This window comes from Bacillus sp. VA13, from assembly GCF_055710085.1.
This window is the reverse complement of sequence record NZ_JBVQPP010000004.1, coordinates 346,030-403,700: the sequence shown is the minus strand read 5'-3', so window position 1 is coordinate 403,700 and position 57,671 is coordinate 346,030. Positions and strand designations below refer to the sequence as shown.

At 46.1% G+C, this 57,671-nt stretch carries 59 protein-coding genes, 1 pseudogene and 1 other annotated feature (2 of these 61 only partly in view); of the genes and pseudogenes, 42 read left to right on the top strand and 18 right to left on the bottom strand.

What is annotated here, in order from left to right:
• Positions 1-188, bottom strand: partial view of a glycerol-3-phosphate transporter gene (gene glpT / locus AC0C66_RS17295; protein WP_072181567.1) — the 5' end (the start) only. It extends 1,147 nt beyond the left edge of the window; 188 of the gene's 1,335 nt are visible here — the first part of the coding sequence; the start codon lies at positions 186-188; its stop codon lies off the left edge, out of view.
• Between the two features lie 294 nt (positions 189-482).
• On the opposite strand from glpT, the gene AC0C66_RS17290 reads away from it, so the two are divergent.
• From AC0C66_RS17290 to AC0C66_RS17280, 3 genes are all read left to right on the top strand, one after another.
• Positions 483-731, top strand: a complete 249-nt coding sequence (locus AC0C66_RS17290; RefSeq protein ID WP_072181599.1) for a YbeF family protein — start codon at positions 483-485, stop codon at positions 729-731.
• 91 nt (positions 732-822) lie between these two features.
• A complete protein-coding gene (locus tag AC0C66_RS17285) occupies positions 823-1,740 on the top strand; it encodes a bifunctional helix-turn-helix transcriptional regulator/GNAT family N-acetyltransferase (RefSeq protein ID WP_014112482.1) in 918 nt (305 codons plus the stop codon).
• The gene (locus AC0C66_RS17280) at positions 1,737-2,990 is read left to right on the top strand and encodes an MFS transporter (RefSeq protein ID WP_072181568.1); all 1,254 of its coding nucleotides are present in this window, start codon (positions 1,737-1,739) and stop codon (positions 2,988-2,990) included. Before AC0C66_RS17285 ends, AC0C66_RS17280 begins: the two co-directional genes overlap by 4 nt.
• Positions 2,991-3,021: 31 nt before the next feature.
• Here the strand turns inward: AC0C66_RS17280 and AC0C66_RS17275 are convergent, their stop codons facing one another.
• The 4 genes from AC0C66_RS17275 to AC0C66_RS17260 all read right to left on the bottom strand — a co-directional run bounded on the left by AC0C66_RS17275 (position 3,022) and on the right by AC0C66_RS17260 (position 7,520).
• Complete coding sequence (locus AC0C66_RS17275; RefSeq protein ID WP_080376095.1) at positions 3,022-3,447, bottom strand: hypothetical protein; 426 nt, start codon at positions 3,445-3,447, stop codon at positions 3,022-3,024.
• 65 nt (positions 3,448-3,512) lie between these two features.
• Positions 3,513-5,702, bottom strand: a complete 2,190-nt coding sequence (locus tag AC0C66_RS17270) for a glycoside hydrolase domain-containing protein (protein ID WP_242735037.1) — start codon at positions 5,700-5,702, stop codon at positions 3,513-3,515.
• Positions 5,703-5,775: 73 nt separating this feature from the next.
• Entirely contained in the window at positions 5,776-6,696 is a 921-nt protein-coding gene (locus tag AC0C66_RS17265) for a DMT family transporter (RefSeq protein WP_472973642.1), read from the bottom strand.
• Positions 6,693-7,520: an AraC family ligand binding domain-containing protein gene (locus tag AC0C66_RS17260; RefSeq protein WP_003223748.1), complete on the bottom strand. Its 828-nt coding sequence runs from the start codon at positions 7,518-7,520 to the stop codon at positions 6,693-6,695. Before AC0C66_RS17260 ends, AC0C66_RS17265 begins: the two co-directional genes overlap by 4 nt.
• 229 nt (positions 7,521-7,749) lie before the next feature.
• On the opposite strand from AC0C66_RS17260, the gene purT reads away from it, so the two are divergent.
• From purT to trhO, 10 genes are all read left to right on the top strand, one after another.
• Positions 7,750-8,904, top strand: a complete 1,155-nt coding sequence (purT, locus tag AC0C66_RS17255; RefSeq protein ID WP_472962225.1) for a phosphoribosylglycinamide formyltransferase 2 — start codon at positions 7,750-7,752, stop codon at positions 8,902-8,904.
• 141 nt (positions 8,905-9,045) lie between these two features.
• Positions 9,046-9,984: an extracellular metalloprotease Mpr gene (mpr, locus tag AC0C66_RS17250; RefSeq protein ID WP_072181575.1), complete on the top strand. Its 939-nt coding sequence runs from the start codon at positions 9,046-9,048 to the stop codon at positions 9,982-9,984.
• Entirely contained in the window at positions 9,947-10,345 is a 399-nt protein-coding gene (locus AC0C66_RS17245) for a YbfJ family protein (RefSeq protein WP_061186978.1), read from the top strand. Before mpr ends, AC0C66_RS17245 begins: the two co-directional genes overlap by 38 nt.
• 172 nt (positions 10,346-10,517) lie before the next feature.
• Positions 10,518-11,402, top strand: a complete 885-nt coding sequence (locus AC0C66_RS17240) for an alpha/beta fold hydrolase (protein WP_072181576.1) — start codon at positions 10,518-10,520, stop codon at positions 11,400-11,402.
• Positions 11,403-11,600: 198 nt separating this feature from the next.
• Positions 11,601-12,134, top strand: coding sequence for a CDP-diacylglycerol--serine O-phosphatidyltransferase (gene pssA, locus AC0C66_RS17235; RefSeq protein ID WP_041520843.1), 534 nt, complete (start codon positions 11,601-11,603; stop codon positions 12,132-12,134).
• The gene (locus AC0C66_RS17230) at positions 12,125-12,613 is read left to right on the top strand and encodes a DedA family protein (protein ID WP_041520844.1); all 489 of its coding nucleotides are present in this window, start codon (positions 12,125-12,127) and stop codon (positions 12,611-12,613) included. Before pssA ends, AC0C66_RS17230 begins: the two co-directional genes overlap by 10 nt.
• Positions 12,606-13,397 carry a phosphatidylserine decarboxylase gene (locus AC0C66_RS17225; protein ID WP_072181577.1) on the top strand — a complete coding sequence of 264 codons (792 nt, stop codon included), beginning with the start codon at positions 12,606-12,608 and terminating at the stop codon, positions 13,395-13,397. The genes AC0C66_RS17230 and AC0C66_RS17225 overlap by 8 nt, the downstream gene beginning before the upstream one ends.
• Positions 13,398-13,452: 55 nt before the next feature.
• A complete protein-coding gene (locus tag AC0C66_RS17220; RefSeq protein WP_014112501.1) occupies positions 13,453-13,731 on the top strand; it encodes a hypothetical protein in 279 nt (92 codons plus the stop codon).
• Positions 13,732-13,835: 104 nt separating this feature from the next.
• Positions 13,836-15,176, top strand: coding sequence for an erythromycin esterase family protein (locus AC0C66_RS17215; protein WP_072181578.1), 1,341 nt, complete (start codon positions 13,836-13,838; stop codon positions 15,174-15,176).
• Between the two features lie 251 nt (positions 15,177-15,427).
• Positions 15,428-16,396: an oxygen-dependent tRNA uridine(34) hydroxylase TrhO gene (trhO, locus tag AC0C66_RS17210; RefSeq protein WP_003223769.1), complete on the top strand. Its 969-nt coding sequence runs from the start codon at positions 15,428-15,430 to the stop codon at positions 16,394-16,396.
• Between the two features lie 36 nt (positions 16,397-16,432).
• On the opposite strand, the gene gltP is transcribed toward trhO, so the two are convergent.
• The 3 genes from gltP to nagB form a co-directional block, all read right to left on the bottom strand.
• On the bottom strand, positions 16,433-17,677 hold the full coding sequence (gltP, locus tag AC0C66_RS17205; RefSeq protein WP_080376096.1) for a glutamate-aspartate/proton symporter GltP: 1,245 nt from the start codon (positions 17,675-17,677) through the stop codon (positions 16,433-16,435).
• Positions 17,678-17,819: 142 nt separating this feature from the next.
• Positions 17,820-19,715: a glucose-specific PTS transporter subunit IIBC gene (gene ptsG / locus AC0C66_RS17200; protein ID WP_072181579.1), complete on the bottom strand. Its 1,896-nt coding sequence runs from the start codon at positions 19,713-19,715 to the stop codon at positions 17,820-17,822.
• Positions 19,716-19,735: 20 nt separating this feature from the next.
• On the bottom strand, positions 19,736-20,485 hold the full coding sequence (nagB, locus tag AC0C66_RS17195) for a glucosamine-6-phosphate deaminase (protein WP_014112505.1): 750 nt from the start codon (positions 20,483-20,485) through the stop codon (positions 19,736-19,738).
• A 217-nt stretch (positions 20,486-20,702) separates the two neighbouring features.
• Between nagB and gamR the strand changes: the two genes are divergently transcribed.
• From gamR to AC0C66_RS17180, 3 genes are all read left to right on the top strand, one after another.
• Positions 20,703-21,410: a transcriptional regulator GamR gene (gene gamR, locus AC0C66_RS17190; protein WP_003234841.1), complete on the top strand. Its 708-nt coding sequence runs from the start codon at positions 20,703-20,705 to the stop codon at positions 21,408-21,410.
• 33 nt (positions 21,411-21,443) lie between these two features.
• Positions 21,444-21,719, top strand: a complete 276-nt coding sequence (locus AC0C66_RS17185; protein ID WP_061186986.1) for a DUF1648 domain-containing protein — start codon at positions 21,444-21,446, stop codon at positions 21,717-21,719.
• A 213-nt stretch (positions 21,720-21,932) separates the two neighbouring features.
• Complete coding sequence (locus tag AC0C66_RS17180) at positions 21,933-23,000, top strand: branched-chain amino acid aminotransferase (protein WP_061186987.1); 1,068 nt, start codon at positions 21,933-21,935, stop codon at positions 22,998-23,000.
• A 36-nt stretch (positions 23,001-23,036) separates the two neighbouring features.
• Here the strand turns inward: AC0C66_RS17180 and mmuP are convergent, their stop codons facing one another.
• From mmuP to AC0C66_RS17160, 4 genes are all read right to left on the bottom strand, one after another.
• Entirely contained in the window at positions 23,037-24,449 is a 1,413-nt protein-coding gene (gene mmuP / locus AC0C66_RS17175) for an S-methylmethionine permease (RefSeq protein WP_061186988.1), read from the bottom strand.
• A gap of 120 nt (positions 24,450-24,569) precedes the next feature.
• On the bottom strand, positions 24,570-25,517 hold the full coding sequence (mmuM, locus tag AC0C66_RS17170) for a homocysteine S-methyltransferase (RefSeq protein ID WP_326201829.1): 948 nt from the start codon (positions 25,515-25,517) through the stop codon (positions 24,570-24,572).
• Positions 25,518-25,644: 127 nt separating this feature from the next.
• Positions 25,645-27,081, bottom strand: a complete 1,437-nt coding sequence (locus AC0C66_RS17165) for an alanine/glycine:cation symporter family protein (protein ID WP_072181582.1) — start codon at positions 27,079-27,081, stop codon at positions 25,645-25,647.
• A gap of 21 nt (positions 27,082-27,102) precedes the next feature.
• Positions 27,103-28,086, bottom strand: coding sequence for a glutaminase (locus AC0C66_RS17160; protein ID WP_072181583.1), 984 nt, complete (start codon positions 28,084-28,086; stop codon positions 27,103-27,105).
• Positions 28,087-28,386: 300 nt separating this feature from the next.
• Between AC0C66_RS17160 and glnK the strand changes: the two genes are divergently transcribed.
• The 15 genes from glnK (at position 28,387) to AC0C66_RS17085 (ending at position 44,649) form a co-directional block, all read left to right on the top strand.
• Positions 28,387-29,619, top strand: coding sequence for a two-component system sensor histidine kinase GlnK (gene glnK / locus AC0C66_RS17155; RefSeq protein WP_090557490.1), 1,233 nt, complete (start codon positions 28,387-28,389; stop codon positions 29,617-29,619).
• Positions 29,620-29,629: 10 nt separating this feature from the next.
• Positions 29,630-30,574: a glutamine utilization two-component system response regulator GlnL gene (gene glnL, locus AC0C66_RS17150; RefSeq protein WP_014112513.1), complete on the top strand. Its 945-nt coding sequence runs from the start codon at positions 29,630-29,632 to the stop codon at positions 30,572-30,574.
• 228 nt (positions 30,575-30,802) lie between these two features.
• Positions 30,803-31,729, top strand: coding sequence for a 5-dehydro-4-deoxyglucarate dehydratase (kdgD, locus tag AC0C66_RS17145; RefSeq protein WP_472973641.1), 927 nt, complete (start codon positions 30,803-30,805; stop codon positions 31,727-31,729).
• Between the two features lie 32 nt (positions 31,730-31,761).
• Complete coding sequence (gene gucD / locus AC0C66_RS17140; protein ID WP_072181606.1) at positions 31,762-33,228, top strand: alpha-ketoglutaric semialdehyde dehydrogenase GucD; 1,467 nt, start codon at positions 31,762-31,764, stop codon at positions 33,226-33,228.
• Positions 33,229-33,312: 84 nt separating this feature from the next.
• Positions 33,313-34,680, top strand: coding sequence for a glucarate transporter GudP (gene gudP / locus AC0C66_RS17135; protein ID WP_014112517.1), 1,368 nt, complete (start codon positions 33,313-33,315; stop codon positions 34,678-34,680).
• 36 nt (positions 34,681-34,716) lie between these two features.
• Entirely contained in the window at positions 34,717-36,084 is a 1,368-nt protein-coding gene (gene gudD, locus AC0C66_RS17130; protein ID WP_072181585.1) for a glucarate dehydratase, read from the top strand.
• A 69-nt stretch (positions 36,085-36,153) separates the two neighbouring features.
• Entirely contained in the window at positions 36,154-36,855 is a 702-nt protein-coding gene (locus tag AC0C66_RS17125) for a FadR/GntR family transcriptional regulator (protein WP_003223808.1), read from the top strand.
• 91 nt (positions 36,856-36,946) lie between these two features.
• Positions 36,947-38,479, top strand: coding sequence for a galactarate dehydratase (garD, locus tag AC0C66_RS17120; RefSeq protein WP_461845795.1), 1,533 nt, complete (start codon positions 36,947-36,949; stop codon positions 38,477-38,479).
• A 292-nt stretch (positions 38,480-38,771) separates the two neighbouring features.
• Positions 38,772-39,692, top strand: coding sequence for a macrolide 2'-phosphotransferase MphK (gene mphK / locus AC0C66_RS17115; RefSeq protein ID WP_014112521.1), 921 nt, complete (start codon positions 38,772-38,774; stop codon positions 39,690-39,692).
• Between the two features lie 56 nt (positions 39,693-39,748).
• Positions 39,749-39,996: a binding site (T-box leader), on the top strand.
• Positions 39,997-40,091: 95 nt separating this feature from the next.
• Entirely contained in the window at positions 40,092-40,253 is a 162-nt protein-coding gene (locus AC0C66_RS17110) for a tryptophan RNA-binding attenuator protein inhibitory protein (protein ID WP_014112522.1), read from the top strand.
• A 20-nt stretch (positions 40,254-40,273) separates the two neighbouring features.
• Complete coding sequence (locus AC0C66_RS17105; protein WP_461845796.1) at positions 40,274-41,212, top strand: DMT family transporter; 939 nt, start codon at positions 40,274-40,276, stop codon at positions 41,210-41,212.
• Between the two features lie 96 nt (positions 41,213-41,308).
• A complete protein-coding gene (ycbL, locus tag AC0C66_RS17100; protein WP_080490499.1) occupies positions 41,309-41,989 on the top strand; it encodes a two-component system response regulator YcbL in 681 nt (226 codons plus the stop codon).
• 1 nt (position 41,990) lies between these two features.
• The gene (locus AC0C66_RS17095; RefSeq protein WP_079288234.1) at positions 41,991-42,926 is read left to right on the top strand and encodes a HAMP domain-containing histidine kinase; all 936 of its coding nucleotides are present in this window, start codon (positions 41,991-41,993) and stop codon (positions 42,924-42,926) included.
• Positions 42,927-43,020: 94 nt separating this feature from the next.
• Positions 43,021-43,944 carry an ABC transporter ATP-binding protein gene (locus AC0C66_RS17090; RefSeq protein ID WP_014112526.1) on the top strand — a complete coding sequence of 308 codons (924 nt, stop codon included), beginning with the start codon at positions 43,021-43,023 and terminating at the stop codon, positions 43,942-43,944.
• 18 nt (positions 43,945-43,962) lie between these two features.
• Positions 43,963-44,649, top strand: coding sequence for an ABC transporter permease (locus tag AC0C66_RS17085; RefSeq protein WP_080010112.1), 687 nt, complete (start codon positions 43,963-43,965; stop codon positions 44,647-44,649).
• A 20-nt stretch (positions 44,650-44,669) separates the two neighbouring features.
• On the opposite strand, the pseudogene AC0C66_RS17080 reads toward AC0C66_RS17085, so the two are convergent.
• Positions 44,670-44,732: pseudogene (locus AC0C66_RS17080) on the bottom strand (hypothetical protein); the annotation flags it as partial.
• Positions 44,704-45,090: a YndM family protein gene (locus AC0C66_RS17075; RefSeq protein WP_014112528.1), complete on the bottom strand. Its 387-nt coding sequence runs from the start codon at positions 45,088-45,090 to the stop codon at positions 44,704-44,706. The gene AC0C66_RS17075 and the pseudogene AC0C66_RS17080, both read right to left, overlap by 29 nt.
• A 112-nt stretch (positions 45,091-45,202) precedes the next feature.
• Between AC0C66_RS17075 and AC0C66_RS17070 the strand changes: the two genes are divergently transcribed.
• The 7 genes from AC0C66_RS17070 to tatC all read left to right on the top strand — a co-directional run bounded on the left by AC0C66_RS17070 (position 45,203) and on the right by tatC (position 50,826).
• Entirely contained in the window at positions 45,203-46,438 is a 1,236-nt protein-coding gene (locus AC0C66_RS17070; protein ID WP_461845797.1) for a serpin family protein, read from the top strand.
• A gap of 83 nt (positions 46,439-46,521) precedes the next feature.
• Positions 46,522-46,950, top strand: coding sequence for a cell wall hydrolase CwlJ (cwlJ, locus tag AC0C66_RS17065; protein WP_014112530.1), 429 nt, complete (start codon positions 46,522-46,524; stop codon positions 46,948-46,950).
• A gap of 107 nt (positions 46,951-47,057) precedes the next feature.
• Entirely contained in the window at positions 47,058-47,789 is a 732-nt protein-coding gene (locus tag AC0C66_RS17060; protein ID WP_072181595.1) for a vWA domain-containing protein, read from the top strand.
• Positions 47,790-47,868: 79 nt separating this feature from the next.
• A complete protein-coding gene (locus AC0C66_RS17055) occupies positions 47,869-48,045 on the top strand; it encodes a hypothetical protein (RefSeq protein WP_072181596.1) in 177 nt (58 codons plus the stop codon).
• A gap of 18 nt (positions 48,046-48,063) precedes the next feature.
• The gene (gene phoD / locus AC0C66_RS17050) at positions 48,064-49,815 is read left to right on the top strand and encodes an alkaline phosphatase PhoD (RefSeq protein WP_461845798.1); all 1,752 of its coding nucleotides are present in this window, start codon (positions 48,064-48,066) and stop codon (positions 49,813-49,815) included.
• A 13-nt stretch (positions 49,816-49,828) separates the two neighbouring features.
• Positions 49,829-50,041, top strand: a complete 213-nt coding sequence (tatAD, locus tag AC0C66_RS17045) for a sec-independent protein translocase protein TatAD (protein ID WP_003223835.1) — start codon at positions 49,829-49,831, stop codon at positions 50,039-50,041.
• A 59-nt stretch (positions 50,042-50,100) separates the two neighbouring features.
• The gene (tatC, locus tag AC0C66_RS17040; RefSeq protein WP_014112534.1) at positions 50,101-50,826 is read left to right on the top strand and encodes a twin-arginine translocase subunit TatC; all 726 of its coding nucleotides are present in this window, start codon (positions 50,101-50,103) and stop codon (positions 50,824-50,826) included.
• Here tatC and pcp read toward each other — a convergent pair.
• Positions 50,823-51,470 (bottom strand): pyroglutamyl-peptidase I, encoded by a 648-nt coding sequence (gene pcp, locus AC0C66_RS17035; RefSeq protein ID WP_014112535.1) that lies wholly within the window; start codon positions 51,468-51,470, stop codon positions 50,823-50,825. The genes tatC and pcp overlap by 4 nt on opposite strands.
• Positions 51,471-51,549: 79 nt before the next feature.
• Here pcp and AC0C66_RS17030 point away from each other — a divergent pair, with 79 nt between their 5' ends.
• Positions 51,550-52,662, top strand: coding sequence for an aminotransferase class V-fold PLP-dependent enzyme (locus tag AC0C66_RS17030; RefSeq protein ID WP_326201786.1), 1,113 nt, complete (start codon positions 51,550-51,552; stop codon positions 52,660-52,662).
• 42 nt (positions 52,663-52,704) lie between these two features.
• On the opposite strand, the gene lmr(B) is transcribed toward AC0C66_RS17030, so the two are convergent.
• The gene (lmr(B), locus tag AC0C66_RS17025; RefSeq protein WP_014112537.1) at positions 52,705-54,138 is read right to left on the bottom strand and encodes a lincomycin efflux MFS transporter Lmr(B); all 1,434 of its coding nucleotides are present in this window, start codon (positions 54,136-54,138) and stop codon (positions 52,705-52,707) included.
• Positions 54,139-54,181: 43 nt separating this feature from the next.
• Positions 54,182-54,748, bottom strand: coding sequence for a transcriptional regulator LmrA (gene lmrA, locus AC0C66_RS17020; protein ID WP_087987904.1), 567 nt, complete (start codon positions 54,746-54,748; stop codon positions 54,182-54,184).
• 212 nt (positions 54,749-54,960) lie between these two features.
• Between lmrA and AC0C66_RS17015 the strand changes: the two genes are divergently transcribed.
• Both AC0C66_RS17015 and AC0C66_RS17010 read left to right on the top strand, forming a co-directional pair.
• Positions 54,961-56,097: a type II asparaginase gene (locus AC0C66_RS17015; protein WP_461845799.1), complete on the top strand. Its 1,137-nt coding sequence runs from the start codon at positions 54,961-54,963 to the stop codon at positions 56,095-56,097.
• A gap of 171 nt (positions 56,098-56,268) precedes the next feature.
• On the top strand, positions 56,269-56,907 hold the full coding sequence (locus tag AC0C66_RS17010; protein ID WP_014112540.1) for an esterase/lipase family protein: 639 nt from the start codon (positions 56,269-56,271) through the stop codon (positions 56,905-56,907).
• 37 nt (positions 56,908-56,944) lie between these two features.
• Here the strand turns inward: AC0C66_RS17010 and AC0C66_RS17005 are convergent, their stop codons facing one another.
• Positions 56,945-57,328, bottom strand: coding sequence for an RDD family protein (locus AC0C66_RS17005; RefSeq protein ID WP_041520850.1), 384 nt, complete (start codon positions 57,326-57,328; stop codon positions 56,945-56,947).
• 234 nt (positions 57,329-57,562) lie between these two features.
• On the opposite strand from AC0C66_RS17005, the gene AC0C66_RS17000 reads away from it, so the two are divergent.
• On the top strand, positions 57,563-57,671 hold the 5' end (the start) of the coding sequence (locus tag AC0C66_RS17000; RefSeq protein WP_072182363.1) for a helix-turn-helix domain-containing protein. The gene runs 968 nt beyond the window's last position; 109 of the gene's 1,077 nt are visible here — the first part of the coding sequence; the start codon lies at positions 57,563-57,565; the stop codon falls past the right edge of the window.

Sequence of the window (57,671 nt, the reverse complement as noted above, 5' to 3'; positions counted from 1 at the left end):
GTTTTTGAAAACCCTTGTTCCTGCAGATAAGGAATGGCGAAGGCAAAGTTTTTCCGCAGCAGGTAGTAGCCTGCATAGCCAATGAAAATACCAATGAATACTTGCAGCCTGAGCCGTTTGTAAGCCGCATCCATCTTTGAATCGTCCAGTCTCTCAATGTGAGGAGCCGGTTTAAATGTATTAAGCATCAAAATCATCCCCCTTTGCTGTTAGTGCTGGATGTGTGGCGTGCCTCCTTTCTGAAAAACAAAAAGAGCCAGAAAACACCCCTTGTCAAAAAGGGGTTTGATTCCTGGCTCTCCTCATCTCCATCCAAGCTATTAACTTATCATGATAGCGCTTTCTTAAATTATCATAGTCCGGAGTGAATGTAAACGGGTAATTTTCAAATTGGATCTTGAAAAAAGTGAATATTATCCTTTTCATATTGCAGTTATGTTTTTTTACGAGCCGCATAAAAATCTGGAGGGAGGCTGTTGCAGGTGGATGAATTAGATATCGCATTTGGTATTTTGCCTTTAGGGATTATATTGTTATCGGTAGCCGGGACTTGTGTTTGTAAAAACGTGTATCTGATGCCGGTGCTTAGTTTGATCATTTCGCTAGTGTTCACTTTTACCATTTTTAACGAATCATTCTTAGGATGGGCTGTTATCTATAGCTTGGTTTCACTGGCTTTATCCTCTATCACATTGATTGTGATCAGGAAAAGGAAAGCATCAGGAAAATAAAAATGCCCCACTTTCCAACATATCGTTGACTAAGGCAACTATCATTGATTATAATTGGCTTAATCAACGATATAAGAAAGTGGGGATGAGTTTGAAAACCAGTGAATCAACTGTCGGATTAAAATTCAGAAAGTTCAATCGATTTTACACAAATGTCCTTGGCTTCCTTAATGAGCACATTTACGACAGCCCGTTTTCCTTAACAGAAACACGGATTTTATTTGAGATTTATAATACGCCTAATTGTACGGCAAAAGCCCTTCAGGATAAGCTAGGGCTTGATCGGGGATATGTCAGCAGGATTTTGAAGCAGTTTGAAAAAGAAGATTTGATCTATAAACAGAAGAGCAAAGATGACGCTCGCCACCATTATATTTATGTCACGGAAACGGGGAAAACGATTTATAAAAAGCTGGAGGAGAAAGCCAACGAACAAGTAGAACTGATGCTGAAGGAAATTGACCAAAAGGATCAGCACAAGCTTGCGGAGGCGATGGCAGAAATTGAGGCGATCCTTTCACAGTCGCTTTCTTCCAGAACGTCAGACATATCGATTAGAGATTATTTTCTTTCGGATGATCTTCAGCTTCTCATTGAAAAACAGAGACACTTTTATGAGGAGGCTCATGGCTGGGACGACACGTTTTTAGCTTATCTTCATGAGACATTTGATGCTGAAATCGAAAAAATATGGATTGCAGAAAGCGGAGGGAAATTTGCCGGCTCTGTCGGGTTGGTCAAACATGATGAAAAGACAGTGCAGCTCAGATGGTTTCTTGTTGATGCCGCTTTTCGAGGAAGGGGGCTCGGCACTCAATTGCTGGAGCATCTGGTTGCATACTGCCGGGACATGAGATTTGAACGCATTTTTCTTTGGACGGTGAGCACCATGGCTGAGGCCCGTCCGCTCTACGAAAAATTTGGATTCAGGGTAAGTGAAGTGAAAAAAGAAGCGCCATTATGGGGACAGCGTCTGACAGAAGAACGGTGGGATCTGGAGTTGTCATGAAAAGACTGCACTATGCTTGGATCATCGTTTCCATCACCTTTTTGATCTTATTGGCCGTTCAGGGGGTGCGCCTGTCGTTTGGTGCATTTGTGGAGCCATGGGAACGGCAGTTTTCAATGGATAGAGGCACCATCTCGCTGATTTCAACGATAAGCTTTATTGTCTACGGCATATCACAGCCGGTGATTGGGCGGCTTGTGGACAAATGGGGTGCTCGGGCTGTTTTGTCATGGAGTTCGTTACTGACAGGAGTCTGCATTTTCTTAACATGCTTTGTCACCTCGCCTTGGCAGCTGTTTCTGCTTTACGGGCTGGGCGTCTCGCTTGGAGTGGGCGGAGCATCGAATGTGGCAGCAAGTGTGTTGGTTGTCAATTGGTTCAGCAAAAAGAGGGGACTAGCCTTTGGAATCATGGAAGCAGGCTTTGGGGCTGGGCAAATGCTTCTCGTTCCCGGCTCACTCATGCTGATTCATTGGTTTAGCTGGAAGCTGACGGTGGTGGTGTTGGGCTTGCTGTTAATCGTGATTGTCTTTCCAGCTGCACTGCTGATGCTGCGGAACAATCCTTCAGAAAAGAATGCAGAGCCGATCGGCGGGCTGGCTGCTGTGGAAAAAGAAACAGCGCCTAATACAACTGCTCTTTCAGTGACCGGAATGTTTCGGATGAGGCAATTCTGGTTTTTGATTTTGCCGTTTTTGATCTGCGGATTTACGACCGTGGGGCTGATGGATACCCATTTGATTCCCTTTTCTCACGATCACGGCTTTTCAACGACAGTCACAAGTGCCGCTGTCAGTCTGCTTGCCGGCTTTAATATCGCTGGCATCTTACTGTCTGGAATTGTAGCGGACCGGTGGAGCAGCCGGAAAATCCTGTGCTTTTTATATGCGGTACGCGCGCTGTCGATCGTGATTCTGATTTACAGCCACGAGCCCTACTTGCTTTTAGCCTTTGCGATTCTGTTTGGATTAGTGGACTTCGCCACGGTAGCGCCGACTCAAATGCTCGCTACCCAGTACTTTCAAAACTACTCGATCGGCCTCATGATCGGCTGGCTGTCGCTTGCCCATCAAATCGGATCGGCACTCGGCGCGTATGTGCCTGGCGTCATCTATACTGTAACGGGTGAGTATACAATGGCTTTTTATGTGTCGATTGGAATGCTCGTGCTGGCGAGTGTGATGAATGTGTTGCTGAGGGAGCCCGCAGCGGCCACGCGTGACAGTGTGGCTGTGATAGAGAAGGGATGAGGGCAGAGATTGAGCATCTCTGATTTCGGGATTATTCAGAGATGCTTTTTTTGTATTTTTGTTCTAATACGAAGTCAATCATTCCGACAATGCGGGCGTTTTCTGATTTTTGTTTGAAGTTTTGAGAGATTTGAATGGTTTTAGGATTTTTAAAACAAGATGCCAGCCAGATAAATCCGACAACAACAAAAAATAACCTAGCAAGTAAACTCCCTGCGTGGGGTAATTCATTCGTTGTAAAATATAAAAATAAAGTAACTAAAGTGCCATAGATCACAGTTTTTATACTATGTATAAGAGTCAGCTGGGGCTCGCTAAAGAAAACTTTTAGCTGATTCAACATGATGGAATCCTGTTTGTTTAGGAAAATCAGGAGTTCTTTATCGTTTTCCTTGTACTGTGTAATTGTTTCAGCTGTTTTTAAGGTTTCTTTAAATGTTTGTTGATTTAGAGTCATCAGTATCCTCCTTAAAAGTAAAGCACTACATGAGAAATGATATAGACCCATGTAGTGCTGATATATTATTTATTTGCAGAAGGGAATAAAGCTAAAAACGCACTTATAAAAGCTACGGCTCCTCCTACTGCTAAGGTTTCAGGTATAGCTGTTATCAAGGCAGCGATCCCTAATACAGCAGCCACTCCAAATGTTATATGAGCAAGAGTAGATTCCCAATCTGGTGAGTATACTTCCTCAGTATCTGGTAAAGTAAAGTGCTTCTGTTTTATTTTAAACGTAATCGTAGTCGTAAGTCCAGTTGTAGTACTGTCACCTACTGGAATATCAGGGGTATAGATTTTAATTTGAATGTTTAACGATTCAGCAGTTGGATTAATATAAATCTCCAAATATCCATTGCGCACTGATAAGCTGAGACTGTTTAAAAGGTTTTGATAAGAGTCGATTTGTGACGCAGTGAGAGACGTTTGGGTGTCGCCTAATAAGCCTGTGATATAGGCACCTGGTTTACCATTTGTAATGGTAATTGTGTTTGGTGAACCTTCACTTGGTATGGTTGCCAGTAGTGAAGTGGATAGAATGATATCCAACTCAGGTGATGTAAAAATGGTTTCTGTCGTATCAAATTCAAACATCGCGTTTGCAAGATTTGATAGATTTTCTAAAGCCGGAATGGTAGATAAAATGTCTGTCAGTGTACGCAGTCTTGCATCATATACCGGATCAGACGGCGGATTCACGTGGCTTACGCCTGAGTCTCTTCCTGAAAAGCCGTCTTTATCAATCCCGATGCTTCCAGAGCCGCTTCCGATTGTTCCTTCATAAAATTGATCAAAGGCCCAGTTGTTTGGCATCGGATAGCCGAGATTGCCGCTAAATCCAGTTGACATATTTGCCACAAAACTATATTTTGTCAGTCCTGCTTCTGAAGTACGGATACAAATGTTTCTGGGTCCGTAAACTCCAATTTCATATTTAGGTGCGGTTGAAAATGTCTGCATTTTTGTAAACGCTGACTTGATCTCTTGAAAATAAGGGATGATTTTATCGGTTACTTCATAATCGTATGCATCAAAGTCGACGGCAAAATAAATGGTCGTGCCTGACGGGAATCCTAATCTTCGAGCCGCTGAAGCAGCACTGTATGCATCTCTTGTGCCTTGGTCTTTTACAAAATAAGAAGATTCATAACCGCCGTCTTGATAAATTGGAAAGACCTTTAATCCGGCATCAAGAATAACTGCAAGTTCTTTAGATGTCAGGGCTTTTGATGTGAGGCCATTGCTTGTCCGCACATTTCCGGTCAAATATCTGCCAACCGTTTTATAACCGCTATTCCGCAGTGTTTGAGCTTTTTCTGCCGTTATAATAGTAGCGGTGTCACAAGCTGAAGCGGCGCGTGTTGTGTCTCCTGAGCTTGATAATAAAGCTTTAATGGTCGGCATATCTGCATAACCTGTTTGCGGCAGGCACATGAACTCTTGAAATGCTTTAACGGCTGAAACAACACCGACACCATATTTGCCGTCAAACTCACCAGGGTCGAATGATTTTCCATTGCAATAAAGGGCGTACTGAACAATTAAAACAAAGCCTGTTCTTGAATCGCCGGGAGTTAAAGTAGGGCATAAACTTGTTGTGCCGTTTCCGAAAAATCCATTAGCAACACTTGTGCTCATGCCTTCTTCTTTTTGTAGGGCATAAATAAGAGCTTTGTTTGTATCGCGGCCATATAGCCCGTCACAAGGCATTAACCCGATGTAGTCATTGTAGTCCCGGTTTAAGTTTTGTTGAATCTGGCGGATTCTTGAATCGCCCCCAGACACCAGCTTAAAAGCGCTCATGTCCAATAAGGCTTTCATAATCAACGTGGTGACTATCCCATCCTGTGTTGTCAGTCCGGCAGCTTTCTGAAATTCCTTCACCGCATTTTCTGTTTTTTCATAAAAGACGCCTGTAAAACCGCCGGGATTAAAGCCTTTGCACCATAAAGCCCCCTGTAAAATAAAATTCATGTTGCTTGGTTCTGAATCTGGAGCTTGGCGTTTAAGAGGCTTAAATAAGCGCTGTGTTGTCGGCCCGAAGTTATCAGCTGGTTCTGAGATACCCAGTTCAATTTGAAGAGCCCGAGTCAGACCGTAGATCGTATCCCACCCAGTTTTCCCGCTCTCTTCTACTGGGTTATACCCATGTTTGCCGCTGTACGTATCGTTCAGCCATTGCTGTGTGATTAAGACCATTTCATCAACCATTTCGATTCCTCCTTTATTAGATCGCGTTCATTTATAGGTGGCAAACGTATGACAAAATAAAAAATGGATGCCGTTAAGCATCCATATTACTTCCGTTCCCCATCAGCTTCGCTTTCGGTTTCAGCTCTGAAATGTAGAGGCCTAGAAGCGTAAGTGCACCTCCTAGAAGAGCGATCCATGTCATGTTTTCGTGCAGGATCAGGATGGAGGCTGTGATTGTGATGACCGGGACCATGTAAATATACGCGCTAGATTTTACGGCACCGAGCACACCGACTGAGTAATTCCATGTTGCGAAACACAGGGCGGAAGCACCGATGCCGAGGAAGAGCATGTTGAGTACATTTGAAGCGGATGAAAATCGGCTCAGGTCAAAATGGAAGTCGAACAAAAATAAAGGGGGAACCATAAACAACAAACCGTATAAAAACACTCTCTGTGTCAGCTCGATGATGTGATAATCGTAAGCGCTTAATTTTTTCATGAAAATCGAGTAGCCTCCGAACACGAGAGCGGCCCCGACTGCCATGATGTCTCCGAACGGATTCAGACGCAGTACGACATTGCCGTTGAACGTAATCAATAAAAGCCCGATCAGTGCTGCCCCAAATCCAATGAAAAAAGTCAGCCGCAGTTTTTCGCCTTCAAGCAGAAAATGGGCCAGCACCGCAGTGATCATCGGAATAACGGATACGATCATGCCGACATTGGATGCATATGTATAGGTGAGAGCTATATTTTCTAATAGAAAGTATAAGGTTACGCCAAATAAACCTGCCCCGGCAAATAACAGCTCCTGCCGCCAATTTTTGAACGGAATTATTTTGGGACGTACGAGAATAAGCGCAATAAAGCCAAACAAAAACCGATAAAATAATATTTCCATTGGAGTGAAGTCATCCAGAAGAACCTTTGTCGAAATAAAGGTCGTCCCCCAAATCAGAATGGTCACAATGGCTGCGATATGCCCGGAAGTTTCTCTTTGTATGCTCATCTTTGAAGCTCCTTTTCAAAAATCTTCATGTATTGCTTCGGTGTCAGCCCCACCTGCCGTTTGAAAAACTTTGTCATATGGCTCTGATCGCTGAATCCTGTCTGAAATGCCGCATCAATCGGTCTAACCCCTTGTTCCAGGAGTTTTTTCGCTTGATTAATCCGGATTGTCTCCAGGTAGCTATTAGGGGTAATTCCTTTTTGTTTTGTAAATGAACGCAATAAATGATACTTGCTCCAGCCTGTTAGTTCACTCAAATCGTTGAGCGTAACGTTCTCGGCATAATGCTCTTCTAAAAATTCGCAAACCATTTTGACTTCGTCGGACGGTTCGGGAATGCTGCTGAGGAATGTGACGTCAGAATAATGGCGGATCAGCTCTTCAAGAAGATGAAGAAACAGCTCCTCTTTGCGCAAAGCCTGTTTTTCCTTGGATATCAAAATATGCAATTCCTGCAGGCTGGTTGTCAGCTCGTGGCGGAATAACACATGCTGGGAGAAATATGGGAGATGCCCGGCACCAGTAATCTCTTTCACCGCCTTCTCCATGACATCCGGCATCACATTGATACACCGATAATCAAGCGTCCGCCCGTCAATCTGCTCACAGCTATGCGTGTCACGGGGGTTAAAGAGGAGAAGATCACCTGGATTGATGATATATTCTTGATCCTGACAGGCCAGATACCGCTGTCCTTTTTCAATAAAGCCAATCACATAATAATCGTGAAAGTGATTCGGGAATTTTTGCATAATCCCTTTGAAACGGTAGGCTTCTATATTAAGGTGCGGATCAAGCTGCAGTGTTCGGGTTTCGTTTTGCATGGGATGCCTCCTGTCGGTGTGGTGTCTTGGGTTAAGTGTAGCATGATTTTTGGGGATTTCTTGTATGATGTTGCTGTTTGGAATAGAGAAAGCAGACCGTTATTGGTCTACTTTCGTTTAAGAATTTAAAAAATTTCATTCTTCAATAATAATTTTATCTATTTTAATAAAAATTTATTTTTCGAATATTTCAGTTATAATGGTTGGGAAACAGATAGGAGGGGCAAAGATGTATCAATCAAAGAAGGTTTTGTTGTTAGGTTCAGGTGAGTTAGGAAAAGAGGTAGTGATTGAAGCCCAGCGTCTTGGGGTACAGACGGTGGCAGTTGACAGTTACGAGCATGCTCCGGCGATGCAGGTCGCGCATAACAGTTATGTCGTTGATATGCTGGACCGCGAGCAGATCAGAACCATCATTGAGAAAGAAAAGCCGGATTTGATTGTGCCTGAGGTTGAGGCGATTGCGACAGATGAATTGCTGAAGCTTGAAGAGGAAGGATTTCACGTCATCCCGAATGCGCGTGCGGCAAAGCTGACGATGGATCGGGAAGGCATCAGACGGCTTGCGGCGGAAACGCTCGGACTTGCGACGGCTGGCTATGAATTTGCGAATACATATGATGAATTTATACAAGCGGCAGCTCAGATTGGTTTTCCTTGTGTCGTTAAACCATTGATGAGTTCTTCTGGAAAAGGCCAAAGCGTGTGCCGCTCTGAAGCGGATTTAGAGAGCTGCTGGGAGACGGCGATGGAAGGCGGGCGTGTGAAAAACGGACGCGTAATCGTTGAGGAGTTTATCCCATTCGAATCAGAAATTACGCTCTTAACCGTACGTGCGGTGAATGGCACGACATTTTGCGAGCCGATCGGTCATGTGCAAAAGGACGGAGACTATATCGAATCATGGCAGCCGCATCATATGACGGAGCAGCAAATGGAAGAAGCCAAGCATATTGCAAAAACCATTACCGATGAGCTTGGCGGGTACGGCCTGTTTGGCGTGGAACTGTTCCTTGCGAAGGATAAAGTGTATTTCAGTGAGGTGTCTCCTCGTCCGCATGATACGGGTCTTGTCACGTTGGTGACGCAAAATTTGTCGGAATTCGCGCTGCATGTCCGGGCGATTCTCGGCTTTCCGATTACAGAAATCACACAGCTATCTCCTGGCGCCAGCCGTCCCCTCAAAGCACCGGAAGAATTAGCGGATTACACTGTTGGAGGACTGGAAAACGCACTGGAAGTTCCAAAGACACAAGTTCGCGTCTTTGGTAAACCGATAACGAAAGCCGGACGCCGTATGGCGGTTGCGCTTTCTGCGGCGGATACAGTTGAAACAGCAAGAGAGAATGCAAAGAAAGCATTGGATCAGCTATCTATAAAATAGAGTTTAAGTGGGCCTTGTCTTGACAAGGCCTGTTTTTTTCATTCCCGATAAAAGTTTTATCATAAGAAACGGAAACGTGATTATAATGTAAAAGTCTTCCATCTGTTAGGGTGGTTGACACAAAAGGAGGGAGATGACAAAATGAAATTAGTTCCAACATTCAGAAAACGATGGTTCTCTTACTTAACGGTTTTGTGCTTGGTATTGGCAGCGGCGGTATCTTTTGGCGTACCGGCAAAAGCGGCAGAGAACCCGCAAATTTCTGTATCGAATACCGGTAAAGAAGCTGATGCCACGAAAAACCAAACGTCAAAAGAAGAACAGGTTTCCGCCCCTTATGAGGGAACCGGGAAAACAAGTAAATCGCTTTACGGCCAAACGGAACTGGAAAAAAACATTCAAACCTTACAGCCTTCAAGTATCATCGGAACCGATGAACGCACCAGAATCTCCAGTACAACGTCTTTTCCTTACAGAGCAACTGTTCAACTGTCAATCAAGTATCCCAACACCTCAAGCACTTATGGATGTACCGGATTTTTAGTCAATCCGAATACAGTCGTAACGGCTGGACATTGTGTGTACAGCCAGGATCACGGATGGGCTTCGTCGATAACCGCTGCACCAGGGCGCAATGATTCCTCATATCCTTACGGAACTTATTCAGGCACGATGTTTTACTCCGTCAAAGGATGGACGGAAAGCAAAAACACCAATTATGATTACGGAGCTGTTAAATTAAACGGTTCTCCGGGAAACACGGTTGGCTGGTACGGCTATAGGACAACAAACAGCAGCAGTCCCGTGGGCCTTTCCTCGTCAGTGACAGGATACCCGTGTGACAAGGTATTTGGCACGATGTGGTCTGATACAAAGCCGATTCGCTCTGCTGAAACGTATAAGCTGACCTATACAACCGATACGTACGGCTGCCAAAGCGGCTCGCCTGTGTATCGAAACTACAGTGATACAGGGCAGACAGCTATTGCGATTCACACGAACGGGGGATCGTCATATAACTTGGGAACAAGGGTGACGAACGATGTATTCAACAATATTCAATATTGGGCAAATCAATAAATACAGCAAACTAGCTATTTTCATGTCTATTTTGTTTTTATGCGGATGCAGTTCACAGACGCATTCTGCTCAGAAAGAAACGGCTATTCCTGTCACTCTTCATGTGGAGGATGCCAAGGGGCTGCCCGTCGAAGCGGTTCAAGTGACGATTGTCAAAGCACCGGTCTCAGACCAGGAGCCGAGTACAGAGATTGGCGAGATACTCGGTAAAACAGATAAAAACGGAGACATCAAATGGGATACAGGCAAAAAAGGTGACTACTCAGTCGCATTGACGAAGGGGGAAACATCAGTAACCCATCACATCTCAATAACAGAGGATAAAAAAGATAAGATCATTCCTTTAGTTTTCAAAGAATAGGCGGTTTTCCTGATTTTAAGGGAAATTGCCTTTTTTTATTTTTACAGGAAGACAAGATATATACTGGAAATTTATAATATGAGATAATAAGAAATAGGTATTTTTTCTTACGAGACAAAAGGGGCATTATCCTTTATTTTATATCAATCAAACCCGGAGGAAAAAGAAGAAGATGACACAAGATTCGATGCAGCTTGCCGCGGCTGAAAGCGGCCTTCGCTTTTACCAGGCATATGATCAAAGCCTTTCTTTGTGGCCGATTGAGTCGGAAGCATTATATGTTTCTACTCGTTTTGGAAAAACACATATTATTGCAAGTGGGCCAAAGGACGCACCTTCGCTCATTTTGCTTCACGGGGGCCTCTTCAGCTCTGCTATGTGGTATCCGAATATCGCGGAGTGGAGCAGTCAATATCGTACATATGCGGTCGATATAATAGGAGACAAAAATAAAAGTATCCCATCAGCTGCTTTGGATACGAGAGCTGATTGCGCAGAATGGCTGAAAGACGTCTTTGATTCTCTTAGACTTGAGACGGCACACCTGGCAGGCCTTTCGCTTGGCGGATCCCATATCGTGAATTTCTTGCTCCAAGCGCCTGAAAGAGTAGAGCGGGCGGTTGTTATGAGTCCCGCTGAAGCATTTATTTCATTTCATCCGGATGTCTATAAATACGCTGCAGGGCTTACAGGATCAAGAGGAGCTAATGCATATATTAAGTGGATTACAGATAGCCGTTATGATCTGCATCCTGTGCTGCAAAGACAAATTGTAACGGGCGTGGAATGGCAGGATGAACAAAGAAGCCTGAAGCCGACAGCAAATGGCTTTCCGTACGTGTTCACAGACCGGGAATTAAAATCGATAACGGTCCCGATACTTCTGATGTTCGGTGAGTACGAGGTCATGTACCATCAGCAAATGGCTTTAGAACGGGCTTCAGTATTGGTGCCGGGAATTCAGGCTGAAATCGTAAAGAACGCAGGACATCTGTTATCTCTGGAGCAGCCAGAGTACGTCAATCAACGCGTCTTGTCCTTTTTAAGCGGGGAATAATATAGTAAGAAACATGAAAAGATTGGCATTCATTGTTCAAAAGGTAACAAATGTTGTATAATAATAGAATTTGAGTGCTGCTTTTTTGGGGGCATTCTATGTTATCATGCTTAGTAGAGAAAATTTTTCCTGTAACGCTATTCGATCCATATCGTCGAATGAGATAGATGGTTTTACAATTGGAGGTTTGGTTACACTGTGAATTATATCCCCTGTATGATTACGATAGGAAACTTTACTTGCGGACTGCTGGCGATTCATTCCTTGTTATATCACAACATTCATTCAGCAGTGCTATTCATTTTTACCGGCATGTTTCTCGATTTCTTTGACGGGATGGCAGCACGTAAGCTGAATGCCGTTTCTGATATGGGAAAAGAACTGGATTCATTTGCTGATCTGGTGACATTTGGTGTGGCTCCTTCTATGCTTGCGTACAGTGTCTCATTATACGCCCTTCCGTTTATCGGGATTTTATGCGCATTGACGTACAGCATTTGCGGAATGCTTCGCCTCTCTAAATTTAACATTGAGCAAAGCAAGCTCCCGACCTTTATCGGAATGCCGATTCCATTTGCGGGCATGTGTCTCGTGATTCTAAGCTTTGTCTATAACCCGATCCTGCTGGCAATCGGCACTTGCGGACTTTCATATTTAATGGTGAGTAAAATAAAATTCCCTCACTTTAAAAAACATGCGGCAGAAAACCTGGAGTCTGAGAGATGGAATTAGTTCAGCAGCTCATAGCGGATTACGGTTATATCGCTATTTTTTTGATGCTGGTTCTAGGGATTGTTGGACTGCCGATTCCAGATGAAGTAATGATGACCGTTGTTGGTTACTTCACGCATACTGACGTGCTGAATTATGAGCTTTCGGTTTTGATCAGCTTTGTCGGGGCTTTGTTAGGTATGCTGATCAGCTACATGATCGGCAGAAAAGCCGGGCGCCCGTTTATCGACAAGTACGGCAAGTGGGTCGGATTAAAAGAAAAGAGAATGATGAAAGTAGAAAAATGGATGAATAAATACGGCCCATATTCTCTTATTTTTGGTTATTTCATTCCCGGCGTCAGACATGTAACGTGTTATTTTTCGGGAATCGGCAAAATGAACTTAAAAACGTATATTACGTTTGCGGCAATCGGCGCCTTTTTATGGTGCTTTATTTTTATTACAATCGGAAGGGTTATAGGGATTATTCATGTTTAATACGGCTGTAAAGATTCTGTATCGATCATTGATAGAGCTGACGAATCATCGTCTGTCATCCTATCTGATTAAAGGATTTTGTGAGTCTAAAATCAGCAAACCGGTCATTCCGCTTTTCTCAAAACATTTTCGGCTGAATTGGGATGATGTGGACGGTACGGCCGCTGATTACGGTTCGCTGTCCGAATTGTTCATTCGACAGATTAATCTGGAGCGCCGCCCGGTGTCAAAAGAGGCTCATGCGGTAGTCAGCCCTGTTGACGGGGTGGTTCAGACAGTGGGAAAAATCAACCCGAATCAAACCTTTACGGTAAAGGGAAAAGATTACTCATTCGCTGAGCTGACCGGCTGTAAAAGCGCAGACCATCAATACAACGGCGGATACTTTGTGGTGCTGTATTTAAGCCCGCGGCATTACCACCGTTTCCATTCCCCGATCAGCTGTAGGTACCAAAAGCTGGCCGAGCTTGGAAATCGCTCATATCCGGTAAATCAATTAGGGTTAAAATACGGAAAAGATGTGCTGTCGAAAAATTACCGGTTTGTGTACGAGCTGAATGGCGGTACTCGAAATGTCCTGATGATTCCTGTCGGCGCGATGAATATTAATTCTATCGTACAGACGAGTACACGGGACGAGCTGGAGATCGGCGAGGAGCTTGGATACTTTTCATTCGGCTCAACCGTCATTTTGATTTTTGAAAAAGACGCGTTCCAGCCGTCCGCCAATTTAACAGAAGGCCAGGAAGTCCAAGTCGGAGAACTGATAGGTTACGAAGAATAAAAAGAGGAGCTTGCATAAACTGCAGCGCCTCTTTTTTTGAAGAAAGGTGAAACTCATGGAGAAACAAATCATCAGCTGGATCACAGATTATCAGAACACCGGAGATGAAGCCGTCCTGCGGCAAGTGCGGGAAGCGTGCTGGCCAATTGTTGAAGCGGTTCTGCAAGAAAAGGCAACAGATGAAGAGCAAGCGAGTGATTTGCGCGAGAAAGGAATCGAGCGTTTTCCGTTCATCATCAGCAAATACCAAGCGGATGTGCAGCTTCCGGTTGAAACATTTTTACGAAATACGTATCGGTTTTACTTTCATCAGGTGATGAGGGGATCCAGCTAAAGCTTCTTTCAATAGAGAAGCTTTTTTTGTTGGTGAAAAAAGGAAACTTTTTCTGTATCAATCTCGTAACTACTAGAGAACTTTGCAGAAAAGGAGAGATAGAATTGAAACGAATGATAGTGAAAACGGCTCTGCCGCTGCTGATTGTCTGTCTGGTGTTTACTTCTTTTTCAGCCTCCGCCCGAGCTGCTTCTGAAGAAAAACATTGGAATCGCTGGATTGAACGACATGCACATCCGCTGGATGCTTCCGATGCTTCAAACAAAGACCTTCGATTTTTGAAGAAGGTGCTGAAAGGAAAACGAATCGTTCAGTTAGGAGAAACTACACATGGCGCTGGCGAAATCAATGCAACAAAGGTCAGAATGATCAAATACCTCCACGAAGAACTGGGATACGATGTATTGGCCTTTGAGTCTGGCTTTCCTGATACAAATGCATCCTACCTTAACATGGATCAATTAACCTCTAAGGGCACGATGAAAAACTCCATTTACGCCGTTTGGCACACAGAAGATGTCGTTGAACTGTTTGATTACATGAAAGAGCAAAAAGAGAAAGGTGATCCGCTTATCCTTACTGGATTTGATATTCAAAGCATGAAGAATTCATTCAATGATGCTGCAAACCAATGGGTAAAAGCGGTGGACCCTGAAAAAGCAGAGCTGCTCTCCCAATCAGAAAATGACTTTTCAACATTGGTGACTAACAGCAACACGTTTGATGAATTTACGCAAAAGAAAGAAGCGCTTGTGAAAAACTATCAGGAGCTGATCAAGTTCGCTGAAACACATGCTTCAGAGTTAAAAGCCCACCTCCCGAAAGAGCCGAAAGCTTATGAGATGTTTATGCATTCCCTTCAGCTGAGAATTGACGTAATGGAAATGTATATGCTGGAAGAAATGAAAGAAAAACTAGAGGATTATCCGGAGAATATTGAGGATTTTTCATTTTTTATGAGAGACCGCATGATGGCTGAACAATTTCAGTGGGTTGCGGAAACCCTTTATCCGAAAAAGAAGATCATTGTCTGGGGCCACAATTACCATCTTCGCAAACAGAATACCAAAATGATAAAGGACTGGATACAGCTAAACGGCCCTAACATGGGGGATTATTTGCCGGAGCGGCTGAAAAAACAAACATATACGATTGGCATTTATGCTTACTCAGGTACGAGTCTGGATAGCTCCGATAATAAGACGGTTACGCCGGTCACAAGCCCGCCGCCGTCTGGAAGTCTCGAAGCTTTGCTGAAAACTGCGGACCATCCAGCTGTCTTTGTTGATTTTCTCCATACAAAAAACAAGAAAGGCACTTCGTGGATGTATACCCCGCGGACAGCATTGTATTGGGGGTTCATGGAGGAGCAGATGATCCTAAAGGAACAATATGACGGTGTCATTTGGCTGGAGCATATCACGCCATCAGTCATTATCAAGTGAGCAGTGTCCTCCTGTTATACTACAGGGGTCAGTTCAACTTATTATCTGATAGTTTTCAGACAACTATCTTCATTAGTAAGTTAATGGAAAATACCATTGATTATTAATAAACCCTTGTGCCGCGTGGGTTTGTAAGAGCTTGGATATTTTTATCAGTCTGTGCGGATATGTTCATCTTTGCGGCATTTTCCTGTATGATATAGTAAGAGTGTGCATAGCAACTAACTATAATTGAACAGGGTGTTTAAATCATGGAAAAACAATACAGAGTATTACTTTACTATAAATATGTTCCGATTGAAGATCCAGAGGCGTTTAGAGAGCAGCATCTGGCTTTTTGTAAGGAGCTTGGTTTGCTAGGCCGTATCCTTGTTTCTTCTGAAGGAATTAACGGTACGGTATCAGGTACGGTTGAGCAGACTGAAAAATATATGGAAACAATGAAAGCTGACCCTCGTTTTGCGGACATGGTATTTAAAATTGATGAAGCAGAAGACCATGCGTTCAAAAAAATCTTTGTCCGTCATAAAAAAGAGCTTGTAACGCTTCGTCTTGAAGATGATGTGGATCCGAACGAAACAACAGGTCAGCATTTGAAGCCTGCAGAATTTTATGAGAAAATGCAGGATCCAAACACAATTGTAATCGACGCGCGTAATGATTACGAGTATGACCTTGGCCATTTCAGAGGAGCAGTCCGTCCTGACATCGAGGCCTTCCGTGAATTGCCTGAATGGATCGAAGAACACAAAGACATGCTTGAAGGCAAACAGATTTTAACGTACTGCACAGGCGGCGTGCGTTGTGAAAAATTCTCAGGCTGGCTGGTGAAGCAAGGCTTTGAAGATGTAGCACAGCTTGACGGCGGAATCGTGACATACGGAAAAGATCCTGAGGTTCAAGGCAAGCTGTGGGACGGCCAATGCTACGTCTTCGATGAAAGAATCAGCGTGCCTGTCAACCGTGTCGAGCATGTGATTGTCGGAAAAGACTACTTTACAGGTGAACCGTGTGAGCGTTATGTGAACTGCGCAAATCCATCTTGCAACAAAAAAATGATATGCACACCGGAAAATGAGTATAAATATATGCGCAGCTGCAGCCACGAATGCCGCACGAACCCAAGAAACCTGTATGTTTCAGAGCACAATATGACAGAAGAAGAAGTGAACGCAAGACTGGCAGCGATTGAAAAAGAAGAGCACGCTGCTGCTGAATAATCGAAAGAACACCTCGGGAATGAGGTGTTCTTTTTTTTATACGCTTTCGGTTTGTCCGTTTGCAGAGGCCCATTCTTTTTCGCGGAAGGCCTTTTCCCATTTTGACACCACGATGCAGGCCATCGCATGCCCCGGTACGTTCACACCCGTTCTCGCCATGTCCATGACACGGTCAACGCCCGCAATAATGGCGACGCCTTCAGCAGGAAGCCCTACAGCATTGGCTGTTGCCAGAAGAACAACAAGCGAGCCGGACGGAACAGCTGCAATGCCTTTACTTGTCATGACAAGCACAAGCATCATCAGCAGCTGCTGAGACAATGTCATGTCTACATGAAAGGCCTGTGCCAGAAAAATACAGGAAACCGATAAATATAAGCTGGAGCCGTCACAGTTCAGTGACAAGCCGGAGGGAACGACAAATGATACCACTCGTTTCGGGCAGCCGTATTTCTCCATTCTGTCCATCAGCTGGGGGAGAATGGTTTCGGTGCTGGTGGTGGAAAATGCGATCAAAAACAGATCCCATATCATTTTTAACACTTCGAAATACTTAATATGAAAGATGAGACCGACAAGCGGAAAGAGGACAAAGAGGATCAGGAACAGACCAAGGAATACCGTGCCAACCAGTTTAAACATAGGGAGGAGGAGTTCGATGCCATATTGGCCTACAGAGGCTGCCATCAGGGCTAACACGCCAATAGGAGCAGTCACCATAACGATTTGCGTGAGTTTGAACATAATTTGAGCGGTGGATTCAAAGAAATTCATCACTGGTTCAGAGGCTTTGCCAATGCCGGCCGCGGCGACACCAAACAAAATCGCAAAGAAAATAACGGCAAGCAAATCATTTCTGGCCATGACATCAATAATGTTTGTAGGAATAATATCGAGGATCATTTGTTTGAAATCAATAACTTTGTCTGTGTAGCCGGAAAGTTCATTGATATCTTTTTTCGCCAAATGGGAGAGGTCAAGCCCGACACCCGGTTTTAAGACATTCGCTAATACAAGTCCAAGCCCCAATACCAATGTGGTAATCACTTCAAACCAAATGATTGTCTTGATGCCGAGACTGCCCATTTTTTTCATGCTTCCGCTTCCTGCAGCTCCGATGACAATGGTAGAAAACACAATCGGCACGACAATCATTTTAATTAAACGAATAAACCCATCTCCGACAGGCCTCAGCGCCATCCCGAAATCAGGAAAAAAATGGCCGACCACTGCGCCAATAGCCAAAGCGATTAAAATTTGGAACGCGATCAATTTTCTCAAATGAATCCCCCTTTTCATGATGATAGGATGAGGCATATTCATATCATTCGTAAATCAAATGAAAACACCTTATTTCAAATTTTATTTTGATAGCGCTTTCATTATGTTGGCGAAAAAGTCCCCCGCATCAGGGGGGACTTTCTTACTTCATTTGAATGTGCTTCATATCTTCTTCAGATACATTTGTGAAAATAACCGGTGTCACAGCGGATGCGGCATGCTGCTTGATGTAATCGAGATCAAATGTAAGAAGCAGTTCGCCTTGTTTGACGGCTTGTCCGCTCGTCACATGTGCTTCAAAGCCTTCCCCGCTCAATTTGACGGTATCAATGCCGACATGAATCAGAATTTCGGTGCCTCCGGCGCTCATAAAGCCGATGGCGTGCTTCGTCGGGAAAATGGAGACGATTTCGCCGTCCGCAGGGGCGACGACTTTTCCTTCTGATGGATCAATCGCAAACCCCTCGCCCATCATTTTTTCTGAAAAGACTTGATCAGGCACGTCCGTCAGAGAGACCGTTTCTCCCTTGAGCGGATAAATAAAGGTCTCACCGGAAGCAGGCTTCTGCTGTTTATCAGTCTCTGTTTCAAGCGTGGCGGCTGTGTCGGGGACGCCTCCGGCCATGATCGTTTTGATGTCGTCTTTTAAGGCATCGGATTTTGTTCCGAATATCGCCTGGAAGTTGTTGTTGACTTCCAGCACACCTACTGCACCAAGCCGTTTTAATTCATCCTTGCTGACTTGGCTCGGCTGATGAACGGTCACGCGAAGTCTTGTAATACACGCATCCAGGTTGGCGATATTTTGCTGTCCGCCCAAGGCCTGCAGCACGTGAAAGGCAAGCTGGTCTTTTGCGACAGGAGCTTTTGCCTCAGTCTGATCGGCTTCATCTGTTTCACGGCCGGGTGTTTTCAAGTTCCATTTCAAAATCGCAAATCGGAACAAATAATAATAAATGAATGCAAACACGATCCCGACAGGAATGACAACCCAGCCGTTTGTCGACAGCCCGTAGTTCAAGACGTAGTCAATGCCGCCGCCTGAGAACGTATAGCCGTGGCGGACATGGAATAAATCACAAACGACAAAGATGACGCCGGCGAGAATAGAGTTAATTAAATAAAGCACGGGCGCAACGAACAAGAAAGAAAACTCAACCGGCTCTGTAATGCCTGTCAGCATAGATGTGAGCGCCGCAGAAATCATCACGCCGGAGATCATTTTCTTCTTTGCTGGACGCGCGGTATGGATAATGGCAAGAGCAATTGCCGGCAGACAGAAAATCATGTAAGGGAAATCTCCCATCATAAAGCGCCCAGCTGTCGGGTCTCCTGCGAAAAACCTTGTCAGGTCGCCGGTTACGGTGCTGCCTGTTGTCGGGTCTGTGTATTCTCCCATCATAAAATAGAAAGGTGTATAAAAAATATGATGCAGGCCAAAAGGAATCAGCAAACGATAGATCGTTGCATAGAAGAACAGACCGACCGTTGAATCGGCAATTAAGCTGCTGGCAGCGTTAATTCCGTTTTGGATCAGCGGCCAAACAAATGAGAAAATCACGCCGATTACCAATGAACTGATGGAAGTAATAATCGGGACAAACCGTTTGCCTGAGAAAAATCCAAGGACCGGATGCAGCTCGATGGATGAAAAACGCTTATATAAATATGCGGCAAGAAGCCCGATGATGATGCCTCCGAATACCCCCATATCAATGAGGTGCTCAGCTCCTTCATACGGAGGCTGAAGGCCGAGTAATTTTCCCATGTTGTCGAGGGTGACGGTCAAAATTAAATATCCGATGACAGCGGCAAGTCCGGCTACACCTTCGCCGCCGGCTAAACCGATCGCGACCCCCACGGCGAAAATCAGCGGCAGGTTATCGAATACAACGCCGCCGGCATCCTTTATAATAGGGATGTTCAGTAAATCCTTGTCACCGAAACGGAGCAAAAGACCGGCTGCCGGCAGGACGGCAACCGGAGTCATCAACGCGCGGCCAAGCTGCTGCAGAATTTGAAATGCCTTTTTAAACATGACAGTCTCCTTTTATTGTTTTATGAGTATGATGTATTCTTTAATTTTTGAGCTGCTTTTTGATCGGCGATAACGGTTACATGATTGTGTTTTTGAAGAATTGAGGCTGGTACATCTGTCGTGACAGGGCCTTCAGCCATCTTTTGAATGGCATCTGCTTTTTCCTCGCCGCTGGCTAAAAGCACAATATGTTTGCTGAATTCCATGATGGTTTTAATGCCCATAGAAATCGCGAGTCTCGGCACCAGCACAGGATCACCGCCGAAGAATCTGGCATTTGCCTGTATCGTGCTTTCTGACAGCTTCACAACTCGTGTCCGATCCTCAAAATCAGATCCCGGTTCATTAAAACCGATGTGGCCATTGGCGCCGATGCCGAGAATTTGAGCATCAATGCCTCCCGCCTGACGAATGAGATCCTCGTATACCTTGCATTCAGCCTCGAGCTGCGGATTGTCTCCTTGCGGGATATGGATATGGCCAGGCTGCATATTAATATGCTGAAAAAGATGCTCATGCATAAAATGGTTATAACTTTGCGGATGAGATGGAGAGAGACCAGCGTATTCATCCAAATTAAATGTAGTAACCTTTGAAAAATCGATTTCACCTGCCTGATAGTCTGAAATCAGCTGCTTGTATAAGCCGACCGGCGTGCTTCCTGTTGCCAGGCCGAGAACGGCATCTTTCTTAGCCTGTACCTGTTCTTTAATAATGTTAGCGCTTAACTTACAGAGTTCTTCATAGTGCTCGGCGATCAGAATCTTCATGTGACACCCCCTCAAAGAGATAGACAAGCACCATATTTGTTATGTCAATTTATGATACTTGTCATTACGAATTTAGCACCACCGTTATCAAACTGTCAATATTAATTTCTGAAAATTTGTTATAAAAGAAGGATACAAATCTTTCATATTGGGCTGGCAAATGGTATTATGGTCTCAATCAAAAAGAACGGTTTGCATACAGAATGGGGAGAATGAAATGACAGCTTTATATTCTGTTATCAAGTTTAAAATCATTGAATTAATTAAGTCGGGCAAGTATCAGGCGAATGATCAGCTGCCGACGGAGAGCGAATTTTGCGAACAATATGATGTCAGCAGAACAACTGTGAGACTGGCCCTGCAGCAGCTTGAGCTTGAGGGATATATTAAGAGAATTCAAGGAAAAGGAACATTTGTATCGGCAGCAAAAATACAAACGCCGATTCCGCATAAGATTACGAGCTTTGCAGAACAAATGAGGGGCCTGCGTTCTGAATCAAAAGTGCTTGAGCTTGTGGTGATTCCGGCTGATCACTCCATTGCCGAGCTTTTGAAAATGAAAGAGAATGAACCTGTCAACAAGCTTGTCAGGGTCAGATACGCCGAGGGGGAGCCCTTGCAATATCATACCTCATATATTCCCTGGAAGGCTGCACCGGGGCTGGCACAGGAGGAATGCACCGGCTCGCTGTTTGAATTGTTAAGGACAAAATACAATATTGAAATCAGCAGAGGCACGGAATCAATCGAGCCAATTTTAACCGATGAAACGATCAGCGGCCACTTGTTAACCAATGTCGGAGCGCCGGCGTTTTTATCAGAATCCCTTACCTATGATAAAAATGAAGAAGTGGTGGAATATGCGCAAATTATTACGCGGGGAGACCGAACGAAATTCACCGTAGAACAGTCATATCATTCATAAAGCAATGTGTTATAAGAAAGGAATGATGCTTCTATGTTTCTATTGACGAATGGAAAGGCGCTGTGGGGGGCTGTGATTGCTGCATTCATCCTTTCAATCGTGTTTTACCCTTTTCTTCCGGCTGAGATGCCGATTCATTATGATGGAACGAACAGTCCGGATCGGACGGTTAACAAGCTGGTGGGGACTATGATGCTGCCTGTTTTGATGGTGGTGTTTGCATGGGCGCGGAAGATCAATTGGCAATTTGTGTTCGCAGTGTATATTTTGCTGATTTGCCATATTGTCGTCCTGTATTTAGCAGTCTAAATTCAGACAGCCGGAATGAATCTGGCTGTTTTTCTTTAATTTCAGCTTCATCTGACAATGAATGTGGTGTATAATAGCTGATGATCCTAAAGAATATTCTGAAATTTATAGGTGTGGAGCGGCGTATGATAAAAGGAGAGGCTGTATACTTTTTGCAGCTTTAAAAAGACTGAATATTTAAACAATTATATTGTGAAAGGTGTGCTGATCAGATTGAATAAGCTTATCGAACGAGAAAAAATTGCATTTCATAAGGAAAAGCCCGACCCGTCATCCTTGGAATTCGGGAAATATTTTACAGATTATATGTTTGTGATGGATTATGAAGAGGGAATAGGCTGGCACCACCCGAGAATTGCACCGTACGCGCCGCTTACACTTGATCCGTCTTCATCTGTTTTTCATTACGGCCAGGCCGTCTTTGAAGGATTAAAAGCGTACAGAACAGAAGATGGCAGAGTGCTGCTGTTCCGGCCGGATCAAAATATCAAAAGGCTGAACAGATCGTGTGAACGCATGAGTATGCCACCTTTAGATGAAGAGCTGGTGCTTGAGGCATTGACGCAATTAGTTGAGCTGGAAAAAGATTGGGTTCCAAAGGAAAAGGGAACGTCACTGTATATTCGTCCGTTTGTCATCGCCACAGAACCGAGTCTCGGTGTGAAGGCATCAAAAAGCTATACATTTATGATCGTGCTTTCTCCTGTCGGCTCCTACTATGGCGATCAGCTGAAGCCGGTTAGAATCTACGTCGAAGATGAGTACGTGCGGGCGGTGAACGGCGGAGTCGGAAGTGCAAAAACGTCCGGAAATTACGCGGCCAGCCTTCAGGCGCAGCGGAAAGCGAATGAGCTGGGCTATGACCAGGTGCTGTGGCTGGACGCCATTGAAAAGAAATACGTGGAAGAAGTAGGGAGCATGAACATCTTTTTCGTCATTAACGGTGAAGCTGTCACACCGGCTTTAAGCGGAAGTATTTTAAGCGGAATTACACGTGCGTCTGCGATTGAACTGATTCGCAGCTGGGGCATTCCGGTACGAGAAGAGAGAGTTTCAATTGATGAGATTTATGCGGCTTCTGCACGCGGGGAATTGACAGAGGTCTTCGGCACGGGCACGGCAGCAGTCGTTACGCCTGTCGGTGAACTCAATATTCATGGAAAAACGGTGATTGTAGGCGACGGGCAAATCGGGGATATCTCGAAAAAGCTGTATGAAACGATAACAAATATTCAGCTTGGTAAAGTAAAAGGGCCGTTCAACTGGACGGTGGAAGTTTGAAGATCGAAAAAGAACCTGCTCGGAGGCAGGTTCTTTTTATTTTGAATGAGTGATATCAGCAGTCGGCTGGCTTTTGCGGTTTTTCGCATAATACACTGCATAACAGATGGCCATAAACGGAATGCCGCAATACAGTGCGATTCTTTGATTCGGATCAAAGGCTATGCCGATGACGGAAGCCAGGCATAACAGGAACGCGGCAATCGGCACGAACGGATACAAAGGGGTCCGGTATGTCAAATCGGCGACCTTGTTTCCCGCTTCGACATAACGTTTTCTGAACATGAATTGAGAAGCGGCGATTCCCATCCACACGACAACGACAGCAAAACCGGAAATCGACACGAGCACAACGTATACAGTGTCTGGCGCGATTACGCTGGATAGCAATGACAGAATGCCGCCGATCATACTGAATACCAGCGCGTTAAACGGGGTTCCTTTTGACGTCAGCTTTGCAAATGTCGGATGAAGCGTTTTTTCTTTTGATAAAGACCACAGCATCCGGGAAGAAGCGTAAAGACCGGAATTAGCAGCTGACAGGATCGCTGTTAGGATGACAAAGTTCATGATATCGGCTGCATACGGTACACCGACTCTGTCAAAGACAGCGACAAACGGGCTTTTGATAACGCCTGCATCTTGAATCGGAATCAGCCCTGAAAGCACAAAAATCGTTCCGACAAAAAAGAGTGAAAGACGCCAGACCGTTGTTTTAATCGCTTTTGGTATCGTCTTGTCGGGATCAACGCTTTCTCCGGCTGCGATTCCGATCAGTTCAGTTCCCGAGAAGGCAAAATTGACGGACAGCATTGTCATCAAAATCGGGACAAATCCATTTGGAAAGAGCCCGCCTTCCGCTGTGAAGTTGGACAGCATCGGAGCGGCTTCTCCGCCTTGAATCGGGATGATGCCGAACATGGCAGAGCCGCCTAAAAGAATAAACAATATAATGGCTAATACTTTAATGCTGGAAAACCAAAATTCTGATTCAGCGAAAAACTTGACTGAAAATGCGTTCAGCAAGAAAATGAACAGCGCGAAGACGGCACTCCACATCCAAACAGACGTATGGGGGAACCAGCGCTGCATTAACAGGCCGGCTGCAGTGAATTCTGACCCCAATGCCACGGTCCATGTCAGCCAGTACAGCCAAGCGACCGTAAACCCTGTGCCCGGACCTATGTATTTGGCTGCATAGGTGTGAAAGGCGCCCGTGACAGGCATGGCCACTGACAGCTCACCGAGGCACAGCATGACCAAATAGACAATTCCGGCGCCGACTAAGTAGGCGAGTATCGTTCCCGCCGGGCCTGCCTGCTGAATGGTATAGCCAGAGCTTAAAAACAGCCCGGTTCCGATGACGCCCCCTAAGGAAAGCATAAAGAGGTGCCGGCTTTTCATACTTCTCTGAAAGTTTGTCTCATTCTTGTTGTGAGCAGATTTCATCTTTTTCCAACTTTCTATCGGCGATTTATTTCCTTCCTAATAAAAAATCTCATGTCAGCGAGTGACACGAGACTCCGGCGAACCGGCTTTTAGATAGAATATACAAACAATTCCGATAAGTCAAGTTGTTTTTAAAGAGCGCGCCCAAGCCGCAATTTCTTTGATATCTTCGGGTTTTGTCCGGCAGCAGCCGCCAATCAGCTTCGCGCCTTTTTCATGCCACATGCGGGCGCTTTGTCCGTAAGGTTCTGCGCATGCTGCGCCGTTCCACGTTTTTGTCTCCGGATCATATTGCTCGCCAGAATTCGGGTAGGCGATGATCGGTTTTGATGTGTGCTTTTTTAACTCTTCTATTAAAGAAGGGATATGCTGAAGCGGTGTGCAGTTGATGCCGAGCGCTGCAATTTGGCGGTGCTCATCGAGCCATGACGCGCAGCCAGCGGCAGGTGTTCCGTCACTGATATGCAGGCCGTCTATGGCACTGAAGCTGATCCACGCATACGTTTCAGGAAATTCCTTCAACAGCCGCACAATCGCTTTTGCTTCGGTCAGACACGGAATCGTCTCGCATGCCAAAACATCAGCTCCGGCTTCGATCAGCGCTTTCATGCGGGGGCGATGAAATTCAACAAGTTCATCCTCTGAGATTCCGTAGTGACCGCGATACTCAGACCCGTCTGCAAGATATGCGCCATAAGGGCCTATAGAAGCCGCAATGATTGGTTTTGGCCGATTCAGACGGTTCTCTTCAAGTGCCCAAAATTCATCACGTGCTTCAGCTGCGATGCTGACGGACATCTCGATGAGCCGGCGTGCTTTCGCTTCGCTCAGCCCGCGTGCGGCAAAGCCTTCAAACGTAGACTGGTAGCTGGCGGTGATCGCACAGTCAGCGCCTGCCGCGAAATAATCAGTATGAACTTGTTTAATCAGGTCCGGCTCTTCCATCAGGATTTTTGCCGACCAAAGACTGTCGTTCAAATCACAGCCCTTGCGTTCCAGCTCGGTCGCCATGGCGCCGTCTAGCACAATAAGCGGGTATGTATCTAGTATGTGTTGGATAGGATTCATAGAATGTACCGATGCCTTCTTTCAGATTTTTTTGAAAAAGATATGAAAATCGTAATGGAGGCTTACGTGTTTGTCAATAAACGCAAAAGGGAAAGGTGCTCAGCCCGTATGTCTGAACACCCTTTTTTTACGATATTTGTTTGTTGTGTGTGTCAGCCTGTGTCTCAGAAAGCGGCCAGCATTCAATGCCATTGTGGTTTTTGAGCACACTTTTATAAAAAACCGGATCTTTGCCTGCTTTTTTCTGGCGTGTATAGTCTTGCAGTGCCGCAAAAACGACCTTTGATAATAAGAAAATCGCAATTAAATTCACGACGACCATCAAGCCCATGAACAAATCAGCCAGATCCCAGACGAGCTGGACTTTGGCAACACAGCCAAACACAATCATAGCCAGTACGCCGATACGGTAGATAAAAATTAGTTTTTTGCTTTTGTTCAAAAAGCCGATATTGGTTTCGCCATAATAATAGTTTCCGATTAAAGCACAGAATCCGAATAACAAAATCAGAATAGCGAGAAAGCCTGATGCCCACGATCCGACATGGGAGCTGAGAGAGGCTTGTGTCAACGCGATTCCGCTTAGTCCCGGAGTATGGTAGGCATCCGAAAACAGGATGATAAAGGCGGTGCTTGTACAAATGACTAGTGTATCTGACAGCACACCAAGCGCTTGAATCAGTCCCTGTTTGACAGGATGGCTTGTCGTTGCGGTGGCAGCGGCATTCGGTGCGCTTCCCATTCCTGCTTCGTTTGAAAAGATTCCACGTCTGACACCCTGCATTAACGCTGCACCCAAAGCGCCGCCGGCGGCCTGGTCAACACCAAATGCATTTTTCACGATAAGTGCAATCACGTCCGGCAGCTGCGTAATGTTGGTGAAAATCACGAAAAACGCAACTCCGATATACAGGACAGCCAATACGACGACAATGGATTCAGCCAGCTTCGCAATGCGCTTTACACCGCCGAAAATGATCGTGCCGAACACAGCAATTAAAATGAGTCCCAAAGTCAGGCGGTTTGTACCGAACGCATTTTCAAAGGCGAGACTGACTGTATTTGATTGGACCGAGTTAAAGACAATACCGAACGACAAGGTAATTAGCACAGCGAAAAGCGCGCCCATCCACCTTTTGTTCAGCCCTTTTTCCATATAATAAGCCGGCCCGCCGCGGAAGCCGTTTGCATCTTTTACTTTATAAATCTGTGCCAGTGTGCTTTCCACAAAGCTTGATGCTGATCCGATAATGGCGATAATCCACATCCAGAAGATTGCACCTGGCCCGCCGAGTGCAATGGCGATGGCAATGCCCGTAATATTTCCCGTTCCGACACGGGCCGCCATGCTGATGCAAAAGGCTTGAAACGGAGAAATGGTGTTTTTCGACCGGGAAGCAGCACCTTCTCTTAACACTCTCACCATTTCTTTCAGCATGCGAACCTGTAAAAACTTAAGCCTGAACGTAAAATAGATTCCCAGAGAAAGGAGCAATACAATTAATAGCTTTGACCATAAAAGATCATTTGCGATACCGACGATATGTTCCAGGATTTGCTGCATACAATCACCTCTTTTTTATGTTTAAAAAATGCTGAGCTCCCACTCTTGCGCCATATGTTTCAGCAGCATACCGCCAGTGAGGCTGTTGCCGTATTCGTCAATGGCAGGCCCGTAAATGCCGATACCGCATCCGGATTGAAAAGGCTGTTCTCTTCTGGCGCTTGGAGGAACGAGAGCCATGATGCCGCCGGAGACGCCGCTTTTGGCCGGCACGCCGACAAACGCCGCATATTTGCCTGAAGCGTTGTACATGCCGCACGTCAGCATTAACGCCTTGGCCAACTTTGCCACGTCCTTTGGAATCACTTGCTGACGGCGAATCGGATGATAGCCGTCATGGGCAAGGATCATGCCGATCAATGCAATGTCTTCAGTGGTGCTCTCCATAGCGCATTGCTTCAAGTACACCTCAAGTGTTTCTTCTACTTCAGCTTCTAAAAAGTTTGTTTCTTTTAAATAGTAGGCCAGCGCTCTGTTGCGGTGGGCGGTTTCCCATTCAGAACGGAACACTTCCTCATGAATTCGCGGCCGTTTTCCTATCAAGGTTTCCATCACCGAGTAAAGAAACTCGAGCTTTTCGTATGCCGATTCTCCGGGAAGAATCGAAGCGATGGTGAGGGCACCCGCGTTGATCATGGGGTTAAACGGCTTTCCCGGCTTGTTGATTTCGAGCCGAATGATTGAATTAAAGGCGTCACCTGTCGGCTCGACATCTACACGGTCCAGCACATAGGGAATGCCGCGGCTCATGCAGGCGGCGATAAAGCTGATCACTTTTGAAATGCTTTGCAGGGTAAAAGGGACGTTCCAATCGCCGGCATGTATCATCGTTCCGTCAGGCTCCAATATACAAATGCCAAGCTGTGAGTCATTGACTTTTCCTAAAGCGGGGATATAGTTTGCACTTTGTCCATTGGCGGCAAAGGGGCGATAGTGCTCCACCCAATCATGCAGTTGAGACGCCGGATCTATTTCTATTTGGTGCTCTTTTATCAATTCTTTCATCAAATTCCTCCTCACTGTTTTTCTTCTTTAAGGACTGAGGTTTATCAAAACGAAGGCTGAAGGGGCATTAAACGCTTTCATAAAAGCGGAAGGTATATTTACTGTATAATGGCGACTACAGAATCATACAAAATACGACAAAAACATTTTGAAAATAAGCCGTAAGATTTATAAAAACCTCATGTTCTGGGTCAAAAGAAATTTGCAGGTTTTCTGCCATTTCCCCAAAATAGAAGCAAGGATGTGATCATCATAAAACTGGAACGTTTCTTTGAAAAAGACGGATATATACTGGCTCTCATGCTGATTACGGTGCCGCTGGCCGGTGAACTGAAATTTTATCCCCTCAATGAAGAATTCCGGGTCAGCTTTGGCGCACCGGTTTTTTTCTTCTTTTTATCGTTGCTGCGGCATGTGCCCGCTGTGCTGCCGGGTTTTCTGACTGGAGCGGCTGTTTTCGTCTTTCGCGTCTTGCTGGAATTATGGGGCGGGGGACACAGTGGACTGACTCCGATTCTGTATGACCAAGCGTCTGGCTTTTTCTTTTATATGACTTACGCCTGTCTGTTTTCTGTATTAAAGGCTAATCGTTTCCGCGAGCGGCCGGTTATGCTCGGTTTTATCGGCTTTATGATTGAAATTGTGTCAGATTGTGTCGAGCTGGCTGTGCAGTTTCTCATTTTTCATACGGTTGTCACGCCTGAGAAAATCACGGATATCGCAGTGATTGCGATTTCTCACACATTTATCGTCATGAGCTTTTATACTGTGCTGAAGCTGTATGAAACGCAGTCTAGAGAAAAACAGACAAGACAACAGCATGAGCACATGCTGATGATCGTTTCCAATTTATATGAAGAAACGGTGCATTTAAAAAAGACATTGAAAACGACAGAGAAAGTGACGAACGATTCGTATCAGCTCTATCGGGAAGTGAAGGGCAAGGATGATCAGCTCAGCGGAAGAATCCTGAGGCTGGCCGGAGAAATTCATGAAGTGAAAAAGGACAACCAGCGGATATTCGCAGGGCTTTCAAAACTGATTTCTAATGAGAGCTTAAGAGATTATATGAGGGCTTCTGATTTGCTGCAGCTTGTGATTCGAATGAATGAAAAGTACGCTGAAGCACTGGAAAAGCAGATTGATTTTCACTGCTCGATAGAGGGAGAACATGACGAATATCACGTATTTATCGTGCTTTCGATCATTAATAATCTAACGGCAAATGCGGTAGAGGCCCTGGGAGAAGAGGGGTTGATCAGCCTGAGGCTCCGTAGGCCAAATGAGAGTATGGTAGAATTCCAGGTGGAAGACAATGGTCCCGGTATTTCTGAAAAAATAGGAGACATAGTGTTTGACCCGGGCTTTACTTCAAAATATGACGAATTTGGCACGCCTTCTACGGGAATCGGACTTTCCTACGTGAAGGAAATAGTGACTGAACTAGATGGGGATATTACGTTTGATAATCAGCAGCGGGGAGTGGTGTTTGCCATCAGGCTGCCTGTCCGGCATTTGATTCAGAAAGGATGAACCGAAAGCTATGCGTTTTTTTATCGCTGATGATGACCGTGCAGTACGGTCAATTTTAAGGCAGATCATTGAAGATGAGGATCTCGGGGAAGCTGTTGGTGAAGCGGACGACGGGAGCCAGGTAGAAGGGCATTTGCTGCATTTCAAGCAGATTGATATTTTATTAATCGATCTGTTAATGCCCGGAAGAGACGGCATTGAGACGATTCGCCAGCTCCAGCATACGTACTCCGGCAAAATCGTGATGATCTCTCAAGTGGAAGCGAAGGAAATGGTCGGGGAAGCGTACTCGCTCGGCATCGAATATTTTATCCATAAGCCAATTAACCGCATTGAAATTGTCACGGTCCTTCAAAAGGTGAAGGAGCGGATCGAGCTTGAGCAATCGATTGGGGCTATTCAGCACTCTCTAAGCCGGCTTGTCAATCGAACTGAACAGAAAGCACGTCCTCAGCAGCAAAGTGACAGCGGCTTAAAAGAAGCAGGAACATTCCTGTTGTCTGAGCTGGGCATGATGGGGGAAGGCGGCGCACATGATCTCATGGCGGTGCTGCAGTATTTAGCAGAACATGAGCAATCTGAGCCGTACGAAAAACATATCCCTTCGCTCAAACAGATCTTCACCCAAGTAGCGGAACGGAAGCTGGGGGCAGGGGCATCCGAAACGGAAGTCAATCGAGAAATGAAAGCCTCGGAGCAGCGCATCCGCAGAGCGATTATCCATTCACTGCACCATTTTGCTTCATTGGGCACAACTGATTTTTCTAATCCGAAATTTGAAACCTATGCATCGAAATTCTTTGATTTTCCGGTTGTCAGCCTGAAAATGAAAGAACTCCAATCCAAGGATGCAAAACCTCTCGCCCCTGCAAGAGTAAATATGAAAAAATTCATCCACGTGTTCTTTTTGGAAGCGAAGCTTTTGCACGAGACGATGAAACAAAGAAGGATGTAACCCAAAACAGCCGGCTGTTCCGGCTGTTTTTTTGTTGTGCCGGAACCACGGCGGGACAGCGATTTCCTGTTTTTTTATAAAATAACAGAAAATAAAGTTATTGACTTATTGTTTATTTGTCTTACAATTAAACAAAAGGATGTAGGGAAGGAGCGGATGTGAAACCAAAAAACAATAAAAGCGCTTTCAGTCAGGGGCTGTATACACAAATAACAGGAGGTTATGTTGATGAGCCGTATTAGAAAAGCACCCGCTGGAATTTTAGGTTTTCCGGTTGCACCTTTTAACACACAAGGAAAACTGGAGGAAGAAGCTCTTTTTCAAAATATCGAGTTTTTGCTGGAAGAAGGCTTGGAAGCGATTTTTATCGCTTGCGGGTCTGGTGAATTTCAATCTCTCAGCCAGAAAGAATACGAGCAAATGGTGGAAATCGCAATCTCTGCAGCCGGAGGAAAGGTGCCGGTTTACACGGGGGTGGGCGGCAACCTCAGCACAGCGCTTGAATGGGCGCAGCTGTCGGAGAAAAAAGGCGCCGACGGCTACTTGATCCTGCCTCCGTATTTGGTGCATGGCGAACAGGAGGGGCTGTATCAGTATGCGAAAACGATTATTGAAAGCACCGATCTGAATGCGATTCTTTATCAGCGCGATAATGCCGTTCTCTCTGTTGAACAGATCAAGCGGCTGACCGAGTTTGAACAGCTTGTCGGTGTGAAGGACGGGGTGGGGAATATGGATTTGAATATTAACCTCGTCTATACGCTCGGCGACCGTTTAGGGTGGCTTAACGGAATGCCGATGGCTGAAGTGACGATGCCGGCTTACCTGCCGATCGGGTTTCACTCCTATTCTTCAGCGATTTCAAATTATATCCCGCATATTTCCCGGATGTTCTATGATGCATTGAAAAACAGAGATGACGAGCTGGTGAAGGAGCTCTATCAGCATGTGATTCTTCCGATCAACGACATTCGCAAACAACGAAAAGGTTATGCCGTATCTTTGATTAAAGCGGGCATGGAGATCATGGGATTGAATGTGAGAAACACAGCCAGACCGCCTGTCGGCCCAGTTGAAAAAGATCATTATCAGCAATTGGAAGCGATTTTAAAGCAGGCGGCTGACCGTTTTCCGAAAAAAGCCGCGACGGTTTGATGAACAGAAAAAATATGAAAGGGGCAATGGGCATGTCTGTGATCACGGAACAAAACACGTATCTCAACTTTATTAATGGAGAGTGGGTTAAGTCTCAATCAGGCGATATGGTCAAGGTCGAAAACCCTGCGGATGTGAATGATATTGTCGGCTATGTACAGAATTCAACAGCTGATGATGTGGAACGGGCAGTCGCCGCCGCCAATGAAGCCAAAACGGTTTGGAGAAAGCTGACGGGTGCCGAGCGGGGCCAATACTTATACAAAACGGCGGATATTATGGAGCAGCGCTTGGAGGAAATCGCCGCCTGCGCGACGCGTGAGATGGGAAAAACACTGCCGGAAGCGAAAGGGGAAACAGCTCGCGGAATTGCGATTCTGCGCTATTACGCCGGAGAGGGCATGCGCAAAACGGGTGACGTCATTCCATCTACTGACAAAGATGCGCTCATGTTCACCACCCGTGTTCCGCTCGGTGTGGTTGGCGTGATTTCTCCGTGGAATTTCCCGGTGGCGATTCCGATTTGGAAAATGGCCCCGGCATTGGTGTACGGCAATACCGTTGTCATCAAACCGGCGACTGAAACAGCCGTTACATGCGCGAAGATCATTGCCTGCTTTGAAGAAGCGGGGCTCCCAGCAGGAGTCATCAATTTGGTGACAGGCCCGGGTTCTGTTGTCGGGCAGGGACTTGCTGAGCATGAAGGTGTAAACGCCATTACGTTTACCGGTTCAAATCAAGTCGGGAAAATCATTGGGCAAACCGCTTTAGCGAGAGGAGCCAAATATCAGCTGGAAATGGGCGGCAAAAACCCAGTCATCGTAGCTGATGACGCTGACCTTGAAGCTGCAGCAGAGGCTGTTATTACGGGTGCCTTCCGTTCAACCGGCCAGAAGTGCACTGCGACAAGCCGCGTCATCGTGCAAAGCGGAATTTACGACCGTTTTAAAGAAAAACTGCTCCAGCGCACAAAGGATATTACGATCGGAGACAGCTTAAAAGAGGATGTCTGGATGGGGCCAATTGCCAGCAAGAATCAGCTGGATAACTGCCTGTCGTACATTGAGAAAGGCAAACAGGAGGGCGCTTCCCTTTTGATTGGAGGAGAAAAGCTGGAGGACGGAAAGTATCAAAACGGCTATTATGTTCAGCCTGCCATTTTTGACAATGTGACATCTGAGATGACGATTGCCCAAGAAGAAATTTTCGGTCCGGTGATCGCCCTGATCAAGGTTGATTCGATGGAGGAGGCACTGGACATCGCCAATGATGTGAAGTTCGGCTTAAGCGCATCCATTTTCACGCAAAACATCGGCCGAATGCTTTCATTCGTTGATGAAATTGACGCCGGGCTTGTCCGGATTAACGCGGAAAGCGCAGGTGTTGAGCTTCAGGCGCCTTTTGGCGGCATGAAGCAGTCGAGCTCGCACTCCCGCGAACAGGGTGAGGCAGCGAAAGACTTTTTCACGGCGATCAAAACCGTTTTTGTGAAGCCGTAATGATGCTGGAAAGAGGCGGACGTCTCTTTCCCAGCTTTATCACAGCCAGCATATGATTCTCTACTTTGAAAAGGAGAAGATACTATGAAAAAAGACTATGCGAATGTTTCGCCGGCGGACAAAAAAACGTCTGTGCGCTGGTTCATCGTGTTTATGCTGTTTCTTGTGACCTCTATTAACTACGCGGATCGGGCGACGCTTTCCATCACCGGAGATTCCGTCCAGCATGATTTGGGATTGGACTCGGTCGCCATGGGATATGTCTTTTCTGCTTTTGGCTGGGCCTATGTCATCGGGCAGCTTCCGGGCGGCTGGCTGCTGGACCGGTTTGGTTCAAAGACTGTCATTGCGTTAAGCATCTTTTTCTGGTCGTTTTTTACGCTGCTGCAAGGGGCGATTGGTTTTTTCTCCGCCGGCACAGCGATTATCCTGCTGTTTGCACTGCGTTTTCTGGTCGGCTTGTCCGAAGCGCCTTCATTTCCCGGAAACGGCAGAGTTGTTGCCTCATGGTTCCCAAGCTCCGAGCGCGGGACAGCTTCAGCCTTTTTTAATTCAGCTCAATACTTCGCAATCGTCATTTTTTCTCCTTTAATGGGCTGGCTCACCCACTCTTTCGGTTGGCATTCTGTCTTTGTTGTCATGGGTGCCGCGGGTATTCTTCTGGCTGTTATCTGGCTAAAAACGGTGTATGAACCGAAAAAACATCCAAAGGTCAATGAAGCCGAGCTTGCGTACATCGAACAGGGCGGCGGGCTGATTTCCATGGATGACAACAAAAGCAAGAAAGAAACAGAATCGAACTGGCCGTATATCAAGCAGCTGTTAACGAACCGCATGCTGATTGGCGTGTACATCGCGCAATATTGCATTACGACTCTCACGTATTTCTTTCTCACATGGTTTCCGGTATATTTGGTTCAGGCCCGCGGCATGTCTATTCTTGAAGCTGGGTTTGTCGCTTCTCTTCCGGCGCTGTGCGGATTTGCCGGCGGCGTGCTTGGGGGCATTGTGTCAGACATCTTACTCAAAAAAGGCCGTTCGCTGACCTTTGCAAGAAAAGCGCCGATCATTGTCGGCATGCTGCTGTCTTGCAGTATGATCATCTGCAACTACACGGATTCAGCGTGGCTCGTCGTTGTCATTATGTCACTTGCGTTTTTCGGAAAAGGCTTCGGCGCATTGGGATGGGCTGTCGTGTCGGACACGTCTCCGAAAGAGTGTGCAGGGTTAAGCGGCGGTTTGTTCAACACGTTCGGAAATATTGCCTCGATTACAACACCGATTATTATCGGCTACATCGTGAATGCCACAGGATCTTTTAATGGCGCGCTCGTGTTTGTCGGCGCTAACGCGGTTGCGGCGATCCTCAGCTATTTGCTGCTGGTCGGGCCGATCAAACGGGTCGTGTTAAAGAAACAAGAGCAGGACCCCGATCAATCATTGCCTGTCTAACATTTATGAAAGCGCTTTATAAGAGGAGGAAAATAGATGAGTTCACCAATACAAGAGCAGGTTCAAAAAGAAAAGAGATCGAATATTCCCTCAATTTGTGAGATGAAGGTGATCCCTGTTGCGGGACATGACAGCATGCTGCTGAATCTGAGCGGCGCGCATAGCCCATTTTTCACCCGGAATATCGTGATCTTAACTGACAGCAGCGGAAATCAGGGTGTCGGCGAGGTGCCTGGCGGAGAACAGATACGCCGCACACTCGAGCTGGCAGAGCCGCTTGTTGTCGGAAAATCCATTGGTGCGTACCAGTCGATATTGCAAACGGTCAGAAAGCAGTTTGCCGATCAGGACAGGGGAGGACGCGGCATACAGACGTTTGACTTGCGCACCACGGTACATGCCGTCACAGCGCTGGAAGCGGCTTTGTTAGATTTGCTTGGAAAGTTTCTTCAGGAACCGGTCGCGGCTTTGCTTGGCGAAGGGAAGCAGCGTGATGAAGTGAAAATGCTCGGCTACCTCTTTTACATCGGCGATCGAAAGCAGACGACCCTGCCGTATCAAAGCGATGAGCAGTCAGATTGTGGGTGGTTCCGTCTCCGCCATGAGGAAGCACTGACCCCAGAGGCCATTGTACGTCTTGCTGAATCCGCGCAGGAGAGCTACGGCTTTCAGGATTTTAAGCTGAAAGGCGGGGTGCTGCGGGGAGAGGATGAAATCGAAGCTGTCACCGCATTAGCGAAACGTTTTCCGGAGGCAAGGATCACTCTTGATCCGAACGGGGCATGGTCATTAGAGGAAGCTATTGCATTATGCAAAGGTAAGCATGATGTGCTCGCGTATGCGGAAGATCCGTGCGGGGATGAGAACGGCTACTCCGCCCGAGAAGTAATGGCTGAATTCCGCCGCGCGACAGGCCTTCCAACTGCGACAAATATGATTGCGACCGACTGGCGGGAAATGGGTCACGCGATCCAGCTTCATGCGGTGGATATTCCGCTGGCTGATCCGCATTTTTGGACGATGCAGGGTTCGGTGCGGGTTGCGCAAATGTGCCATGATTGGGGTTTGACATGGGGCTCCCACTCCAACAACCACTTTGATATCTCCCTTGCGATGTTTACCCATGTGGCAGCAGCGGCTCCGGGACGCATCACGGCGATTGATACCCATTGGATCTGGCAGGACGGGCAGCGTTTAACGAAACAGCCTTTTGAGATTTCTGAGGGTTGTGTCAAGGTGCCGAATAAGCCCGGTCTTGGTATTGACATTGATATGGAACAAGTGGAAAAAGCCCATGAACTCTATCGAAAAATGAATTTAGGCGCGCGGAATGATGCGGTCCCTATGCAGTTTCTGATCAGCAACTGGGAGTTCGACCGGAAACGCCCGTGTCTTGTGAGATAAGTTTGATTGTAAATATTGTCATATCAACTATTTTGTCTTACAATTGAACAACTGAAGGGAGAGTTGTTCGTGTACGAAGGTTTAGAAGATCTGAAAGTCGATACAGTCAATCGGAAAACATTAGCCAAGCAGGTCATTGAACGGATTGTCCATTTATTGTCGAGCGGACAGTTAAAGGCCGGAGACAAATTGCCGACAGAAATGGAACTGATGGACATTTTGCATGTCAGCAGGCCGGTGCTTCGGGAGGCGCTGAGTTCACTTGAAACACTAGGCGTCATTACGAGAAAAACCCGCGGCGGCACGTATTTCAACGATAAAATCGGCATGCAGCCATTTTCCGTCATGCTTGCCTTGGCCACTGATAATCTTCCGGCTATCATTGAAGCGCGGATGGCGTTAGAACTCGGACTTGTGACGATTGCCGCGGAAAAAATCAATGAGGATGAGCTTCAGCGTTTGCAGAAGACAATCGACGACATCGCCAACAGCACTGACAATCTTTATGGTGAAGCGGATAAAGAGTTCCATCGAATTATTGCGTTAAGCGCCAATAACCCCGTTGTTGAAGGGATGATTCAGTCTCTCTTAATCACCCATGCGAAAATTGACAGCCAGATTCCGTACAGGGAGAGAGATGTAACGGTCGAATATCACAAAAAAATCTACGACGCTCTTGCCAAAAGAGACCCTTACAAAGCGCATTACCACATGTATGAGCATCTGAAATTTGTCCGTGACAAAATTCTGAAAGGCATGGATGAGAAATAATTGTAGAGAAGCCGCAGTTGAACCGAAAGAGCTGCGGTTTTTTTGAACCGATTTAGAAAACGCTTACTATGATATGAGGAGTGATTTTTATATGGCGATGAACCTCAGGCAGAACCAAGCGCCCCTTTACATCAAAGTGAATGAAAAAGATAACACGGCGATTATTGTTAATGACGGAGGACTGCCAAAGGGCACTGTTTTTTCATGCGGGCTTGTACTTGAAGAGGATGTCCCTCAAGGCCATAAGGTGGCCTTAACCGACCTGAATCAAGGAGATGAAATCGTGCGTTACGGGGAGGTGATCGGATTTGCCGATGAGACGATCAAACGCGGGAGCTGGATAAGGGAAGCCCTCGTAAGAATGCCCGCTCCTCCGGCTTTAGACGATCTTCCTCTCGCAAACAGAGTGCCCAAATCGCTGCCGCCTCTTGAAGGCTACACGTTTGAAGGGTATCGAAATGCGGACGGTAGTGCGGGGACGAAAAATATCCTCGGTATCACCACAAGTGTTCAATGTGTCGTTGGCGTTTTGGATTATGCAGTCAAACGGATAAAAGAAGAGCTGCTGCCGAAATATCCAAATGTCGATGATGTTGTACCACTGCATCATCAATACGGATGCGGTGTGGCGATCAATGCGCCGGATGCTGTCATTCCGATCCGCACGATTCAAAATCTGGCGAAGCATCCGAACTTTGGCGGGGAAGTGATGGTGATCGGATTAGGATGTGAAAAGCTCCTCCCGACAAGAATTGCCTCTGAGAATCAGGATGACACTCTATCACTTCAGGATCACCAAGGTTTTGCGGCAATGATTCAATCCATTTTGGAAATGGCGGAGGAACGGTTAATCAGGTTGAACAGCAGAACCCGTGTGACCTGCCCTGTTTCTGATCTTGTCATTGGTCTGCAATGCGGCGGCAGTGATGCGTTTTCAGGCGTGACGGCAAACCCTGCGGTGGGGTATGCAGCTGATTTATTGGTTCGCGCAGGTGCGACGGTTTTATTTTCTGAAGTGACAGAGGTGCGGGATGCGATTCATTTATTAACGCCGCGGGCTGTGAGTGAAGAGGTCGGACATTCGCTGATCGAAGAGATGAAGTGGTATGACAGCTATCTCCGGCGGGGGGAAGCGGACCGAAGCGCGAACCCGTCACCAGGCAATAAAAAAGGCGGGTTATCCAATGTGGTGGAAAAAGCGTTAGGCTCGGTAGCGAAATCAGGCACAAGCCCCATCTCCGGCGTGCTCGGCCCAGGTGAAAAGGCGGAGCAAAAAGGCCTGCTGTTCGCGGCGACACCGGCAAGCGATTTCGTGTGCGGTACCCTTCAGCTGGCGGCAGGCATGAATCTGCAGGTTTTTACGACAGGAAGGGGAACACCGTACGGCCTGGCCGCTGCCCCGGTACTGAAAGTATCGACACGGCATTCATTATCAGAGCATTGGGCGGATTTAATCGATATTAATGCCGGGCGAATCGCGACAGGTGAGGCAAGTATTGAAGACGTAGGCTGGGAGATATTCAGGACGATTTTGGATGTGGCAAGCGGCCGCAAACAAACGTGGGCTGACCGTTGGGGCCTTCACAATGATTTGTGCTTGTTTAATCCTGCCCCAGTGACTTGATTTATTGTTCTAGCAGATTGAAATTGGAATATGATGTAAAATGATAATCAACATACAAAGAACGGAGGGGTTCCAGCACGGAGGGGTTCCAGCATGGCATTCATGAGATTCCGATTGACACGAATTCAATAGTGAGCGACTCTCGCCTGAGTGCAGAGAATCGGGATGAATCTGCCTATGTATGAGCCCTTATATTGTCAAAAAAAGAGGGAGGCGATGCTGCCCTCTTTTTTGTGCCTTCAAAACATCCCTTCACTCTATGACAGGCAGAGTATGAGAAAGGGGAAAAGAGATGACAAACCAGAACGAGAAAAAGCTTATCACTGAAATTGTCGGACTCGCACGTAACCAAGGTTTGGCGGTTCACTCCGAAAACGCGCAATTGAATGAGACTGGAATGGATTTTCAAGTTGTATTTGCCGAGGACGATACAGGTATGTCATGGGTGCTGCGAAAACCTCGGCGAAGTGATGTTGTGGATAGAGCAGCTTCAGAAGGCAGAACGCTTGCCTTTCTCCGCGCGAATCTTACAGCTGATGTGCCGGATTGGAACATTCACACACCGGAATTGATCGCTTACCCAATGTTGGAAGGAACGCCAGCCGCTGGGATTGATTTGGAACAGAAACAGTATGTATGGAATATGAATCATCAGCCGCCATCAGACGGCTTTGTTCATACACTTGCCGAGATACTGGCAGAATTACATGGCATGGATCAAACATCTGCCGGCCAATCCGGAATAGAAGTGATTATGCCAGAGAATTTCAGGAAAATGACAGCTGAATCGATGGTTGATGTAAAGAATAAGCTAGGCGTATCTAAGCAGCTGTGGGAAAGATGGCAAACGTGGATAAATGATGATGCATACTGGCCGGGTTTCTCCGCGCTGATACACGGCGATCTCCACCCGCCGCATATTTTGATTGGCCAAAACGAACATGTAACAGGTCTTCTGGATTGGACAGAAGCCAAAGTCGCCGATCCCGCAAAAGATTTTATCTTTTTTCAAATGCTGTTCGGGGAAGAGGAAACCGCCCGTTTGCTTGAATACTATGATCGAGCAGGCGGCCGCATATGGGCGAAAATGCAGGAACACATCTCAGAGATGCAGGCGGCATACCCGCTGGAAGTTGCCAAGTTTGCTCTGCAGACACAGCAGGAGGGGCACATCAAAATGGCGCTGGAAGCACTTGGCGTAAAATCGGATTAAGAATTGACTTCTTTAAATGAACCGAGTATTATAATTTTTACTAACAAAAGAACGGATCAACAATCGTGAGGAAGAGTAAGTACGCAGCAGTGTGGAGGTTCAGAGAGTCGGTGGCAGGTGTGAACCGGCCCTCCCCTGATGCCGAATGGGCTTCTGAATTGCTTTGCTGAACGGATAGTAGGCGAAGCCGGGATTCTCTCCCCGTTACCAAGAGAGGAGTATCGAAACGGATGTTTTCTGTACTGAGAGTGAACAGCTGTATAGCTGTTAATAAAGGTGGTACCGCGAGACCCTCGTCCTTTGTATAGGACGGGGGTTTTTTGTGTTTCTTAAAGGAGGTGACGGCCAATGGATGATGGCTGGTGGTGCATAACAGATCAATAGGAAAGGAGAATTCAAATGGTCATAGCAACTGATGATTTAGAGGTCGCGTGTCCTGAATGTGATAGAACAGGAGAAAGCGAAGGGAAACCTTGTCCGGCATGCGGCGGGAAGGGTGTTATTCTGACTGCTCAAGGAAATACGCTTCTGCATTTTATACAAAAGCATTTGAACAAGTAAAGGAGAAAAGCTGAGCTGAGATGAGAGTAGAAGAGCAGAGTAAGATTCACAAAGCCGCAGCAGGTACGGTTTTTTTGCTGATCGGAACGGCCTGTTTTGCGTCTAAATCGATTTGGATTAAATGGGCATATGAAAAGGGTGCTGGGCCAGGCGCGGTATTGTTATACAGGCAGCTGTTTGCTGTTCCGCTGTTTTGGCTGATTTTTTGGTTATACCGTCCTCCAATGCCAGACGGTATGAAAAAAGGAGACCGATGGAGAGCGTGTGTCGCGGGAGTGTTTTGTTTTTTTCTGTCTCCCTTGCTTGATTTTATCGGGCTGAACCATGTATCCGCAATGGTTGAACGTATATTGCTGATGAGCTATCCGTTGTTTGTATTCGGATTCACCGCGTGTCGTGACCGGAAAATGGGTTCAATTCAGGACCTTTTCGCAGTGCTGGCGGTCATGTTCGGTCTTTTCCTTGCGCTGGGTGGCTGGAATGCTGAGCTTTTTCAGATGAATAGGATTGGAGCTATATTTATTTTGTTGTCCTCGGCCGTCTATGCTGGTTTTCTTGTCCTTACCGGGCATCTCGTCCATCAAATCGGCGGCATCCGTCTCAATGCATATGGGATGACAGCAGCCGGAGCGGCCATGATGCTTTACACAGGCATAAAGGCGGCGGTCGGCATGAATACGCCAATGGCAGCATATTCGCTTGATGTGTACGGTTTGTTTGTGTTAATCGCAGTCGTCTCCACTGTGATTCCATTTGTGCTGATGCTTGAGGGCATAAAACGAATCGGGGCACTGCGAGCCGCCGCCATTTCAATGGCAGGGCCTGTCCTGACGATTTTCTTTGGAGCTTTATTTCTCGGCGAGCGGCTCCAGCTTATTCAAGCCATTGGATGTGCCGCCGTATTCATTGTCATAACGGGCATGGAATATAGAAAACTGAAATCAGGAAAAAATGAATAATTTTTGTAAAACACACACGTTTTTCAATTACAATAAGTGTAATCACGTGTGTGTTTTTTGATTTTACAAAGGTTAGGTGAGAAGATGCAGCGCATATTGCTTGTGGAGGACGACCATTCAATCAGTGAAATGGTGGATCATTATTTAACAAAAGAAGGCTTTGAGATGGTGCATGCTTTCGACGGAGAAGAAGGTATCCGGCTGTTTAAGCAGGATTCATACGATTTGATTCTCCTTGATATCATGCTCCCGAAGCTGAACGGCATGGATTTTCTGAAAATCATCCGGGAACAAAGCAATATTCCGGTTTTGATGATTTCAGCAAAAGACGGGGATGTGGACAAGGCATTGGGACTGGGGTTTGGGGCGGATGATTATATCGCCAAACCGTTTTCAATGATTGAGCTGACAGCCAGGGTAAAAGCCGCGATACGACGGGCGACGCAATATTCGGCGGAGGAACCGGCTGAGAATAAGGTGGTCCGGATTCATCAGCTTACGATAGATATAGACAATGTCTCGGTTTTGAAAAACGGAGAACCGCTTCAGCTGACGTCAACAGAATGGCAGCTGCTGTGCCTATTTGCGGCAAATCCTAAAAAAGTGTTTACGAAAGAACAAATCTACCGTTCCGTGTGGAATGAAGAGTACTTTGGCGATCAAAACATCATTAACGTACATATGCGGCGGCTTAGAGAAAAGATTGAAGATGATCCCTCTTCACCTCAATATATTAAAACGTTATGGGGCATCGGTTATAAATTAGGAGAGTTTTAGAATGGCAGTGTTATGGATGGCCGCTGTCATTGTTTTGGTGTGTCTGAATGTGATTCAATTCATGATGAAAAAGAAGCGGGACAGGAATCTGGCATACACGGCAGAACAGCTTGGCGCCATGCTCAATCGGGATTCGGCAGGGCAAATTTTGCTTCATACAGACAATCAGGCACTCAAAGACTTGCTTGTCAACATCAATCTACTCGTTGAGAATCGTCAGCAGCTCAGCGCCCAGTTTGCCAAAACAGAGCAATCCATGAAGCGGATGCTGACCAATATGTCGCACGATCTTAAAACGCCGTTAACGGTCATTCTCGGTTATATCGAAACCATTCAAAGTGACCCGGACATGCCGGACGAAGAGCGGGAAAGATTGCTGGGGAAGCTCCGCCAGAAAACAAATGAACTCATTCAGATGATCAACTCCTTTTTTGATTTGGCCAAATTAGAATCTGAAGATAAAGACATTCCAATCGCTAAAATACATATGAACGACATATGCAAACGAAATATCCTGCACTATTATGACGCTGTTCAGTCAAAAGGCTTTCAAGCTGCCATCGATATCCCGGATACGCCGGTGTATGCGCAGGCGAATGAAGAGGCACTGGACAGAATCCTGCAAAACCTATTATCCAATGCGATTCAATATGGCGCGGCCGGCAAGTTTATCGGCATGACGCTGTCCTATGATGAGACGAACATTGCCGTCACTGTATGGGATCGGGGAAAAGGGATCAGTGAAACCGATCAGCAGCGTGTGTTTGAGAGGCTGTACACACTTGAAGAATCAAGAAATAAAGCATTTCAAGGAAGCGGTCTCGGTTTAACCATCACGAAACGGCTTACAGAAAAAATGGGAGGCGCCATCTCCGTTCAAAGCAAGCCGTACGAACGGACTGCATTTACGATTACATTGAAACGAATGACATATTAACAAACGTAAGAGTTTCTTAAGATTTGAGAAATAAAAATGACAGGGCTCGCCGCTACAATAGGAAACAGGAAAAGAGAGGGAAGGAGAAACAAAGTTGGCTTATATCGTACAAACAAACGGACTGACCAAAACGTATCAGGGTAAAGAAGTTGTCTCCAATGTCAGCATGCATATTAAAAAAGGCGAAATTTATGGCTTTCTCGGCCCAAACGGAGCGGGTAAAACAACCATTATGAAAATGCTGACGAGCCTTGTCAAACCGACAAGCGGTGAAATCAGCATCCTAGGGAACAAGCTCACCCACACGTCATACGAGGTGCTGGGGAACATTGGCAGCATGATTGAATATCCGATTTTTTATGAAAACCTGTCAGCTGCAGAAAATTTAGATCTGCATTGTGAATACATGGGATACCACAATAAAAAAGCCATTCAAGAAGTGCTGGATATGGTGAATTTAAAACAAATCGACAAGAAGCCCGTCAAAACATTTTCGCTCGGGATGAAGCAGCGCCTTGGGATTGCGCGTGCGATCCTCACGAAGCCTGATCTGCTTATTTTGGATGAGCCGGTGAATGGTCTTGACCCTATCGGCATCAAAAAGATCAGGCAATTGTTTCAAGTGCTGAGCAAAGAGTACGGGATGACGCTGCTGATCTCAAGCCACTTGCTGAGTGAAATCGAACAAATTGCGGACACGATTGGCGTCATTCGGGACGGCAGGCTGCTTGAAGAAGTGTCAATGGAAGATGTAAGAGGCCAGAACACTGAATACATCGAGCTTGTCACACCGAATCAGACAAGGGCCTGCTTTGTGCTGGAGAAGGAACTGCATGTAACTAACTTTAAAATCTTAAATGAGAAAACGATTCGAATTTACGAGGCTGAAGTCTCTCAGTCTGCCATATCCAAAGCGTTGATTTTGAATGATGTAGACATTGAATCAATGAACAAAAAGTATACGTCGCTGGAGGATTATTTTATCAACTTGATCAACGGCAATAGCATCGGTGCGTAAAGGAGGAGAGACACGTTGATGAATTTGATCAGAATCGAATTAAGAAAAATGAAGATGGGCTGGTATGTCAGAGGTGCCCTCATTGCCAACTTGATCATCATGGGCTTTTTGTGGCTGATCTGCTATTCCGAAAAAGCCGAAAGCGGGGTTTCGTTCCAAAGCACGGAGGAAGCGTTTCTCATCATCGGCACTTTCGTCAGAGCGGTATTTATCGTTTTTGGCGCAGTGCTGATCGCAAAACTGGTGATTTCGGAATATAAAAACAAAACCATTCTTGTGATGTTCACGTACCCAATCAGCCGGAAAAAGCTGCTCACTGCTAAGCTCATGATCGCGGGCGGACTGACGTTTATCACGATTTTACTATCAAATATATTCATAGCCGCCGGTTTCTTTTGGCTGAACTCGATCTACCATTTCATACCGGGAGAGCTTACTTCCGAGATCATTTCTCAGCAGGCCATAAAAATGGCGGTTTTCGCTTTTGGCGCCGCTGGAACCAGTTTAGTTCCCATCTTTTTTGGGATGCGTAAACACTCGGTTCCGGCAACCATCATTTCGTCTGTAGTGATTGTTATGCTCATCAGTTCAACAAGCCCGGGTTTCTCCATTTCGTCTGTTGTTTATATCCCATTATCTTTGGCGGCTTTCGGTTTAGTTTTTTCCTATATGGCGATCAGGAACGCAGACAAGCAGGATGCGTAAACAAAGGCGCCCATTATTCATAAAAGGCCGATGCTGCCAGCACCGGCCTTTCTACTATGAATCTGTTCTTGTTTCAAGATAATGCTTCTTGCCAATCTCTTTGCTCATCATATAGAAGTGGAAGCAATATTCACCGATTGCCATGGCGATCGCGCCGAATAAAGCCGCCAATGCTACTTCACCGCCAGTCATCCCCATAGAAAGCGGCATGCCCATCAGCCAAATGACGAGAAAGGCCAGACCGAAATCAGCTAAAGTCGCAATCATATTATTCCATCTCGGCAATACATAAAGATCGCCCAGCAAATAAGAAATAACCCCTAACACAATCGTCATTAAGAGCGTATCACCAAACGTGAAACCAAAGCCCAGACCAAGCACTAGATACAACACAATAATCGTCATAATACCTTTAATCGCGAGCGCTTTCACATGTGTCATTCCAAAGTACCTCCTTCTGTGATTCGATTTGTTATGTATGATTCCTCAAATGCAGAAAGTTAAACCTTATATTGTGTTTTTACAGTCCATGTAAAGGGAGTGAATCGTTTGTATGAAAGGAGAGGTGTTCACAGTGATGCTGCTATTTATGCTTTGCGGAGGCGGCTGCAAACCTGTTGAAGAACCGGCATCATCTGCTCAATCACCTGCTTCATCTGATTCTGCAAAAAACAAAGCTTACGACATTCATGAGGGTTTTATTGACGCTGAGCGTATATTCGGAACCGAATTGTTTCAAAACATGTCAGATAAAGACGGATTAACGGACAATCTGCTGATCTCCCCATATAGCTTGCAGCAAATGCTGATAATGACTGCAAATGGAGCGGAGGGAGATACATTAAAAGAAATCAAAGCTGCTTTATATTTGTCGGGCCTTCGTGACAGCATGATAAATGAGTCATCGCTCGCGCTCATGAAAAGGTTTGAATCTTTGTCTGAAGGTGATCTGCTGACTGCCAATGCTGTATGGACAAGGCTTGAGGCAAAGCCTGGCTTTAAACAAACGATTAAACAATTCTTCTCAGGCAGTGTCTTTAAAATGGATGCCAATATTCAGACCGCAAAGAACTTGATCAATCAGTGGACGGCTCACCAAACGAAAGGGCATATTGACGACATCGCAGATCATCTTTCGCCGGAAGCTGTTTCCCTTTTGGTAAACACCGTCTATTTTCAAGAAAAGTGGGCGCTGCCGTTTGACCAGCATGTGACCGCTGAGGAGCATTTTTTTCTGCCTGACGGATCGGCCAAAAAACTGCTGATGATGAAGCAGACTGCACGCCTTGCTTATTTAGAAAATGAATTGTTCCAAGCAGTCAAGCTTCCATATGAAGATCAACAACTTTCTTTTACTTTATTTCTGCCGAAGAAAAAGCCGGCTTCTTTCATGTCTCTTTTTACAAATCAAAACATAAAAGCATGGGACAGCGCATTTCAGCCAAAAACAGTGAAGCTGAGCATGCCCCGTTTTACACTGAAAGGGCAGTATAACGTAAAACGCGCTCTTTACGATATGGGGATGAAACCCTTCTTTTCCGGTGCTGACTTTTCCAGAATGTTTACTGAAGGCCGAGGTGTTTCAATCGATGATGTAAATCACCACACATTTATCAAGGTGGATGAATCAGGAACCGAGGCTGCGGCTGCCTCGTCAGCGGAAATCGTTGAGTCCGCTCTCGCGCCAGACGCTACCTTGACGGCCGACCGCCCATTTTTCTTTGTCATCACAGATGAACAAACAAAGAGCCTTTTGTTTTTAGGTTTTGTCGCAAATCCGAATGAATAAATTTAAAAACTTCTCCTGTCCCTCCGTCATCACTTTTGAAGTCATGAAATATGATGAAAGGAGATCAAGGGGGAGGTGACGTGATGGCGGTCGTAAAAGCAACGAGTGCGGATGTCGATTTGATGGCAAGGCTGCTCAGAGCGGAAGCGGAAGGCGAAGGCAAGCAGGGGATGCTGCTTGTCGGCAACGTAGGAATTAATCGGCTGCGGGCGAATTGCTCAGATTTTAAAGGCCTCCGCACCATCAGGCAGATGATTTATCAGCCGCACGCGTTTGAGGCTGTGACTCATGGATATTTTTATCAAAGGGCGCGAGATAGTGAGCGTGCCCTTGCACGCCGGTCGATTAATGGTGAAAGGCGCTGGCCTGCAAAATTTAGTTTGTGGTACTTCAGGCCGGAGGGAGACTGTCCATCCCAGTGGTATAACCAGCCGTTTGTGGCCAGATACAAGTCACACTGTTTTTATCAGCCGACGGCTGAAACGTGTGAAAATGTATATAACACATTTTAGAGACAGGACGCCGTTCAAATTGAACGGTGTTTTTCTTTGAAAAGAGATGCAATGAAAAATATTCCTGTGAGATAATCTTAGAAAAAAGAGCTGACGGAGATGACAGAATGGCAACAATCGACCTGCAAAAGAAAAGCGTAAAGATCGTACTGGAGAAAAAGCAATTAACGAAGGTGACGGCTCGTGTCGGCCTGGTGCTTGATATTACGGGTTCAATGAGAACGCTCTACAAAAACGGAACGGTTCAAAACGTGGTGGAGCGGATTTTGGCTGTGGCTGATCAATTTGATGACAACGGCTTGCTGGATATATGGGTGTATGATAACGAATTCTCCCGATTAAAGCCAGTTTCTGAAAAAGATTTTTCGGGCTATGTCGATCGTGAAATTTTGAATAATGACCGCTTGCATAAATTCGGCAGAAATGATGAGCCGCCGGTCATGAAAGACGTGCTGCGTAAATATATTGTGGAGGAACCGAGCTCATATCCCGCTTTCGTCGTTTTTATCAATGACGGAGGCTGTAAAAAGTCGATCAAACCGATCATTAGAGCTTCCTCTGATAAACCGGTGTTTTGGCAGTTTGTCGGCGTTGGAAACGGAAACTTCGATTTTCTCAATAAACTGGATACGTTAGAAGGACGTGCTGTTGATAACACGAGCTTCCTGCATATCGAAGAGATTGACCGCATTTCTGATGATGAGCTTTATGACGCTCTGCTAACTGAATTTCCATTTTGGCTAAAAGAAGCGAAGGAAAAAGGGATTGTAAGAGAACAAGAGCCTCCTGCTGAAAAGCCGAAAAAGAAGGGCTTTTTCAGCAGATTATTTTCGAAATAACTGATACGGCACTGAGTCATTCTGCGAAATGGCTCGGTGTTTTTGTTTTTTTAAGATCGTGTGAAGAAAAATAGTCCGAATGGGCGGCTTGCAAACGACAGGATATGCAGAAAACGCGCCATTTAGCCAGCTTTCGGCACGTTTCAGCGTCAGGCTTATGAGTGAAGACCTGTTTCTGATGTTCAGCGCTTACAATCGGTTCACACTTCTTCACAGCCATTTAACAATGATTTTCTATAATGGAGGCGATCAATGAGAAGAGAGGGGATCTTGAATGGCATACGACAGTCGTTTTGATGAATGGGTACAGAAACTGAAAGAGGAAAGCTTTCAAAACAATACGTTTGACCGCCGCAAATTTATTCAAGGAGCGGGGAAGATTGCAGGACTTTCTCTTGGACTGACCATTGCTCAGTCAGTTGGTGCATTTGAAGTAAATGCCGCGCCTAAGTTCTCGAGCTATCCGTTTACGTTAGGGGTTGCGTCTGGAGATCCGCTTTCTGACAGTGTCGTGCTGTGGACGCGCTTGGCACCAGATCCGCTGAACGGCGGGGGAATGCCGAATCAGGCGGTGCCTGTCAAATGGGAAGTCGCAAAGGATGAGCATTTCCGCAAGATTGTGAGAAAGGGCACTGAAATGGCCAAACCTAATCTCGCTCACTCAGTTCACGTGGAAGCGGACGGGCTTGAGCCGAACAAAGTGTACTATTACCGTTTCAAAACCGGACATGAACTAAGCCCTGTCGGAAAAACAAAAACGCTGCCTGCCCCTGGCGCCAATGTGCCGCAAATGACCTTTGGATTCGCTTCCTGCCAGCAATATGAGCATGGATATTATACGGCCTACAAACATATGGCGAAGGAAAAGCTTGATCTTGTCTTCCATCTCGGTGATTACATATATGAATACGGTCCAAATGAATATGTATCAAAAACAGGCAATGTCCGCACGCACAACAGCGCAGAAATCATTACGCTGCAAGACTATCGGAACCGACATGCCCAATACCGTTCTGACGCCAATCTAAAAGCTGCACATGCGGCGTTCCCTTGGGTTGTGACGTGGGATGACCATGAAGTCGAAAACAACTATGCCAATAAAATACCGGAAAAAGGACAATCGATTGAAGCATTTGTACTCCGCCGCGCGGCTGCTTACCAGGCGTACTATGAACATATGCCGCTCCGCATCTCCTCTCTGCCGAATGGTCCGGATATGCAGCTGTACCGGCACTTTACGTATGGGAACCTGGCGTCCTTCAATGTCCTTGATACACGCCAGTACAGGGACGACCAAGCCAATAACGACGGCAATAAGCCACCTTCTGATGAATCGCGCAATCCAAATCGGACCCTGTTAGGAAAAGAACAGGAACAGTGGCTTTTCAGCAATTTGAGCAACTCGACAGCCCACTGGAATGTGCTGGCACAGCAGATTTTCTTTGCGAAGTGGAATTTCGGGACAAGCGCAAGCCCGATCTACAGCATGGATTCGTGGGACGGCTACCCTGCTCAGCGCGAACGGGTTGTCAATTTCATTAAAAGTAAAAATCTGAATAACGTTGTCGTGCTGACAGGAGATGTACACGCAAGCTGGGCATCGAATTTGCATGTCGACTTTGAGAAGACAAGTTCAAAAATTTTCGGGGCTGAATTTGTCGGCACCTCGATCACTTCTGGAGGAAACGGCGCGGATAAGCGGGCGGATACAGACCAAATTTTAAAGGAAAATCCGCATATCAAGTTCTTTAACGATTATCGCGGATATGTCCGCTGTACAGTGACGCCTCACCAGTGGAAAGCCGATTACCGGGTGATGCCGTTTGTGACAGAGCCGGGCGCAGCCATTTCAACACGGGCTTCATTCGTTTACCAAAAGGACCAAACTGGACTGAGAAAGGTATCATCCACAACGATCCAAGGCGGGGTGAAGCAATCCGATGAGGTCGAAGAGGATCGTTTCTTTGCACACAACAAAGCCCACGAAAAACAAATGATTAAGAAACGGGCAAAAATCACGAATTAAGGAGTGAAAAAACATGTTTTCAAACATTGGTATACCGGGCTTGATTCTGATCTTTGTCATCGCCCTCATTATTTTTGGCCCTTCAAAGCTGCCGGAAATCGGGCGTGCCGCCGGACGGACCCTGCTTGAATTTAAAAGCGCCACAAAATCACTAGTGTCTGGTGATGAAAAAGAAGAAAAATCAGCTGAGCTGACAGCGGTAAAGCAGGACAAAAACGCGGGCTGAGTGCTGATGAGGCAGACACCGGGTCTGCCTCTTTTTTATGAAAGGGAGGGCTTTTTTGAATGGATAAAAAAGAAACTCATTTGATCGGGCATTTAGAAGAGCTTCGCCGCCGGATTATCGTGACTCTCGCGGCATTTCTTCTATTTCTCATCACGGCTTTTTTGTTCGTGCAGGACATTTATGACTGGCTGATCAGGGATTTGGACGGAAAGCTGGCTGTGCTTGGCCCGAGTGAAATCCTCTGGGTGTATATGATGCTTGCCGGCATTTGTGCCATTGCGGCTTCCATCCCTGTTGCCGCGTACCAGTTGTGGCGTTTCGTTGCCCCGGCGCTCACGAAAACGGAGCGCAAGGTGACGCTCATGTACATACCCGGGTTATTTGCATTGTTTTTGGCGGGTATCTCTTTCGGATACTTTGTCTTGTTTCCGATCGTGCTCAGCTTTTTGACTCATTTGTCTTCCGGCCATTTTGAAACAATGTTTACGGCTGACCGATATTTCAGGTTTATGGTGAATTTGAGCCTGCCGTTTGGCTTTCTGTTTGAAATGCCTTTAGTGGTGATGTTTTTAACAAGGCTGGGTGTCCTAAATCCCTATCGGCTGGCCAAAGCGAGAAAGCTGTCCTATTTTTTGCTGATCGTCGTGTCTGTATTGATTACACCGCCTGATTTCATTTCTGATTTTCTCGTCATGATCCCGCTGCTTGTCCTGTTTGAAGTAAGTGTCACCCTATCGGCGTTTGTCTACAAAAAGAGACTGACAAGCGAAACGGCGGCCGCTTAGTGCAGCGTACCGCCCGGTGACTTCAAATCCTCATCATATTGTGCGGCCGTAACAGCGGCGATTCTCAATGCTCGGACAATCGTGTCCAGGCTGAGGCTCGGCGCTGTTTTGTCGATTGTTTGCTCTGGAATGAAAGGGATATGAATAAACCCGCCGCGAATGTGCGGGGATGTCCGGCTAATGTGATCCATTAACCCGTAGAACAAATAGTTGCATACAAATGTACCCGCTGTATAAGAAACCGCAGCTGGAATCCCGTTTTCCTTCATCTTCGCAGTCATTCGTTTCACGGGAAGTCCCGTCCAGTAAGCGGCGGGCCCTCTTGGAGAAATCTCTTCATCAATCGGCTGATGTCCTTCATTATCGGGGATGCGCGCGTCTGCAAGATTGATTGCCACCCGTTCCGGGGTGATCTGCATCCGCCCTCCGGCTTGGCCGACACAGATCACGATATCCGGCTGATGCTTCTGAATGGCTTTCCGCAGCGTGTCCAGAGCGGTTCTAAAGACAGTGGGAATTTGTTCTGCTGTGATGATTGCTTCATCCGTCTCTAAGCCATTCAGCTGTTTCGCCGCTTCCCATGACGGATTGACGGTTTCTTTGTCAAAAGGGTCAAAGCCTGTGATCAGCACTTTTTTTCTCATCTTCCCATCTCCTTTTTACTTTTATTCTATTGTTTATTCTTGGGTTTTTCATCAAAATAATGAAAAGGAGTGAATCACAATGGAGCATTTGCCGCAGAAGTATCGCCAGCTATTCCCAACCGTGCAGACACATACGATGCTTGCCAGCTGTTCTCAGAGCGCGTTGGCAGAGCCTGTATCAAGGGCGATCAAAGACTATCATGACAGCCTGCTGCATATGGGGACGAACTGGCATGAAGCAATCGAAAAAACAGAGAGTGCGAGAAATGAGTTTGCAAAGCTGATAGGGGCTGAACCGGATGAAATTGCGATTGTGCCGTCAGTTTCTGATGCGCTGGTTTCCGCAGCATCGTCCTTATCTGTTTTTGGAAAGAAGCATGTTGTGTATACAGAGATGGATTTTCCGTCGGTATCTCATGTTTGGCAGGCACAATCCGATTATACCGTATCCGTCATTCCATCAATAGACGGTGAGCTGCCGCTCGAACAATATGAAACATATATTATGGATGAAACAGTGCTGACATGTGTTCCGCACGTTCACTATCGTGACGGCTTTGTTCAGGATGTAAAAGCAATCGCTGAGATTACTCAGAGAAAGGGTTCTTTGTTATTTGTGGATGCTTATCAATCAGCGGGGCACATTCCCATTGATGTAAAAGCGTGGGGTGTTGATATGCTGGCGGCAGGCACCCGAAAGTATTTGCTTGGCATACCGGGAATGGCGTTTCTTTATGTGAGAAAGGAGCTGGCGGATGCACTGAAGCCGAAAACATCAGCTTGGTTCGGCTGGGAGAGCGGGTTTGAAGCGGCTTATGCGAAAGGCGCGCGCCGATTTCAAACAGGCACTCCTGCTTTTATCAGCGTATACGCAGCGGCAGCGGCTTTATCACTGCTGAATCATATCGGGGTTTCTCATATCCGGGATCATGTGAAAACGATCTGTGCCGATGCATGTCAATATGCTGCTGAAAAAGGCCTGCAGCTGGCGGCGGCACCATCGGGAGAGCAGCCGGGCATGGTTGCGATCCGGGATGAGCGGGCATTGGAAACAGCGGCGCTGCTGAAGAAGAAAAAAGTGATTTGCGCGCCGCGGGACGCTGTCATCCGTCTCGCTCCTCATTTTTATAACACGAAGGATGAATTGCGTCATGCGATTGATGAAATCGCGGCAAAAACGATCCACATGTAAACATAAAAAAGCCCCTGATTTGAAGATCAGGGGTTTTTCATATTAATGATCGACTTTAACACGCTTCAAAAAGAACGCGCCAATTAGTCCGATAACAGCAACAATCATTGCAAACACAAACGCGTGCTGCACGCCCGCTGTCAAAGCCTGCGGGATGACTGCCGGATCGGCAGGGTTTTTGACTGTGCTCATATAATCATGCTGGCCTGCAGCCATAATGCTGACCGCAACCGCTGTTCCGATAGCGCCCGCCATTTGCTGCAGTGTGTTCATGATGGCGGTGCCGTCTGGATAAAACTCGCGAGGCAGCTGGTTTAAACCATTTGTCTGCGCAGGCATCATAATCATAGAGATCCCGATCATCAAGCAGGTGTGCAGGATGATAATCAGCACAGCCGTAGAAGTGGTCGTGATGTTTGAGAAGAGCCAAAGGACAACAGTAACAATCACAAATCCCGGAATAACAAGCCATTTCGGTCCGTATTTGTCGAACAGACGGCCTGTAACGGGGGACATAAATCCGTTTAAAATGCCGCCCGGCAAGAGAATAAGACCAGAAGCAAATGCCGTCAGGACTAAGCCGCCTTGCAGATACATCGGCAGAAGCAGCATAGATGACAGGATGACCATCATGCAAATGAACACCATAATAACACCCAAAATAAACATCGGGTATTTGAACGCACGCAGGTTCATCATCGGCTGCTTCATCGTCAGCTGGCGGATTGAAAATAGGATAAGACCGACAACCCCGACAATCAGTGAGACGATCACAGTCGGACTGGACCATCCGCCGGAGCCTTCACCCGCGTTGCTGAATCCGAACACAATGCCGCCAAAGCCAATCGTCGACAGAATGATAGATAATACATCGATTTTCGGCTTTGTAATGTCAGATACATTTTGCATGTATGCCATACCGAAAACAAGTGCCAGCACAAGGAACGGAAGAGAGATCCAGAAAATCCAGTGCCAGTTGAGATGCTCCAGAACCAACCCGGAGAATGTCGGGCCGATGGCGGGCGCGAACATAATGACAAGCCCGATCGTTCCCATCGCCGCGCCCCGTTTATGAGGCGGGAAAATCACCAAGATCGTATTAAACATCAGAGGCAGTAAAAGACCCGTTCCGAGTGCTTGAACGACCCTCGCTGCTAATAAAAACGGGAAGCTCGGCGCAAGCGCCGCAATCAAGGTGCCTAAAATTGAAAAGATAAGTGACACGGTAAAAAGCTGTCTTGTTGTGAACCACTGCAATAGCAGTCCTGATACAGGAACGAGGATACCGAGCACAAGCAGGTAGCCCGTCGTTAACCATTGAACGGTTGCTGCTGTAATGTTCAATTCCTTCATAAGATCGGTTAAAGCGATATTCAGCGCTGTTTCACTGAACATGCCGATAAAACCGGCCAACAGCAAGGAAATCATAATCGGCATCACTTTGTATTGCTGAGATGCTTTAGCTGCTGTTTCCAAAAATCATTTCCCCTCTCTATTCGAACGTAAGTATGTCTTATTTTTATCTCTTCAGCAGGTCAGGAATGCAGTTGGAGATATGAAGGAGCGGTGTGCTGTTTTTTGCCGTCAAAGATAAAAGAATACCGCCTTCAATCATGGCGTTAATCACAGTGCTGACTTCCTTAGCATGGCTCTCGCTGCAGCCTGCAAGCCGCAGTTTTTCCTCATACACAGAGGCCCACTCTTTGTAGGCTTCATGGCAGGCTTCCCGCAACGGTTCGCTTTCCAATGACGTCTCAGCCGCAAGCAAGCCGACAGGCATGCCTTCAATGTCTTCCGTACATGAAAATTGGCAGGAGAGCTCCTTCAAAAAGGCTTGAATGCCTTCCGCTGGATCGGTACAGGCTTCCATGCAGTCCGTGATTTTCTGCCGGATATATTCCTTCATCTCATTCACCGCTTCGATCGCCAGCTGTTCTTTACCGCCGGGAAAGTGGTAATAAAGAGAGCCTTTAGGCGCGCCGCTTTCCTTAATAATCTGGTTCAGCCCCGTGCCGTAATATCCCTGCAGCTGAAATAGCCTGGTTGCAGCTGAAAGGATTTTCTCACGGGAATCTCCATAACTCATAACATTCCCACCTTACTGAATTGCAATCAAAATATAGTGACTGGTCTATTATCTTGATTCGACCATCAATTGTCAAGAAAAATTCGTTGTATGAAAAGACAAAAAAAGTATATTACAACGAAAAAAGCCGAGAGAAAAGCTAACGCACATTTTGACTGAATAAATAAAATGTTCGATCATTAGACATCATAAGGATGTAAGGAGAGAAACAGATGAAAAAACAAAGACTGCTCGTACTCACTCTTTTTACCGCACTATTATTTCTTGCCTTTACCGGATGCTCACAATCTCCTGAAACAAAAGAATCCTCGATAGAAAAGTTGCAGACACAAAAAGTCTCTTCGGCTTCCGTCTCTGAGAAAAAGGATCTGCCAAACATTAAAATTTTAGCGACAGGAGGCACGATTGCAGGGGCCGATAAATCGAAAACCTCAACTACTGAATATAAAGCAGGTGTCGTCGGCGTTGAATCACTGATCGAGGCAGTTCCGGAGATGAAGGACATTGCGAACGTCAGCGGCGAGCAGATTGTCAACGTCGGCAGCACAAACATTGATAATAAAATATTGCTGAAGCTGGCGAAACGCATAAACAAATTGCTCGCTTCAGATGATGTAGACGGAATCATCGTGACCCATGGAACCGACACATTGGAAGAAACAGCTTATTTTTTGAACCTCACTGTGAAAAGCGATAAGCCGGTAGTTGTCGTCGGTTCTATGAGACCGTCCACAGCCATCAGCGCTGATGGGCCGTCTAACTTGTACAATGCAGTTAAAGTGGCAAGCGCACCTGGGGCAAAAGGAAAAGGAGCGCTCGTCGTTCTTAACGACCGCATTGCATCAGCCCGCTATGTTACCAAAACAAACACAACCGCAACGGATACATTTAAATCAGAAGAAATGGGATACGTCGGAACGATTGCTGATGATATTTATTTTAATAATGAAATCACCCTCAAGCATACGAAGGATACAGAATTCTCAGTTTCTCATCTTAATCAGCTGCCGCAAGTAGACATTATCTACGGGTACCAAAATGACGGAAGCTACCTGTTTGACGCGGCTGTGAAAGCCGGAGCAAAAGGGATTGTGTACGCTGGTTCAGGAAACGGGTCTTTATCTGACGCAGCCGAAAAAGGAGCGGTCAGCGCAGCTAAAAAAGGCGTCACTGTGGTGCGCTCAACCCGTACGGGAAATGGTGTCGTGACACCAAACCAAGACTATGCGGAAAAAGATTTGCTGGCATCGAACTCTTTAAACCCCCAAAAAGCACGGATATTGCTGATGCTTGCGCTCACCAAAACAGACAATCCTCAAAAAATCCAAGCTTATTTCAATGAGTATTAAAGAAAAGAAGGCGAAAAGGCCTTCTTTTTTTAGGTATTTCAGGCTCAAAAGACAGCAAAATTTCCTCTGAACCTTAAAATCTCTTTAAAAATAAGCCAAAATTACCCTTTACTTAATTAATTTGGTAACGTAATATAATTGAAGAATTTGTTACAAAAAAAGGAGGATATTATGAAATTTGTAAAAAGTAAGTTCATTGCACTTGTAACAATTTTGTTGCTGTCAGTCACATCGCTGTTTGCGATGCAGCCGTCAGCAAAAGCTGCTGAACACAACCCAGTTGTTATGGTTCACGGTATTGGAGGAGCGTCATACAATTTTGCGGGAATTAAGAGCTATCTCGTATCTCAGGGCTGGTCGCGGGACAAGCTGTATGCAGTTGATTTTTGGGACAAGACAGGCACGAATTATAACAATGGTCCGGTATTATCACGATTTGTGCAAAAGGTTTTAGATGAAACAGGTGCGAAAAAAGTGGACATTGTCGCTCACAGCATGGGTGGCGCGAACACACTTTACTACATAAAAAATCTGGACGGCGGAAATAAAATTGAAAACGTCGTAACGCTTGGCGGAGCGAACCGTTTGGTGACAAGCAAGGCGCTTCCAGGTACAGATCCAAATCAAAAGATTTTATACACATCCGTTTACAGCAGTGCCGATATGATTGTCATGAATTATTTATCAAGATTAGACGGTGCTAAAAACGTTCAAATTCATGGTGTTGGGCACATCGGTTTATTGATGAACAGCCAAGTCAACAGCCTGATTAAAGAAGGATTGAACGGCGGAGGCCAAAATACGAACTAACGAGAAACATAACCTTGAAGAATTCTATTCTTCAAGGTTATTCTGCTTTCAGCACAATTGTTTTCGCAGCCATATCATGAACGGCTTGTTTTTTCTTCGTAAATGCGGCTGTCAAATAGATCAAACGAGAGAACACGTGCACCCACGCTATCATGTAACGGACAATGGCCTGTGGGAGGGATATTTTTTCGTATGTTTCGTCTCTCACGATTTGCAGCCCGATGATTTTTTTGCCCAGTGTACCTCTCCAATTTGTCAGTGGCATCAGCAAAGGATACACAAGCAGCATCAATATGGCCACAATAATGACGCCGGCGGACCCGTCACCCAACGTAAATCCGGCTGCGAAAATTACTGCTGCGGCAATGATCACATCAAGTACTAGAGCGCAAGCGCGCAGCATAAAACCAGCTAGTTCCAACATATACACTCCTTAAAATTTTAGATAAATACCTAATAATTGTAAAAAAGAAGGGCCTTAAGTGGGAATAGGTTATAAGCCTTAAATCACAAAAGTTGGTGAAAATGTCATAGGCAAATTGGCATAATCAGCCAGCTTACCATATTACCAAATTCTTTTTTAGCCCGAAACCAAGCCCTCAGAAGTTATTTTTGTTAAAATAGAAAAGTTACAACAGAATTCGGAGGGTTTATTGTGGGAAAAGTGAAACGAAATGCCCCTTGCCCATGCGGCAGCGGCAAGAAATATAAAAAATGCTGCGGAAGCAAAGTTGTCGACTTCCCGACAGAACTAGCGGCAAAAG

What these genes read in the sequence shown, in the direction of transcription:
- AC0C66_RS17165 (WP_072181582.1), bottom strand. Translation starts at nt 27,081, where the DNA reads ATGCAGCAAATCCTGGAACATATCGTCGGTATCGCAAATGATCTTTTA.
- AC0C66_RS17260 (WP_003223748.1), bottom strand. Translation starts at nt 7,520, where the DNA reads ATGCAAAACGAAACCCGAACACTGCAGCTTGATCCGCACCTTAATATA.
- AC0C66_RS17230 (WP_041520844.1), top strand. Translation starts at nt 12,125, where the DNA reads ATGGAATTAGTTCAGCAGCTCATAGCGGATTACGGTTATATCGCTATT.
- AC0C66_RS17010 (WP_014112540.1), top strand. Translation starts at nt 56,269, where the DNA reads ATGAAATTTGTAAAAAGTAAGTTCATTGCACTTGTAACAATTTTGTTG.
- AC0C66_RS17070 (WP_461845797.1), top strand. Translation starts at nt 45,203, where the DNA reads ATGAAAGGAGAGGTGTTCACAGTGATGCTGCTATTTATGCTTTGCGGA.
- AC0C66_RS17270 (WP_242735037.1), bottom strand. Translation starts at nt 5,702, where the DNA reads ATGGTTGATGAAATGGTCTTAATCACACAGCAATGGCTGAACGATACG.
- AC0C66_RS17240 (WP_072181576.1), top strand. Translation starts at nt 10,518, where the DNA reads ATGACACAAGATTCGATGCAGCTTGCCGCGGCTGAAAGCGGCCTTCGC.
- AC0C66_RS17105 (WP_461845796.1), top strand. Translation starts at nt 40,274, where the DNA reads ATGAGAGTAGAAGAGCAGAGTAAGATTCACAAAGCCGCAGCAGGTACG.
- AC0C66_RS17245 (WP_061186978.1), top strand. Translation starts at nt 9,947, where the DNA reads ATGTATTCAACAATATTCAATATTGGGCAAATCAATAAATACAGCAAA.
- tatAD (WP_003223835.1), top strand. Translation starts at nt 49,829, where the DNA reads ATGTTTTCAAACATTGGTATACCGGGCTTGATTCTGATCTTTGTCATC.
- AC0C66_RS17060 (WP_072181595.1), top strand. Translation starts at nt 47,058, where the DNA reads ATGGCAACAATCGACCTGCAAAAGAAAAGCGTAAAGATCGTACTGGAG.
- purT (WP_472962225.1), top strand. Translation starts at nt 7,750, where the DNA reads ATGTATCAATCAAAGAAGGTTTTGTTGTTAGGTTCAGGTGAGTTAGGA.
- AC0C66_RS17185 (WP_061186986.1), top strand. Translation starts at nt 21,444, where the DNA reads ATGTTTCTATTGACGAATGGAAAGGCGCTGTGGGGGGCTGTGATTGCT.
- mmuM (WP_326201829.1), bottom strand. Translation starts at nt 25,517, where the DNA reads ATGAATCCTATCCAACACATACTAGATACATACCCGCTTATTGTGCTA.
- AC0C66_RS17015 (WP_461845799.1), top strand. Translation starts at nt 54,961, where the DNA reads ATGAAAAAACAAAGACTGCTCGTACTCACTCTTTTTACCGCACTATTA.
- AC0C66_RS17055 (WP_072181596.1), top strand. Translation starts at nt 47,869, where the DNA reads ATGGGCGGCTTGCAAACGACAGGATATGCAGAAAACGCGCCATTTAGC.
- garD (WP_461845795.1), top strand. Translation starts at nt 36,947, where the DNA reads ATGGCGATGAACCTCAGGCAGAACCAAGCGCCCCTTTACATCAAAGTG.
- gudP (WP_014112517.1), top strand. Translation starts at nt 33,313, where the DNA reads ATGAAAAAAGACTATGCGAATGTTTCGCCGGCGGACAAAAAAACGTCT.
- AC0C66_RS17265 (WP_472973642.1), bottom strand. Translation starts at nt 6,696, where the DNA reads ATGAGCATACAAAGAGAAACTTCCGGGCATATCGCAGCCATTGTGACC.
- gamR (WP_003234841.1), top strand. Translation starts at nt 20,703, where the DNA reads ATGACAGCTTTATATTCTGTTATCAAGTTTAAAATCATTGAATTAATT.
- AC0C66_RS17030 (WP_326201786.1), top strand. Translation starts at nt 51,550, where the DNA reads ATGGAGCATTTGCCGCAGAAGTATCGCCAGCTATTCCCAACCGTGCAG.
- AC0C66_RS17075 (WP_014112528.1), bottom strand. Translation starts at nt 45,090, where the DNA reads ATGACACATGTGAAAGCGCTCGCGATTAAAGGTATTATGACGATTATT.
- AC0C66_RS17280 (WP_072181568.1), top strand. Translation starts at nt 1,737, where the DNA reads ATGAAAAGACTGCACTATGCTTGGATCATCGTTTCCATCACCTTTTTG.
- tatC (WP_014112534.1), top strand. Translation starts at nt 50,101, where the DNA reads ATGGATAAAAAAGAAACTCATTTGATCGGGCATTTAGAAGAGCTTCGC.
- gudD (WP_072181585.1), top strand. Translation starts at nt 34,717, where the DNA reads ATGAGTTCACCAATACAAGAGCAGGTTCAAAAAGAAAAGAGATCGAAT.
- AC0C66_RS17225 (WP_072181577.1), top strand. Translation starts at nt 12,606, where the DNA reads ATGTTTAATACGGCTGTAAAGATTCTGTATCGATCATTGATAGAGCTG.
- mpr (WP_072181575.1), top strand. Translation starts at nt 9,046, where the DNA reads ATGAAATTAGTTCCAACATTCAGAAAACGATGGTTCTCTTACTTAACG.
- trhO (WP_003223769.1), top strand. Translation starts at nt 15,428, where the DNA reads ATGGAAAAACAATACAGAGTATTACTTTACTATAAATATGTTCCGATT.
- AC0C66_RS17095 (WP_079288234.1), top strand. Translation starts at nt 41,991, where the DNA reads ATGGCAGTGTTATGGATGGCCGCTGTCATTGTTTTGGTGTGTCTGAAT.
- AC0C66_RS17110 (WP_014112522.1), top strand. Translation starts at nt 40,092, where the DNA reads ATGGTCATAGCAACTGATGATTTAGAGGTCGCGTGTCCTGAATGTGAT.
- gucD (WP_072181606.1), top strand. Translation starts at nt 31,762, where the DNA reads ATGTCTGTGATCACGGAACAAAACACGTATCTCAACTTTATTAATGGA.
- AC0C66_RS17085 (WP_080010112.1), top strand. Translation starts at nt 43,963, where the DNA reads ATGAATTTGATCAGAATCGAATTAAGAAAAATGAAGATGGGCTGGTAT.
- glnL (WP_014112513.1), top strand. Translation starts at nt 29,630, where the DNA reads ATGCGTTTTTTTATCGCTGATGATGACCGTGCAGTACGGTCAATTTTA.
- nagB (WP_014112505.1), bottom strand. Translation starts at nt 20,485, where the DNA reads ATGAAGATTCTGATCGCCGAGCACTATGAAGAACTCTGTAAGTTAAGC.
- AC0C66_RS17275 (WP_080376095.1), bottom strand. Translation starts at nt 3,447, where the DNA reads ATGACTCTAAATCAACAAACATTTAAAGAAACCTTAAAAACAGCTGAA.
- kdgD (WP_472973641.1), top strand. Translation starts at nt 30,803, where the DNA reads ATGAGCCGTATTAGAAAAGCACCCGCTGGAATTTTAGGTTTTCCGGTT.
- ptsG (WP_072181579.1), bottom strand. Translation starts at nt 19,715, where the DNA reads ATGTTTAAAAAGGCATTTCAAATTCTGCAGCAGCTTGGCCGCGCGTTG.
- glnK (WP_090557490.1), top strand. Translation starts at nt 28,387, where the DNA reads ATGCTGATTACGGTGCCGCTGGCCGGTGAACTGAAATTTTATCCCCTC.
- mmuP (WP_061186988.1), bottom strand. Translation starts at nt 24,449, where the DNA reads ATGAAATCTGCTCACAACAAGAATGAGACAAACTTTCAGAGAAGTATG.
- pcp (WP_014112535.1), bottom strand. Translation starts at nt 51,470, where the DNA reads ATGAGAAAAAAAGTGCTGATCACAGGCTTTGACCCTTTTGACAAAGAA.
- AC0C66_RS17220 (WP_014112501.1), top strand. Translation starts at nt 13,453, where the DNA reads ATGGAGAAACAAATCATCAGCTGGATCACAGATTATCAGAACACCGGA.
- lmrA (WP_087987904.1), bottom strand. Translation starts at nt 54,748, where the DNA reads ATGAGTTATGGAGATTCCCGTGAGAAAATCCTTTCAGCTGCAACCAGG.
- mphK (WP_014112521.1), top strand. Translation starts at nt 38,772, where the DNA reads ATGACAAACCAGAACGAGAAAAAGCTTATCACTGAAATTGTCGGACTC.
- phoD (WP_461845798.1), top strand. Translation starts at nt 48,064, where the DNA reads ATGGCATACGACAGTCGTTTTGATGAATGGGTACAGAAACTGAAAGAG.
- cwlJ (WP_014112530.1), top strand. Translation starts at nt 46,522, where the DNA reads ATGGCGGTCGTAAAAGCAACGAGTGCGGATGTCGATTTGATGGCAAGG.
- AC0C66_RS17160 (WP_072181583.1), bottom strand. Translation starts at nt 28,086, where the DNA reads ATGAAAGAATTGATAAAAGAGCACCAAATAGAAATAGATCCGGCGTCT.